This window comes from Mesorhizobium sp. M1348, from assembly GCF_040317925.1.
GTDB lineage: Bacteria > Pseudomonadota > Alphaproteobacteria > Rhizobiales > Rhizobiaceae > Mesorhizobium.
In genome coordinates this window covers 1-55,999 of record NZ_JAMYLH010000032.1, presented here as the reverse complement: position 1 = coordinate 55,999, position 55,999 = coordinate 1, and the positions used below count along the sequence as shown (strand labels likewise).

The 55,999-nt window shown below is 59.5% G+C and carries 55 protein-coding genes and 4 pseudogenes (1 of these 59 cut by a window edge); 29 read left to right on the top strand and 30 right to left on the bottom strand.

The window, feature by feature from the left end; translation table 11 throughout:
- The 8 genes from NKH13_RS30690 to NKH13_RS30655 form a co-directional block, all read right to left on the bottom strand.
- Positions 1–269 carry the beginning of a CpaE/TadZ family protein gene (locus NKH13_RS30690; RefSeq protein WP_352719144.1) on the bottom strand. The gene continues 895 nt to the left of window position 1, outside the view, so only the first 269 of its 1,164 coding nucleotides appear in the window; it begins with the start codon at positions 267–269; its stop codon lies beyond the left edge, outside the window.
- Positions 266–901 (bottom strand): TadE/TadG family type IV pilus assembly protein, encoded by a 636-nt coding sequence (locus tag NKH13_RS30685; RefSeq protein WP_352719143.1) that lies wholly within the window; start codon positions 899–901, stop codon positions 266–268. Before NKH13_RS30685 ends, NKH13_RS30690 begins: the two co-directional genes overlap by 4 nt.
- Before the next feature lie 2 nt (positions 902–903).
- A complete protein-coding gene (locus tag NKH13_RS30680) occupies positions 904–1,437 on the bottom strand; it encodes a TadE/TadG family type IV pilus assembly protein (protein ID WP_352916567.1) in 534 nt (177 codons plus the stop codon).
- A complete protein-coding gene (locus tag NKH13_RS30675) occupies positions 1,437–2,921 on the bottom strand; it encodes a TadE/TadG family type IV pilus assembly protein (protein WP_352719141.1) in 1,485 nt (494 codons plus the stop codon). The genes NKH13_RS30680 and NKH13_RS30675 overlap by 1 nt, the downstream gene beginning before the upstream one ends.
- Before the next feature lie 73 nt (positions 2,922–2,994).
- Positions 2,995–3,252, bottom strand: a complete 258-nt coding sequence (locus tag NKH13_RS30670; RefSeq protein ID WP_352719156.1) for a hypothetical protein — start codon at positions 3,250–3,252, stop codon at positions 2,995–2,997.
- A 10-nt stretch (positions 3,253–3,262) separates the two neighbouring features.
- Positions 3,263–4,708 (bottom strand): type II and III secretion system protein family protein, encoded by a 1,446-nt coding sequence (locus NKH13_RS30665; RefSeq protein ID WP_502909220.1) that lies wholly within the window; start codon positions 4,706–4,708, stop codon positions 3,263–3,265.
- 54 nt (positions 4,709–4,762) lie between these two features.
- The gene (gene cpaB / locus NKH13_RS30660; RefSeq protein ID WP_352719139.1) at positions 4,763–5,800 is read right to left on the bottom strand and encodes a Flp pilus assembly protein CpaB; all 1,038 of its coding nucleotides are present in this window, start codon (positions 5,798–5,800) and stop codon (positions 4,763–4,765) included.
- Between the two features lie 83 nt (positions 5,801–5,883).
- Positions 5,884–6,057: a Flp family type IVb pilin gene (locus NKH13_RS30655; protein WP_352719138.1), complete on the bottom strand. Its 174-nt coding sequence runs from the start codon at positions 6,055–6,057 to the stop codon at positions 5,884–5,886.
- Positions 6,058–6,596: 539 nt separating this feature from the next.
- Here NKH13_RS30655 and NKH13_RS30650 point away from each other — a divergent pair.
- The 7 genes from NKH13_RS30650 (at position 6,597) to NKH13_RS30620 (ending at position 12,602) form a co-directional block, all read left to right on the top strand.
- Entirely contained in the window at positions 6,597–7,979 is a 1,383-nt protein-coding gene (locus NKH13_RS30650; protein WP_352719137.1) for a TadA family conjugal transfer-associated ATPase, read from the top strand.
- Entirely contained in the window at positions 7,979–8,950 is a 972-nt protein-coding gene (locus tag NKH13_RS30645; protein WP_352719136.1) for a type II secretion system F family protein, read from the top strand. Before NKH13_RS30650 ends, NKH13_RS30645 begins: the two co-directional genes overlap by 1 nt.
- Before the next feature lie 20 nt (positions 8,951–8,970).
- Entirely contained in the window at positions 8,971–9,912 is a 942-nt protein-coding gene (locus NKH13_RS30640) for a type II secretion system F family protein (protein ID WP_352719135.1), read from the top strand.
- Between the two features lie 54 nt (positions 9,913–9,966).
- Positions 9,967–10,518 carry a tetratricopeptide repeat protein gene (locus tag NKH13_RS30635; protein WP_502909219.1) on the top strand — a complete coding sequence of 184 codons (552 nt, stop codon included), beginning with the start codon at positions 9,967–9,969 and terminating at the stop codon, positions 10,516–10,518.
- Between the two features lie 9 nt (positions 10,519–10,527).
- On the top strand, positions 10,528–11,034 hold the full coding sequence (locus NKH13_RS30630; protein ID WP_352719133.1) for a prepilin peptidase: 507 nt from the start codon (positions 10,528–10,530) through the stop codon (positions 11,032–11,034).
- A 121-nt stretch (positions 11,035–11,155) separates the two neighbouring features.
- The gene (locus tag NKH13_RS30625; RefSeq protein ID WP_352916563.1) at positions 11,156–11,953 is read left to right on the top strand and encodes a sterol desaturase family protein; all 798 of its coding nucleotides are present in this window, start codon (positions 11,156–11,158) and stop codon (positions 11,951–11,953) included.
- A 19-nt stretch (positions 11,954–11,972) separates the two neighbouring features.
- A complete protein-coding gene (locus NKH13_RS30620) occupies positions 11,973–12,602 on the top strand; it encodes a methyltransferase family protein (protein WP_352719131.1) in 630 nt (209 codons plus the stop codon).
- Positions 12,603–12,711: 109 nt separating this feature from the next.
- Here NKH13_RS30620 and NKH13_RS30615 read toward each other — a convergent pair whose 3' ends face one another.
- Complete coding sequence (locus NKH13_RS30615; protein ID WP_352916561.1) at positions 12,712–12,996, bottom strand: hypothetical protein; 285 nt, start codon at positions 12,994–12,996, stop codon at positions 12,712–12,714.
- Between NKH13_RS30615 and NKH13_RS30610 the strand changes: the two genes are divergently transcribed.
- The gene (locus tag NKH13_RS30610) at positions 12,995–13,684 is read left to right on the top strand and encodes a phosphatase PAP2 family protein (protein ID WP_352719129.1); all 690 of its coding nucleotides are present in this window, start codon (positions 12,995–12,997) and stop codon (positions 13,682–13,684) included. The genes NKH13_RS30615 and NKH13_RS30610 overlap by 2 nt on opposite strands.
- A 537-nt stretch (positions 13,685–14,221) precedes the next feature.
- Here NKH13_RS30610 and NKH13_RS30605 read toward each other — a convergent pair.
- The 8 genes from NKH13_RS30605 to NKH13_RS30570 all read right to left on the bottom strand — a co-directional run bounded on the left by NKH13_RS30605 (position 14,222) and on the right by NKH13_RS30570 (position 20,396).
- A complete protein-coding gene (locus tag NKH13_RS30605; protein ID WP_352719128.1) occupies positions 14,222–15,133 on the bottom strand; it encodes a thermonuclease family protein in 912 nt (303 codons plus the stop codon).
- A gap of 340 nt (positions 15,134–15,473) precedes the next feature.
- A complete protein-coding gene (locus tag NKH13_RS30600; RefSeq protein ID WP_352719155.1) occupies positions 15,474–15,635 on the bottom strand; it encodes an IS66 family transposase zinc-finger binding domain-containing protein in 162 nt (53 codons plus the stop codon).
- A 231-nt stretch (positions 15,636–15,866) separates the two neighbouring features.
- On the bottom strand, positions 15,867–16,334 hold the full coding sequence (locus tag NKH13_RS30595; RefSeq protein WP_352719127.1) for a hypothetical protein: 468 nt from the start codon (positions 16,332–16,334) through the stop codon (positions 15,867–15,869).
- 5 nt (positions 16,335–16,339) lie between these two features.
- Positions 16,340–16,693, bottom strand: coding sequence for a LacI family DNA-binding transcriptional regulator (locus NKH13_RS30590; protein ID WP_352719126.1), 354 nt, complete (start codon positions 16,691–16,693; stop codon positions 16,340–16,342).
- A 339-nt stretch (positions 16,694–17,032) separates the two neighbouring features.
- Positions 17,033–17,488 carry a type II toxin-antitoxin system VapC family toxin gene (locus NKH13_RS30585; protein WP_352719124.1) on the bottom strand — a complete coding sequence of 152 codons (456 nt, stop codon included), beginning with the start codon at positions 17,486–17,488 and terminating at the stop codon, positions 17,033–17,035.
- Positions 17,469–17,711: a type II toxin-antitoxin system Phd/YefM family antitoxin gene (locus NKH13_RS30580; protein ID WP_352719123.1), complete on the bottom strand. Its 243-nt coding sequence runs from the start codon at positions 17,709–17,711 to the stop codon at positions 17,469–17,471. Before NKH13_RS30580 ends, NKH13_RS30585 begins: the two co-directional genes overlap by 20 nt.
- A 491-nt stretch (positions 17,712–18,202) precedes the next feature.
- Positions 18,203–19,330, bottom strand: coding sequence for an NAD(P)/FAD-dependent oxidoreductase (locus NKH13_RS30575; RefSeq protein WP_352719122.1), 1,128 nt, complete (start codon positions 19,328–19,330; stop codon positions 18,203–18,205).
- 64 nt (positions 19,331–19,394) lie between these two features.
- A complete protein-coding gene (locus tag NKH13_RS30570) occupies positions 19,395–20,396 on the bottom strand; it encodes an SIS domain-containing protein (RefSeq protein WP_352916558.1) in 1,002 nt (333 codons plus the stop codon).
- Positions 20,397–20,498: 102 nt separating this feature from the next.
- On the opposite strand from NKH13_RS30570, the gene NKH13_RS30565 reads away from it, so the two are divergent.
- The 4 genes from NKH13_RS30565 to NKH13_RS30550 all read left to right on the top strand — a co-directional run bounded on the left by NKH13_RS30565 (position 20,499) and on the right by NKH13_RS30550 (position 25,169).
- Complete coding sequence (locus tag NKH13_RS30565) at positions 20,499–21,374, top strand: PfkB family carbohydrate kinase (RefSeq protein ID WP_352916557.1); 876 nt, start codon at positions 20,499–20,501, stop codon at positions 21,372–21,374.
- Positions 21,375–21,510: 136 nt separating this feature from the next.
- The gene (locus tag NKH13_RS30560; RefSeq protein ID WP_352916555.1) at positions 21,511–22,347 is read left to right on the top strand and encodes an ABC transporter substrate-binding protein; all 837 of its coding nucleotides are present in this window, start codon (positions 21,511–21,513) and stop codon (positions 22,345–22,347) included.
- Positions 22,348–22,423: 76 nt separating this feature from the next.
- A complete protein-coding gene (locus NKH13_RS30555; RefSeq protein ID WP_352916553.1) occupies positions 22,424–23,953 on the top strand; it encodes an amino acid ABC transporter permease/ATP-binding protein in 1,530 nt (509 codons plus the stop codon).
- Positions 23,954–24,041: 88 nt separating this feature from the next.
- Positions 24,042–25,169 carry a LacI family DNA-binding transcriptional regulator gene (locus tag NKH13_RS30550; RefSeq protein ID WP_352916551.1) on the top strand — a complete coding sequence of 376 codons (1,128 nt, stop codon included), beginning with the start codon at positions 24,042–24,044 and terminating at the stop codon, positions 25,167–25,169.
- A 482-nt stretch (positions 25,170–25,651) separates the two neighbouring features.
- Here the strand turns inward: NKH13_RS30550 and NKH13_RS30545 are convergent.
- From NKH13_RS30545 to NKH13_RS30495, 11 genes and pseudogenes are all read right to left on the bottom strand, one after another.
- Positions 25,652–26,177 (bottom strand): annotated as a pseudogene (locus NKH13_RS30545) (NAD-dependent epimerase/dehydratase family protein); the annotation flags it as partial.
- A 71-nt stretch (positions 26,178–26,248) separates the two neighbouring features.
- Positions 26,249–27,319: a GDP-mannose 4,6-dehydratase gene (gmd, locus tag NKH13_RS30540; protein ID WP_352916550.1), complete on the bottom strand. Its 1,071-nt coding sequence runs from the start codon at positions 27,317–27,319 to the stop codon at positions 26,249–26,251.
- Between the two features lie 237 nt (positions 27,320–27,556).
- On the bottom strand, positions 27,557–27,694 hold the full coding sequence (locus tag NKH13_RS30535) for a hypothetical protein (RefSeq protein WP_352916548.1): 138 nt from the start codon (positions 27,692–27,694) through the stop codon (positions 27,557–27,559).
- A gap of 86 nt (positions 27,695–27,780) precedes the next feature.
- Complete coding sequence (locus NKH13_RS30530) at positions 27,781–28,008, bottom strand: FkbM family methyltransferase (RefSeq protein ID WP_352916572.1); 228 nt, start codon at positions 28,006–28,008, stop codon at positions 27,781–27,783.
- Positions 28,009–28,295: 287 nt separating this feature from the next.
- A complete protein-coding gene (locus NKH13_RS30525; protein ID WP_352916547.1) occupies positions 28,296–29,084 on the bottom strand; it encodes a phosphatase PAP2 family protein in 789 nt (262 codons plus the stop codon).
- 45 nt (positions 29,085–29,129) lie between these two features.
- Complete coding sequence (locus tag NKH13_RS30520) at positions 29,130–30,467, bottom strand: NAD(P)H-dependent oxidoreductase (protein ID WP_352916546.1); 1,338 nt, start codon at positions 30,465–30,467, stop codon at positions 29,130–29,132.
- 48 nt (positions 30,468–30,515) lie between these two features.
- Positions 30,516–31,049 (bottom strand): dTDP-4-dehydrorhamnose 3,5-epimerase, encoded by a 534-nt coding sequence (rfbC, locus tag NKH13_RS30515; RefSeq protein ID WP_352916544.1) that lies wholly within the window; start codon positions 31,047–31,049, stop codon positions 30,516–30,518.
- A 106-nt stretch (positions 31,050–31,155) separates the two neighbouring features.
- Complete coding sequence (locus NKH13_RS30510; RefSeq protein WP_352916542.1) at positions 31,156–32,313, bottom strand: GHMP family kinase ATP-binding protein; 1,158 nt, start codon at positions 32,311–32,313, stop codon at positions 31,156–31,158.
- Positions 32,270–33,325: an NAD-dependent epimerase/dehydratase family protein gene (locus NKH13_RS30505; protein WP_352916541.1), complete on the bottom strand. Its 1,056-nt coding sequence runs from the start codon at positions 33,323–33,325 to the stop codon at positions 32,270–32,272. The genes NKH13_RS30510 and NKH13_RS30505 overlap by 44 nt, the downstream gene beginning before the upstream one ends.
- Positions 33,318–34,586, bottom strand: coding sequence for an HAD-IIIA family hydrolase (locus NKH13_RS30500; protein ID WP_352916539.1), 1,269 nt, complete (start codon positions 34,584–34,586; stop codon positions 33,318–33,320). Before NKH13_RS30500 ends, NKH13_RS30505 begins: the two co-directional genes overlap by 8 nt.
- Positions 34,583–35,236, bottom strand: a complete 654-nt coding sequence (locus tag NKH13_RS30495; protein ID WP_352916538.1) for an SIS domain-containing protein — start codon at positions 35,234–35,236, stop codon at positions 34,583–34,585. Before NKH13_RS30495 ends, NKH13_RS30500 begins: the two co-directional genes overlap by 4 nt.
- 151 nt (positions 35,237–35,387) lie before the next feature.
- Between NKH13_RS30495 and NKH13_RS35800 the strand changes: the two are divergent.
- The 9 genes and pseudogenes from NKH13_RS35800 to NKH13_RS30450 form a co-directional block, all read left to right on the top strand.
- Positions 35,388–35,502, top strand: a pseudogene (locus NKH13_RS35800) (bifunctional Delta(1)-pyrroline-2-carboxylate/Delta(1)-piperideine-2-carboxylate reductase); the annotation flags it as partial.
- A 165-nt stretch (positions 35,503–35,667) separates the two neighbouring features.
- Positions 35,668–36,456, top strand: coding sequence for a WecB/TagA/CpsF family glycosyltransferase (locus NKH13_RS30485; RefSeq protein WP_352916536.1), 789 nt, complete (start codon positions 35,668–35,670; stop codon positions 36,454–36,456).
- Positions 36,457–36,619: 163 nt separating this feature from the next.
- Positions 36,620–37,936, top strand: coding sequence for an oligosaccharide flippase family protein (locus tag NKH13_RS30480; RefSeq protein WP_352916534.1), 1,317 nt, complete (start codon positions 36,620–36,622; stop codon positions 37,934–37,936).
- Between the two features lie 10 nt (positions 37,937–37,946).
- Positions 37,947–39,710: a GNVR domain-containing protein gene (locus NKH13_RS30475; protein ID WP_352916532.1), complete on the top strand. Its 1,764-nt coding sequence runs from the start codon at positions 37,947–37,949 to the stop codon at positions 39,708–39,710.
- A complete protein-coding gene (locus NKH13_RS30470; protein ID WP_352916530.1) occupies positions 39,707–41,068 on the top strand; it encodes an O-antigen ligase family protein in 1,362 nt (453 codons plus the stop codon). The genes NKH13_RS30475 and NKH13_RS30470 overlap by 4 nt, the downstream gene beginning before the upstream one ends.
- 251 nt (positions 41,069–41,319) lie before the next feature.
- Positions 41,320–42,129: a polysaccharide biosynthesis/export family protein gene (locus NKH13_RS30465; RefSeq protein ID WP_352916528.1), complete on the top strand. Its 810-nt coding sequence runs from the start codon at positions 41,320–41,322 to the stop codon at positions 42,127–42,129.
- Between the two features lie 215 nt (positions 42,130–42,344).
- Positions 42,345–43,529 (top strand): glycosyltransferase family 4 protein, encoded by a 1,185-nt coding sequence (locus NKH13_RS30460; protein WP_352916526.1) that lies wholly within the window; start codon positions 42,345–42,347, stop codon positions 43,527–43,529.
- Positions 43,530–43,778: 249 nt separating this feature from the next.
- Positions 43,779–44,984: a glycosyltransferase family 4 protein gene (locus NKH13_RS30455; RefSeq protein ID WP_352916524.1), complete on the top strand. Its 1,206-nt coding sequence runs from the start codon at positions 43,779–43,781 to the stop codon at positions 44,982–44,984.
- The gene (locus NKH13_RS30450) at positions 44,981–45,385 is read left to right on the top strand and encodes a recombinase family protein (protein ID WP_352916522.1); all 405 of its coding nucleotides are present in this window, start codon (positions 44,981–44,983) and stop codon (positions 45,383–45,385) included. The genes NKH13_RS30455 and NKH13_RS30450 overlap by 4 nt, the downstream gene beginning before the upstream one ends.
- 37 nt (positions 45,386–45,422) lie before the next feature.
- On the opposite strand, the gene NKH13_RS30445 is transcribed toward NKH13_RS30450, so the two are convergent.
- Positions 45,423–46,637, bottom strand: coding sequence for a right-handed parallel beta-helix repeat-containing protein (locus NKH13_RS30445; RefSeq protein ID WP_352916520.1), 1,215 nt, complete (start codon positions 46,635–46,637; stop codon positions 45,423–45,425).
- Between the two features lie 195 nt (positions 46,638–46,832).
- Between NKH13_RS30445 and NKH13_RS30440 the strand changes: the two genes are divergently transcribed.
- The 6 genes and pseudogenes from NKH13_RS30440 to NKH13_RS30415 all read left to right on the top strand — a co-directional run.
- Entirely contained in the window at positions 46,833–48,491 is a 1,659-nt protein-coding gene (locus tag NKH13_RS30440; RefSeq protein WP_352916518.1) for a GMC family oxidoreductase, read from the top strand.
- 33 nt (positions 48,492–48,524) lie between these two features.
- A complete protein-coding gene (locus tag NKH13_RS30435) occupies positions 48,525–49,685 on the top strand; it encodes a glycosyltransferase family protein (protein WP_352916517.1) in 1,161 nt (386 codons plus the stop codon).
- A gap of 438 nt (positions 49,686–50,123) precedes the next feature.
- Positions 50,124–51,569: an undecaprenyl-phosphate glucose phosphotransferase gene (locus NKH13_RS30430; protein ID WP_352916515.1), complete on the top strand. Its 1,446-nt coding sequence runs from the start codon at positions 50,124–50,126 to the stop codon at positions 51,567–51,569.
- Between the two features lie 288 nt (positions 51,570–51,857).
- On the top strand, positions 51,858–53,030 hold the full coding sequence (locus NKH13_RS30425) for a PqqD family peptide modification chaperone (protein WP_352916514.1): 1,173 nt from the start codon (positions 51,858–51,860) through the stop codon (positions 53,028–53,030).
- Entirely contained in the window at positions 53,027–54,028 is a 1,002-nt protein-coding gene (locus tag NKH13_RS30420; RefSeq protein ID WP_352916512.1) for a nucleotidyltransferase family protein, read from the top strand. The genes NKH13_RS30425 and NKH13_RS30420 overlap by 4 nt, the downstream gene beginning before the upstream one ends.
- Before the next feature lie 124 nt (positions 54,029–54,152).
- Positions 54,153–54,335: pseudogene (locus NKH13_RS30415) on the top strand (hypothetical protein); the annotation flags it as partial.
- 242 nt (positions 54,336–54,577) lie between these two features.
- Here the strand turns inward: NKH13_RS30415 and NKH13_RS35795 are convergent.
- Positions 54,578–55,164, bottom strand: a pseudogene (locus NKH13_RS35795) (ATP-binding cassette domain-containing protein); the annotation flags it as partial.
- A 174-nt stretch (positions 55,165–55,338) separates the two neighbouring features.
- On the opposite strand from NKH13_RS35795, the gene tnpA reads away from it, so the two are divergent.
- Both tnpA and NKH13_RS30400 read left to right on the top strand, forming a co-directional pair.
- Positions 55,339–55,686: an IS66-like element accessory protein TnpA gene (gene tnpA / locus NKH13_RS30405; RefSeq protein WP_352916508.1), complete on the top strand. Its 348-nt coding sequence runs from the start codon at positions 55,339–55,341 to the stop codon at positions 55,684–55,686.
- A 94-nt stretch (positions 55,687–55,780) separates the two neighbouring features.
- Entirely contained in the window at positions 55,781–55,936 is a 156-nt protein-coding gene (locus NKH13_RS30400) for a hypothetical protein (protein WP_352916506.1), read from the top strand.
- The last annotated feature ends 63 nt before the right edge of the window (positions 55,937–55,999 follow it).

The following is a 55,999-nucleotide window of genomic DNA, read 5'->3' as shown; positions in this document are numbered from 1 at the left end:
ATCAGCGGCACGGCCGCCCACAGGGCGCGCCCCTCGACAATGCCGGGCTTGCCAAGCAGATCGCCATTGGCAAGGTCGAGGATTACGATGCCCGGCCGCGTGTCGGGGGTCGGGCCTTTGAGAAAGTCATCCGTTTCGGAAATCCGGACGTCATAGATCGCCAGCGCATCGAGCCGCGTCGCCACGTCATGCTTGAACTGCGAATCCGACGAGAACAGGGCGACCTGCTTTCGTTTGGTTGGGAGAACCTTGGTGTTGATAGCGTTCATGGTGATGTGCTCTTCAGGTCTTCGCCCGTAACCGTGCTTAGCATGGACGGCATGGTGACGTTCGCAAAGCCCATCAGCCCTTGCAGAAAGAAGAACTGAAAGGTCACGTTTTGAAGACTTACGGTGATTGTCGGCACCGGTCCGCCCAGCCGGGTCTGATAGCTCAAGCCAGTCGCGCTGTAGGTGACCACCACGTTGTCGCGGCGCAAGCGCGGAAAGAAATGGCACATCCCGGGCCGCTGATTTGCTGCGAGTGGGGGACAGGCATCATCGTTGGTGTTTGCCGTGTCCCCGCGGAAGACACGGCTGAAGTTGGCGGCATTGAATGCGCCCCCGTTGGTGCAAGCCCCTGTGCCAGCAGTATATGTGCAGACGAAGGGGCCATATGCCGCGGCAACGACTGGCGCACCCGGTGTCGTCGTCGGCGCCGCAGTCGCAAGGGCCGTCGCAATGGGGTCTGAAATCGAGGCCATCCGGGCGCCGAGCTGGACCGCCTTGGTAGCAGCGTTCCATTGGTAGAAGGCGTGAGCGAAATCGACGAAACCGAGGACAAGGGCAAACAGCAGCGTCGAAACGATGGTCATTTCGACCATCGCCGCGCCGTCGTCCGATTCCGCAAAACACTTGATCATGATCAGAACCGGATCAGCCGCTCCTCGTGAGAGCCGTTCAGCGTGATCGGGCCGATGCCGATGATCGATAGCATGCCGACCCCGCTATAAGCCAAGGTACCCGCAGCCGTGACGATACAGACCTGCGCGGTGGTTGATCGATATTGGGCGACGCCGGCGACCACAGCGTCATGGCAGGAACCGGCGGCAGCGATTGTCACCGTCACATTCGATTTCTGCCAGCCGCTGACGCGTGCACTGCCTGTTCCCGCCGCATTGCCGAACACAGCGATATTTGCAGCAATGTCGGCGCAGTTGATCGCCGCAAGCCCCGCTTGTGTATACAATTGGCTGTTGCAGCGCGCGGCGAAGCGGCTTGCATCTGAAAGCCCGGCTTCCATCAGGAGTTTTTCGTGAATCAGATTGCCGAACTCGAACACGCCACCCGCCAAAATCAGCATCAGCGGCGTGATCAGCGTCATTTCGATGAGCACTGCACCGCGCTGGTCGCATCGAAATCTATCGAGATGACGCAATAGCGTTCCAATCATCGCCATCACCGGTAAAGCTGAGCTTCGTCGCGGAGGAAATTGTCTAGCGTGCCCTGGCCGCCACCCCCAGTAACGTCAACCAATTCAACCATCACGGATGCGTCTTCCGATGGCGACGCAACCGGTTCAGTGAGTAAAAAGCTTCCAAAAGCTTCCACCGGCAGATCCGTGCTGTGGCCGGACAGATCGCTACCGGCAGCTTGAAGTGCATTGCAGTTCAGGATCGCGCCGTAAATCAACCGACGGTCAACCGTCGTGACAGGGGGTTGGCAAACTGCCGACGGCGTTCCGATCTCTCCACCGGTCGACGCCGTGCCTACCAACCCGGCCGATATTTCGTAACGGTAGACCTGATAGCGCGTCGGCTTGGTCGTATTCCATGAAGATGGGTAGGCAGCGGAACCAAAGTTGGTGCTCCAGTAACCTGAGAAATTCCAATTTCCATCGCCCATCCGGCCGCCGAGGTATGGAGTGGTCGCGTCGCGTGGAAGGCCCATTGTTCCAGCTTCGGTGAATGAAAGTTGGTTCATGGAAGGACATTGGTTTGCGCTTCCTCGGGTCTTGATTGCCCCTTTGCGGACGTTCGCGGCTGGACCGTATTCAGGACTATCGAAATGGTTGCCGCTTGCCGCAATGCCGAAACGAACATTGAAGGCGTCTTGCACTGGGCCGGCGTTTTGGCCAGTCTTCGTGCTAACGCTGGCGGAACTGTAGCAACCAACCGGCCTTGATGTTGCAATCGTCTGAGCGAGAGCTTGAGCACCGTTCCCCACACCGGCCGGAGGTTCGAGGAAGCCGAAGTTACCAGGACCAGCGGCAGCCCCGTTTCCGACCTTCCTCAGTTCGATCAGTCGACGATGGACAGCCGGATTTGCGATGGCTTGCTCAAGTGTGTATCCGCCCGCTGCATTCGTCCCGTTCACCGTCTCGTAGGGGTTGCACATAAAGACCGGCGTGAAATCGCAGACGCCGGAGGTGAAGCCCGCCACAGCGACTGCGCCGACATTGAAACTGTTGCTGGCGCCGGATGACAAGAAGGAAGCCGGGAAGATTGCGGCAAACCCGACCGGGGTTACAGTGACTTCAACAAAACGGGCAAGTTTGGCGTCATTCAGCTCGTCGGTGATCACATTGGCGGGCACAATGGGGAGATTGTCGGTGGCCGGCAACGAGCGAAGATATCGGCGTGTTACTCCGGCGGAAGCGAGCGTTTGAGGAGGGCCGGCGGTCGAGAAGGTGTATCGATTGCTTACCAGCGTAGCGATCGCCCTGTCAGCACGGCTGATAGAGTTCGACGTCCCATCCAGCTCAGCCGCGCCTGCCAGCGCAAACGCATCAGCCCCCTTCTGCAGATCGTTATGCAGATTGTTGACCCGGCTCATGTCGATCACCAGCAGAGAAAATCCGATGATCGCCGGCAGCATGACGCTGACCAGTATCAGCGCTATTCCCCTCTGATCGTGCCAGAACGCGCGAATAATACGCAGCATGGCCTTGCTCTTTTGCTCCTTGACGCCAGGATCCCTCGTTTACCTGACGCGCCGATCCTTCCGTTCAATCCGCTCAGTCTTTCGGCGTCCCGACATTGACCGTGATCGCCGGCGGCGGCGGCGGTGGCGGTGGGAACCTGTAACTCTGGGCCAGAGCAGCAGCGCGCGCGCCATCGCCCTCAATAGCGGTTTTTTTCGATGCCGGATTGAGAGGGTCGACCGTTTGCAGAAGCGAATTGTATTTCTGGGTGTCGCCCGCGGCCAATGTCACCGTGTCGTAGCGGTTCAGATAGTCCGCGCAGCCCGTCAGCCCGCTGGCGCACAAAAGCATGATCAACACCCTATTTCTTGACATAGATCATCTTGTCCTTGGATTTCAGGTCGAGCATGTGGCCATAGGGGCCGACGACGCCTTCGCCCAGTTCATATTTGCGCACCATGTCCTTGGTTACTTCCAATTGGCCGAGCACGAAAAATTCGGGGTCGTTGGCCGGCCGTGTCTTGTCGAATGGGGTCGCCAGTTGCTCGCCGGGTTTCACCGGGCGAACGATGTGCGGGGTGACGATGACGACCAGTTCGGTCTCTTCCTTCTGATTGCTTGAATTGTGGAACAGCGCGCCGACAATCGGCACTTGGCCCAGCCATGGTACCTGCCTCTGGATTTTGGTATTCTTGCTGGACAAGAGCCCGCCGACGGCGAAACTCTGACCGTCGCGCAACTCGACGACGGTCGCCAGCTTGCGGGTGGTGAAGATCGGGTCGCCGGCCGGCGTGAAGCCGTTCAGGTCGCTTACCTCCGGCGCTAGCTCGATATGGATCTTGTCGTCGTCGAGTACGATTGGCGTGAACTGCAGATTCACGCCGAACTGCTTGTACACAATGTTGATCTGGCCATCGCTGTTGAGGCTGCGGATGGGTACTTCGCCGCCGGCGTTGAAGCTGGCCGACTCGCCGGAAAGTGTGGTGAGATTGGGCTCGGCCAACATGCGCACGACACCCTTTGCCTCAAGCGCCTCGATGATCAGATCGACCTTGATGTTGCTGTCGATGACGCGAGTGATCAGCGCGGCGAATGGATTGGTGTTCGACAGCAGGCCAGTGAGCAGACCGCCCGGTCCGAGCACCACGTTATCTTCATCGACGGCGGCAATGCCTGTTCCAGTTCGGGTCGTTCCGCTGTTGTTCGTGCTCCGGATCGACACACCAAGGTCGCGACCGGCATTGCGCTTGGCCTCAAGCACGCGCACTTCCAGATTAACTTGCTGGCTGTCATCAACGGTAACGGCATTGATAATCGCGTCGGGACCGTATTGCTGGGCCACTTCCAGGATCGACGCCAGCGTGGCGCCGTCCTTCACATGCCCGCCAAGCCGGACCTTGCCATTGACCGAACCGATATCGATCCGCGATCTGGGCGCTACCTGCCGAATTGCCTGCGCCATATCATTGACGTCGACGCCCACCTCGATCTGGATTACGCCAAGCGAGCGCTTGTCTTCGGAAAAGAGATTGACGGTGGTGGTACCGGCGCCCTTGGCAATGACGTAGAGCGTCTTGTCTGTCATCGGCTGGGCATCTGCGATCTTCTCGTCGGCGACGACGATATCGCCAAGAGTGGCGTTCACCTCGATCGTCACTGATTGCGACATGGGCAGGAAGATACGATGGACCTTTGGGTTCGACACGTCTATGCGGCGATCGGCTGCCGCAGCCTCAAGGCCGATCGGCAGTAATATCACCGAACAGGCCAGCGCGGCGGCTGCCAGTGTTTTCCGGACCGTTCGCATCTGCATTCCCCCTTTTGGCGACTCTTCGGACGCTCATTATCCCATATACCAGAACTATCTTTGTCGCGGTACGTCATATGTTTCGAGCTTCACGCCCCGAAAAACGCCGATAGTCGCACGGGCCGACGGCTCCGGCTGCACATATTTGATCACTTCCTTAACGACCTCTTGCGCTTCGGGTGCCGAGGTCACGGCCGGAGCAGGCTTTGCTTTGCTCAAGTCGTCGAGCCGGCTCCCGACCTGTTCGACGGCCCGCGTCAGGCCATTGATCTTGTCGTCCGCGCGCTTGCGCTCGGCTGCCGCAGCAGCATCGGCCGTCGCCTGCCTGGCGAGTTCGGCCTGCCTGGCTGCGACATCGGCCGGCGTTTCGCCGGTCAGGTCGGAAAGCGTGATGCGTTGGGTGATCTCGTCCTTGCCGGCTGCTGCCTGGCGAAGCGCCAGCGACAACTGGCCTGCGCCGGCGGCCAGCGTCAGCTTCTGGGCGTCCTTGGTGCTAGCCTCGACGGTCACCGATTTCACCACCGTCGGGCTGTCCGTGCTTTCATCGGCGACCTGGTCGACGGCGAGCACCTTCATGCTCTGCAACAGCACGTCGACGAAACTCTGGTCCGCACCTCCAGGATTGCGCACAGTGCGTGTCAGGAGCACATCGACCCGATCACCTGGGAAAACGAATCCTGCGACGCCGAGCACATCGTTGACTCTGATGGAAACAGCTTTCATGCCTTCGCCGAGCACCGCCGAAAGAGTGGCGCGCTGGCCGGGGCCGGTAATCTTGGTGGCGAGAACGGGTTCATTGGCGCCGATCGCCTGCAGCGCCTGCTTTGTGCCTTCGCCAGCGAGTAGATCTTTTGTCGTCTTGAAAGCACCGGCCGGAACCGCGCCGGCCGGCCATGTGATTTCACGCAGCTTGTCGGCCGACAGCGTGTCGCCGAATTTCAAAGACACGGCCGCCACCACAATGGTGTCGCGCGGCACGTCCGTCTTCGCCATAGCGCTGCGTTGACTGGTCAGCCAGATATTGGCGAGAACCACTGCGAGCACGCCGAATACGCCGGCGAGAACGATCATAATGACAGTGTTTGCACGCACTTTCTTTCCCCGCCAGACTCCTTCACCCACCGCCTGGATCGACGCCGGGAGACCTCCTGGCGTCGATGATGACAATCAAGATATCACGGCAGCGCCGCCTGGAGCGTTGTCCACTGGCCGGTAACCCAGCCACCGACAAGAATGATGGTGGCGATCACTGCGACAGTGATGATGCCGAGCAGGATGGTATATTCGACCATGGCAGCGCCGTGTTCGTCGTCGCGAAACTGCCGGGTCATCGTCATGAGCCTTTTCATGCCAATTTCTCCCTTTAGAGGTTCAAACCCTGACGAGACGAGCCAAGGATGAAATCGCATACCTGAGCATCCTCCGTCGACTTAATCCTAGGGGCCGATAAAAAGCAGAGTCAAATAAGTTAAGGTTCTTTAACTTCTTTACACCTGTGCCTTGCCTGATCTGGCAATAACGTTTCGAGGTTTTGTCTATAGGCAAGATGTTGATTCTGCCTGCTTTTCGCCTATCCATAACCACCCATTCACAATTTCGCTGCGCCTGTGGCAGAAGCGAGGCGATATTAGCGGATAGGCATATGCCATTATATCCAAGGGCTTGCCGGAGCCCGAAAGGGGCCATCGTGGCCAAAAAGACACAGGGGAATGTTTTGGCAGGCCCTTGTATACTTTCGGCAGGACGCCTCCTTCGAATAGATGAGACGTTTTTTTGACCTAAGTGTTAACTGTGCAAGAGCATTGAGTTCGTGGAAGTGCTTGGTGCTGCCGTCTTGCGGGGTTGACGTTTAGGTTCCCCCAACGCGTGTCCAAGGGGGTAGCGCAAAATGCTGGGCCGATTCACGAAAGGGCCAAGCGAGCCGCGGGTCGAGCCGAAGCTCGATCCGATCGTGCCGGCAGTCCCCGCACTCTCCCGTTCTGCGGACTTCGGATCGCCGGGGGATGATTTCCTCACGCTCAAGGTCGAACTCCACCGCCACTTGATTGACCGCTTCAACCTGACCGCCCTTGAAAGTGCGTCCAAGGAGGAAATTCTGAACGAGATCCGCCCGATCGTGCGGGAATTCGTTCGTGCTCGCAACGTGCCGCTTAACGCCCGCGAACTTGACCAATTGACCAGCGACACCGCTGACGAGATGCTCGGGCTGGGTCCAATCGAGCCGTTGCTCAAGGATGATTCGATTTCCGATATTCTGATCAACACCCACAAGCGAGTCTTCATAGAGCGGCGTGGCGTCATAGAGGAGACGGCGATCCGCTTTCGCGATGAAGCCCATCTGCTACGTGTCATCAACAAGATCGTTTCGGCTATCGGCCGGCGCGTCGATGAATCGGCGCCAATGGTCGATGCGCGGCTGGAAGATGGGTCGCGAGTCAACATAGCGGTGCGGCCGATCTCGGTGGATGGCCCGCTGGTCTCGATTCGCAAGTTCTCCAAGAACCCCTATTCGCTCGAACGCCTGATGGCGTTTAATTCGATCCGCCAGCCGATGGTCGACCTGTTGCGCATTGCCGTGCAGGCCCGCAAGTCGATCCTGGTTTCGGGCGGCACAGGCAGCGGCAAGACGACCCTGCTCAATGCCCTGTCGAGCTACATCCCAGCCAGGGAGCGCCTGATCACCATCGAGGACGCAGCGGAACTTCAACTGCAGCAGCCGCATGTGGGCCGTCTCGAGACGCGTCCGCCCAATGTTGAGGGAAAGGGCGAAGTTCGCCAGCGCGAATTGCTGAAAAACGCGCTTCGCATGCGGCCGGACCGCATCATCGTCGGCGAGGTGCGCGGCGAGGAAGCCTTCGACATGCTGCAGGCTATGAACACCGGCCATGAAGGTTCAATGACCACCATTCATGCCAACACGCCCCGGGATGCGATATCGCGATTGGAACAGATGGTCGGTATGGCTGGCATGCCGATGAGCCACGATTCAATACGGGCTCAGATTGCCTCGGCCATCGACGTCATTGTGCAGACGCAACGGCTTTCCGATGGTGGAAGGCGGGTTGTTTCCATATCAGAACTCACCGGTATGGAAGGCAATGTCGTACAGGTTCAGGAGCTTTACCATTTCGTCCGCCGCGATGTGACTGCCGAGGGCCAGATCGTTGGGGAATTTCGTGCGACCGGCATTCGTCCGCGCTTTGCCCAGGAAGCGGCGACCCTTGGCCATCAGTTCGCCAAGGACGCGTTCAACCCACAGGTTCCGCTCTAATGCCGACCGGCCAGACATTGCTCTACTTCATCTATGTACTGGCGGCTGCGTCGCTCATCCTCGCAGCCGAGGCTCTGTATGTGACTTACTCCAAGCGGCACTCAACGGTCAGCACGATCAACCGTCGGCTGAAGCGGCTCGCCGATGACGCTCCGGCCGAACAGACTTTGCAGCGATTGCTGCGAGAACGTGGGCTTACCAGCTCTGGCGATTTTCTTTTCAATGCTGTTGGCCTGAACAGGCTGTACACCCAATCTGGCGTTACCGGGAATCCGCTGTCGTTCGTCGCGACATTTACTCTCGGTGGACTGGCCCTGGCACTGGTATTTGCGTTCCTGCTGCACTTCTCCGCCGTGGTTTCGTTTATCGTCTTTCTGCTCATCGGATTCGTCCTGCCGTTTCTGGTTCTCCGTCGCGCGCGCGCCAGGCGAATCCAGAAATTCGCGAAGCAATTGCCGGATGCCCTTGAGATGATCGTGCGTTCGCTGCGTGCCGGTCATCCGACTTCCGTGGCTATAAGCCTTGTCGCACGAGAAATGCCTGATCCACTGGGCACCGAATTCGGCATTGTTTCCGACGAGATCACCTTTGGCCTCAGCCTTGAAAACGCGGTGCGAAAACTCTCGCAGCGCGTCGGTTTCGAAGGTCTGCATTTGCTGTCGGTGTCGCTGTCGATTCAGGCCAAGACCGGCGGCAACCTTACCGAAATTCTGTCGAATCTCTCAGTGGTGCTGCGTGAAAGGCACAAACTTAGGCTGAAGATTAGGGCGCTCTCTGCCGAGGGGCGAATGTCCGCGTGGATCATTTCCCTGTTTCCTCTTTTGATGCTCGCCATCCTCACGGGCCTGGCCCCCAGCTACTACGGTGATGTGTGGGGCAGCCCCTTGATCATGCCTGTATTCCTGGTTTTCGGGCTCTGGGCGCTGCTCGGCGACTTCATCATGTACCGTATGGTCAATTTCGATTTTTGAGGGAGCGGAGCTATAGAGTTGTGACCCAGGATCTGAGTCTGCTGGTGTCCATTGCCGTCTTCCTGGCGGCCGTAGCGCTTTTCCTGGTTGGCGCGCTCGTCTTCTTGCCGGCGCTGCAGACGAGGAAACTGGTTGCGCAAAGCCTGATGGCAGAGGGCATTCCCGACCGCCGCTCGCTTTTGGGCCAGGAAGAACTGGCCAAGATTTCAGCACAGCGGCCGGTCGACGCCTACTTCAGATCGATCGAAAAGGAACGCGACGAGCCCAGCGCGCTGGACGCAAAACTATTTCGCGCCGGCTTCTATCAGTCAAGCGCGCCATTGATCTATACTCTGTCGCGCCTTGGCGCGGTCTGTCTTGGCTTTTCCGCGACGTACGCGCTCCTGTCGCGGATATTGCCACCCGAACTTCCCGGTCTTGTCGCCTTTGCAGGCTCTGCCCTGCTTGGGCTGGGATGCATCGTCATTCCGAGCATCGCTCTCGATCGGTTCGAAAAGGGACAAAAGCAGATCTATCGTCGCGGCTTTCCGGATTTCATGGACATGATGATCACCTGCGCCGATGCCGGCATGAGCCTCGAAGCGGCTGTCGAGCGTGTCGGCAGCGAACTGGCTGGCACCCATAGATGGCTCGGCATCCAACTCGCGATCATGAATCTTCAGTTGCGCGCGGGCAAGCCGTTGCGCGAGGCCCTGCGCGAACTATCCGACCGCGTTGGACTGGAGGAGGCGCGCGCGCTGGCCGTGCTGTTCCGTCAATCCGAAGAGCTCGGTACCAGTTTGACGGATGCCTTGCGCGTCTACAGTGACGAAATGCGGGGACAAAGAATTCTCTTCGCCGAGGAGCGCGCCAATGCTTTGCCTGTCAAGATGATGATACCGCTGGGGCTATGCATCTTTCCTGTTGTGATGATGGTCGTGATGCTTCCGGTGATCATTCGAATGAAGGGCATTTTCTTCTAGACAGGGATGTGCTTTGGTCTGGGGGCGGGATCGGAAAGATCCCTGGGGGATAAAATGACAAGGCCAATGTGGCTCGTTGCCGCTGCCAGTTTGCTGGTTGTCGTGCTTTCCGGTTGTCAGTCGAATGCGACGGACCCAACGGGAGTTGTCCGCACTAATGAGCCGGCGAAAGTGGAGCTTACTGCCTTCGGCGATGCCTTCGACGGACTGAAGACGGTCAGCGACGTCGAATATTATGCCTCCGACCAGGCCGTTGCCGAAGCCAAGAACCAGTTCCGCTCGGAAAATTATGGCAATGCCGGCGCCCTGTTCTACAAGGCGACGCAACTTGCCCCCAACGATGGTGTCGCATGGCTGGGCCTGGCCGCCTGCAGCGACCGCATCCACCGCTTCGATCTCGCCGACAGGGCTTATGGCCAGGCCTTCCGACTGATTGGGCCTACGCCCGAATATTACAACAATGTCGGCTATTCCTATCTGCTGCGCGGCAAGCTGCAGGACGCGCGCAGCAATTTCCTTAAAGCATACGAACTGGCTCCCAACGATCCGACCGTCGCCAACAATTTGCGGCTCCTGTCGTCCAGCGTGAAGAATCTCGAACGGTAAGGCGCTAGCATGTTGCTTGCCGGAGCGCTGCTGATGAAGGGGCTAGCGGTTTCTTTGCTGGCAAGGATTGCATGGCTCGACTTCACGACCCAAAAAATATCTAACCGCGACGTGCTGCTGCTTTTGTGTCTTGGGCTGGGTTCGCTGCAGTTTATGTCGATCCTGACCGGGTCGTGGTGGGACATGGGCCTGAGCGCGCTTGCCGCACTTCTGCTGTTCGTTGCGCTTTTCCCATTCTGGGCCATGCGCAAGGTGGGCGCCGGCGATGTCAAGCTGATGGCGGTGGTTTCGTTTCTGATCGGCGGCAGCGGGCTCCTGGTGCTTTCCGTGCTGTTGCTGGTCTTCGCGCTTGCGACTGCGTTAGTCGTGAAGAACCCCTTCATGCTGCCCGAAGGCGCCTTCCGCCTCTACGTTCAGCATCTGGGTCGCAATGGCATCGTCCCCTTCGGCGTGCCGATCTCGATCGCTGCTATCTGCACGCTAGGGCTTCAGATTTATGGCAACGCACGGTTCTAGGCGGGCTCTCAGTCTGACATGTTTGGCGCGCAAACTAACTTTCAATCAAGCTGTGAAAAACCATTAGCTTGCGCTCAAATTGGCGAAGTGCTTGGATTACGTCTTGCCGGCGGGACGCCGTATGGACATTCTGAATATCAAAGCGCTCTTGATTGCGGTTCTGATCTTCGTTCCGATCGAATACCTGTTCGCTCTGCGCCCCCATCAAAAGATATTCAGGAAAGCCTTCTTCAACGATCTCATCTATGCGCTGTTTAATGGGATCCCGATAAGCCTTGGCCTGATCGCGGCTATCACGCTAGCAACGAGTACGGTGGGGCGGCTGGTGCCGGCCTACGTCGGCAGCGCAGTATCGTCGCAGCCTGTTTGGCTCCAGGTGTCGGAGATCATTGTCATTGCGGACATGGGCTTTTACCTGGCCCACCGCACCTTTCACGCCGTTCCCTTTTTGTGGCGCTTCCATTCGATTCATCACAGCATTGAAGAACTGGACTGGTTGGCAGCGCACAGGGTTCACCCTGTTGATCAGGCTCTGACAAAGAGCGCGTCACTCGTGCCTGTATATCTACTGGGTTTCAGCAACTCGGCGATCGCCCTGTTTGCAATAATTTTTCACGTCCACGGACTTTTGCTACACGCCAACGTCAGGCTGAACATCGGCCCGCTTCGGTGGTTGATCGCGTCACCCCAGTTCCATCATTGGCATCACGCTCACGAGCGCGCCGCATACGACAAGAACTTCGCGGGTCAACTTTCATTGATCGATGCGCTCCTCGGAACGATGTACCTGCCCGGTAACGCTGTCCCGGAGCGCTATGGCGTCGATGATCCGATTCCATCAACTTACGTCGAGCAACTCGTCTATCCAGTGATCCCGAAGGCCAGAATCAATGAAGCTCCCTCCACCAGAGATACGTGATTTCATCGGGCGTGCAGCGATGACGCTTTACTTCACGGTCTGTGCGACTTTGAAAGCCGCAACATTTTTGGTAGCTCTTGCCCGCGCAGAATGGACAGTTGCGTGGATTATCGATCTCACCGCAGATGTCGCCGCTCTCGGCTTTCTCCTGCTCGTCATTGTGATGACAGTGGCGCGTCTTCCGCCCTTGGGAACAGCGCACGGAATTGAACCCCGCATCTCTGCGCTCATCGGATGCTTTGCCACTGCAACTTTGATCGCGGTCCCTCGCATCCAGGCAGCTCCGCAGATCGAGTTTGTTGCGGACCTGACCACCATAGTTGGTTTCGCTCTTTGCATCTTGTGCCTGTGGTGGCTCGGCAGATCCTTCAGCATCACTGCGCAGGCCAGACGGCTCGTCACGGCAGGCCCTTACCAGATCGTGCGCCACCCGCTCTACGTCTGCGAAGCGATCGTCCTGCTCGGCATTCTTCTCGGCAATGCGACATGGGCGACCGTCGCAATCTGCGCCATTGCTCTCGCTTTCCAATATCGGCGGCTAGTGAACGAGGAGAGGGTCTTGCGAGCAGCGTTCCCCGAATACAAAGCCTATGGGCAGACCACGCCAATGCTCATTCCATCTTTATCCTCATTGTGTTGGTGGCAGTGACTGTGCCCCATGCTCATCGGCAGTCTACGGATGTAAGGGCGTGCCTGGTGATCTTGCACGGCGCCCTTAGGAATGCTTCATTCGCTGACCTGGGTGTTGTAACTCGAACTCACTTAGTAATTATTACCTTGGTCACAGCTCTTTTCGGGCTGATTGACATTTTTTGGTTGCCATTTTCTACAGTCGATTTTTCACCGAGCAACTGGATTGACCTAAGCAAGGTGGCCCTTGTACTCAGCGCATCTTGGATGGCATCCGCAATTGCGCTCCATAGATTGAGATCTGACACAAGCCCAATCGCCAGCGTAATCAAATATCTTTGTGGCTGCTTGAGAATCGTAGTCGTTTCCGCAGCAGCATTCATTCCGCTCGCCATTTCAACCACCGTCTTCATGTATCTGGCGTCGGCCACCTCAAGGCCGCTGGCGGACCCGGTTCTAGCTTCTATCGATTCCGGCCTCGGTTTCGACTGGCAGTGGTTCCTTGCCACGACCAACCACCCGACTACAGCATCCGTCCTGGTTTTTGCTTATCACGCGCTGGCGTTTCAAATGCCGCTCGTTTTGTTAGTCCACGCGGTGAGAAACCAACGAGAACGAGCACTGGAGTTTGTCGCTCTTCTAGCAGTTGCCTCGGTCTTCACGGGCGCATTAATGGCTTTGGCGCCAGCAGAAGGCGCTTATGCCTATTTCAAGCCGGCGCCCGGGCTATTTTCGAACTTCACCACTGATGCCGGAATGTGGCACCATAATGTGCTTATGGCGCTGCGATCAGGCGAGCCGTTTGATCTAATTATGACTAAAGGCACAGGGCTCGTCACGTTCCCGTCGTTCCACACGGCACTTGGATTGGCAGTGGTCTATGCCGCGCGGACCATCCGGCCACTTTTTGTCGTGTTGGCCCTGGTGAATGCCGCCATGATTGTGGCCACGCTGCCGGAAGGCGGTCATCATTTGATAGATGTGATCGCCGGCACAATCATCGGCATTCTCTCCATCATTGTAGTCAAGATTCCTAGCTATGTGCCCGGAAAGGCCGACGGCGTTGCGAGATCAGCCGCGGGATCGGACGCGGGCCGCTGAGCGGGGCGTTGCCCTCCGGCTGCCTGGCAATGACGCCGCGGCGGCGAGGCACAAAGGGGGCCGCAGAGAGCTGGCGTTGGCCCGAAACGTTTGCTGCCGACGTGCTCCGGTATCCCCAGTCATCATCCGCCGCGGTTTCGACCATGCTTTATCGCCAAATCAACATGGAATGAGCGTGACGCGTCGAAATACCTGATGGCTGGCCGACGTCCTTCAGGCGGCGCCCAACCCCGCAGACCCCGTTTGGATAATTTTTGCTCCGGTGTCTTCTCTGGTTCTGCCTTCAACGCCTGAATCCGGTCGCAAGTGCTGGGAACGCGCTTGGCAGCGCCCAGCACAAAACAAGTCTGCGACGTAGACGTTTCCGCCATCCCGATGCTTTGCGCACAGAGTTTTATCCTTGACCTGTTCAAGGAGGCGTTTCTCGATAGTCATGGGTGCGAGCTGCGAGCAAGATGGCCAGTCATTGTTGGCGGTCGCGCCGAAATAGGATTGCGATCAACGAAACGGGGAGAAAACTCATCCGCCAAGCTTTCGTTATCGCTTTGATCTTCGCCATCCGGCCGCACGAGCTTCGGCTTCGGAGCAAAACCACTTCTCGCCCCTCGCTTTGGAAATCTTGGTTACGGTGTAAAACTTCTGCCCAGGCAGATGATAGATGCGCTCGCCGTCCGCTGAGATATTGCCTTTGATGTTGCAGCCGGAATTGCCAAGCGCGAAAACGGGCGCGCTGGTTTGCTGTTCTGTGGCTGTATGCTGTGCTCGCCAATCCCACGGCTTCTGAAATGTTCCGGCCCACAGGCCGAGCTTCGCCGCTTGGGCATTCGCCTGCAGTCCTGCATAGGCACCGTGGCTGTAGCGAGGCCAGTCAAGCGCCTGGCCGTTCTCGACCTGCCAACCGGCAACGTCAGAGCCGTCAGCACGCGCACAGCTGCCAACATAACGGCCAAAGCGATCCCAACTCACAAACGTGCATTGGACCGGCTTTGACGACGAGAGGAAGCCGTCCAGCGCTTCAGCGGAGCGACGGCCGCATGCATATTCGAAGCCTTTGGCGTCATGGCAATATTGCTGGCTCTCGGGCGCGTCTATGCCATTAAATCGGATAAGGTGGCCATGGATCTCGATCGTGTCGCCGTCGATGACCGAAGCTACCCCGGCGATCGGGGCCGTCGTAGGTCCGATCGAGTTGGAGAGGTTGGTCTCGGGGAGGCGATCGCTGTGCTGGAGGACGAACTGCGTGATCAAGGCGGCCAGGGCGGCTACCGTCACTAAGACGAGCCGCTTCGGAACGCCCGCCAGTTGGCGGGCACGCCGGAGCTTTGCTCCAGTGCGCCGGCGCCATTGATCGGAGCGATTGTCGTACCGAGACCTGTCCAAGACCGTTTCACTCGCACCCAACGCCATCGTGATCGCGGTCGGGCCTGTTGGAATCACTGCCAGTGACATTTACCAGACCGGCCACGACCGGATTGTTTCCCTTGCCGCCTCCGAGTCCAAATCACCGCCGCCGCGCCGCGATGGCTGCGTCGGGGCGACCGAAAACGCCTACAAAATTGATTGACGATCGCAGCGGCGCGCGCCGCCGCCTTCGATATATTGTTGCTGTTCGGATTGAACGGGTCAACGGTCTGTAAAAGCATATTGGGGTGGTACGCATCGCCGCCGCGAGCGTCACCGTATCGTAGTGATTCAAGTAGTCGGGCGTGCAGCCCGAGAAAAGCACTGCGGACAACTCGCACGAAAATTCACCCACACGCATGAATGAATTCCTCAACTCTAGGCGAAATTATGCGCTATTTGACTTTTGTTGTCGAATCCAGAATAGGTTCGACCGTGAGCGGATACGGCACGCGCATTTGGGTCGCGTGATGCGGACCACGCAAAGCTGCGCCGGAACCCAGTCGAGCGTGTTGCTGACGCTCTCACCCCTGGTGCGCCGCCCCAGCATGTGCAGACCGTGCGCCGATGTCGAGCAAAACATTCTCGCGCGGAAGATGATCGGGCAGCGTCTTACGATCGGACGGTCGCTCGGACGGCGACCTCTCGACGCTGGCTCGCCTCTCCCGCCGCGGGCAATATCGCCGTCGAGGCCTTCCAGGGCGAGAGCCAGTTGATCGGGTTCGGGGCCCACTCTCGCTTTCACCCTGCAGATGCCATATTTCTACAGCGTGATCTGGCTTTAGCAGCCTTCCGCCCTTAGGGATCGCACCATTCGCAGCACGACGGGATCGTACGGGATTTTTTCGGATCTGCTGTAGTTCATTGTAAAGAGCGCCGCACGGTCATTGCAGATCGCAATGATGCGTACATAGCGGATTTGCCCGTCCCTGAGGCCGGAATAACTGGCCCAAGTCGGCTTAACGCGCCGATAGGTCACTTTCCAGCCCGCCTTTTCGTCCTCGACGATTCGATGCTCTATCTCGGCGCGGAAACTGGCCTTTCCGAGCCTTGCGCCCCAAACAGCAAGAAAGGCCCCGTTTTTGCCCTGAAAAGCTGCCCCCTGATCGGAACGCTGAGTCAGAACAAAGCCAGGGGGCACATCGAATACAAAGCCAAACTGCTTGACGCCGAAGGGCTGCCACTCTTGCGCATAAAGAAGCGTGGTGGAAAACAACAACGAGACGAAGCTAAGCAGCAAACGGCTCATAGTGTTTAATTAGGGTCGCGTAATATATCGTCCATACCTTGCCGGATCCTGGTCGCAAATTTTTTGCCAACGCGACCTAGCATCGGCAAGCTGTCGCAGTCGTAGACACCGGCGGCGTTCACTCTTCCCAAAGTCTTTCGCCGATATGGGGCAGTTAAGCCGACGAGAGGCAATTGCCCGCTGCGCAGCGCCTGCGCGACGCGTTTGGCCCGATAGCCCAACCTGTCGGCTGCCTCGACCGCGCGAAGCGCGGTCTCGTCGCCGACGTAACCATAACTGTTGAGCGCCCGCGCAGCCGTCGCCCGCGATACGTTTGCCGCGGCGGCCACCTCTTTCAGAGTGATCCCCTTCTGCGTCAATGCTATCGGTCCTCCGGCGACCTGGGCGGCATGCCAGGAGCATTTTGGGCCCCAGCATTGCAGCCACCCTTGTCCCGCATATCGGCGGGTTGTCGAACTGCCAAGGCCGCTTGTGCCCGTTTCTTTCCGCAAATAGGATCCTAACCGTGTTTCGGGCCGACCGGCGGTCAAGCGCCCTCTGGGCACAAAATGCCTTCCTGGCCAGATGGCGCAGGTTGCCAGGTCGTTGTCGGTCAAAGTTCGGCCAGAAAATCGCGGCGGTCCAAGGGCAGCACGGAATCGAGAGCCGCGAAGGCTTCGGCACGTCGAACAACATAGGCAGGTGGTCGAGCGAAGAGGTCAGTTTCCATTCGCGAGCGGCCCGAGAATTCGGACTCCCTGGCGGCGCGCGGCAAGTGCGAGCTTGCGATCGAGGGTGGCCAGCGGCAACTCGGTTTCGATTGCCAGCGCAAGATAGGCGGCGTCATAGGCGCTGAGCCCGTGCGAAGCCGCTAGCGTCAGCACCGCGCCGTCCGACCCGCCGCCCGCGTCCTCCAGCGGCAATCGGCGCAGCCGTGCCATGGTGGTGGCAGCTTCGCCCGCCGCGATGCGGCCACGCCGCTCGGCAATCAGTACGACGTTCCGCGCCTCGTGCCAGAACAGGGAAGGGACAGGCGCCGTTGTTCCCGGCAATCGTCGCATCAGGGCGGCCGCCGCCTCGCTGTCTTCATCAGGAAGAATCCAGGCAGCCGCCATGGAAAGGTCGACAACGAAAGGCATCAGACGATGATCGCCATCAAGCGCGGCGCCCTTCATCGCGCCAGGCCCGAATTTCGTCCTGCGTCACGGGCCTGGCGCGGGCGCGGGCAGCGCTGATCTCTTCGATCACGGCTTCGACATCGTTGCGCCGTTGTATCCGCGACAGTTTAGCGATGGGATCGTTGCCGCGCGAAATAATCACCTCCTCGCCGGCTTCGACCCTTGAAAGCAGTTCCGAGAGATGCGTCTTGGCCTCGCCAACTTTCACCGTGATGGGCATTTCCTGTCCTTGTACGCGTCGGGGCCCTCGCGGCGAGCCGTGTTCATTGCCGTTGAGCTGAGTGTGGATTGCCCGACAATCGCTGTACGCGACAATAGGCGCAATGCTGACGCTTGGTCAAGGCTTGGTCAAGTCACTAGGCCTGGACACTGCCGACCCCTCGCACGCCGCAAGGCGGGCCGTCTCTCAACAAGGTGAAATTGTTCGTTCTGGTGGAACGGGGCTTCTGATCGTGCGCGGTTATCTGGTTTTCGCAGATGCGGAGGCTTGCAACTTGTCGCGGTCAGCGCACTCCAGTGGATCGCGAGTGGCTATCTGACCATAGTTTGCGGGGCATTCATCGTTGGGCGTGTCGCGCTTGGACGCGCAGCGCCGACACTCGTCGCCGTGTCTGTTGCCGTAAGACGACAACCTAATCACGCGATCCTGTCACCCATCTCTTCCAGGCCCGCGGCCCATCTGGACGGTTCGGCCTTGCCCCAATTGCCCTTTCAGCTGAAACGACTAGGGCGGAACGTTGCGAGCATGGGATGCGGATTGCCTGAGGCGATTTCTTTGGCAAGCAATTCGCCGACGATCAATCCAAGCGTGGCGCCGCTGTGGCTAAAGGCGACGTGAAGCCCGGCGACGGTCTCGACGGAGCCGAGCACTGGCTCGCCGTCGCCAGGGATAGGCTTCGGGCCAACTGCATAGGTAGCGAGTTCGAGCCGCGGATTGCCCTCGAGCACGGCGCTGGCCTCGTCGAGCAGTCCTTTTTTGGTCTTGTCGTGCACGGTGTAGGTGCCGTCCGAGTTGACCACGACTTCATCCTCCGACCATGCCGAATCCAAAACAAGTGCGCCATCCGGCGTCGGACGCACCGCCACGCGCGGCGTATTCAGCACGGCACGGAGCTCGGTCTTGATCGGCTTGGTTTTCAAGAGGAGTGAAATCGGCGTAGCGTCGGGGATATGGACTCCGAGCTCCGCAAGCATGACAGGCGTCGCTGGCCCAACGCAAAGGATCACTGCATCCGCCTTTACCGGCACACCATCGACAGCGACGACGCCACGCGCGCGACCACCTGTGGCATTTATCCTCACGCGCCCAGCGTCCCGAACAAGCTTGCCGCCGCGGGAGCGGAACTCATTGAGCAGCAGATCGATCAAAGAGGGCAGGTCAACCCATCCTTCGCCAGGATTGAAGATGGCACCCTGCGGGGTGATTGCGCTGGCGTTGACGCCGGGCGTCACTGCACCGACTTCGGCAGGGCCGAGCAGAAGCGCGTCATAACCAATATCCTGCTCCAACTGGCAGACGGACGCGATCTGGTTCGATTCATCATCCGCATCCCAGGTGAGGCCGCCGTCAAAGCGAAGCCACGACGCCGTTTCCGGCCTTGTGGCGGCCAGGGTCCGATAACGGTCGATGCCTGCAAGCCTCAATCGGTGGTAGGCAGTGTCGGCACGTCGCGCTGAGTTCAGCCAGGAAAGTGAACGGCCGGATGCACCGTTGGCCGGCGCGCCGTCGTTGACAATGGTTACATCAACGCCAAGACGAGCAAGGTGCAACGCAGAAGAGATGCCGAAGATGCCCGCGCCGATAACAACGACATGGCGCGGCTTTGGGGATGCAGTCATAGAGAAATCCTTCTTCGCAGAAGACGGGCTGGGGGTTGTTGGATCGCTGCAGAGTGCGGCGGAACTAATAGTCGGTGAGCTTGTTCATGTAGCGCCGGCCCTCAAGCATTGGCCGGCCGCGCAGACTGGCCAGCTCGTAGGCAAAACGCCATAGACTGTCGAAGAAGACCAAGGGCACGAGATAGGGTTTGATGTGTTCGGACATACCGCTGAGGTCGAGTTCCGCTCCATCGAGCACCAGGATGTTTTCCCGGCTGCCGTACTTGAAAAGGAAATCGCGGGCGCGTTCGGAAAGGCTCCGCGTTTCGTCCAAACCCAGCAAGACCACGAAGCAAGCGTCCCGGTCCACCACCTCAAATGGGCCGTGAAAGAATTCGTTGGCGTGTATGGCTTGCGAGTCGAACCACTGCATCTCCATCAACACGCAGATGGCGTACGAATAGGCCGCACCATAGCTGGCACCGCCGGCCAGTGTGTAGATCGCTTTGCGCGGCGCGAAACGGGGTGCGAAGGCGTGAAACTGGTCGGCATAGGTCCGGTGCGCACGTTCGATCGCTGGCTGAAGATGGTTCAGGCTCATCAGCAGATCGGTGGTCAGCCCAGCATTCTCCCGAGCATCGATTAGGCCGGCCAGCAACGTGTAGAGCACGCCGTAATTGCTGCGGGCTGCATCGATCGGTTTGCCCGTCGTGTAGGAGGCCTGGTACGCCACAGGGTGGTCGACGGCGCGCGCGAGGGGCGATACCTGGTCTAGGGTCATGCCGATTGTCGTTGCGCCTCGATTTCTTGCGTGATTGGCCGCTCGGACGGTCTCCTTGGTGGTTCCGGTCTGCGAGCAAAGGACAACGAGCGTGCCAGGTCCCAACCGTCGCGGGTCTCGGCAGACGAACTCATCCGCGTTGTAGATGTCGCAGGCGAATGTGCCGCTGTGACGGTCGACGAAGTATTTGCCTGCCATCATGATCGAGAGCGAGCCGCCGCACGCCACGAGAAACAGGTGCGAAAACTGCCTGCCCGCCGTAGCGGTCAGGGTGCGTTCTACGTCGGCGGGAAGGGCGGAAATCATGAGGTTCCTCTTCTCGATGATAGAGCTTGGGCCGGCGCACAATTGACAAATGGCAGGCCATTGTGCGAACGTTCTCATGTCCTTTAAACTGAAAGTCCTGCGATGGTCAAGATTGCCGCGATGGGCGACAACGTGGTCGATTGTTATCTCGCTCGCGGCGAGATGTATCCTGGCGGAAATTGCCTCAATGTCTCGGTCTATGTCAGCCGCTTCGGCGGGCAGTCGGCGTATGTTGGAGCGATCGGCAAAGACCGGGCAGGGGACTTGATCCACGCCGCACTCAAGTCCGAGCGCGTGGACGTCACCCGATTGCGGCGCCTTGAAGGGCCGACCGCCTATTGCCTCATAGGTCACCGAAACGCCGATCGGATCTTCCTGGACTTCGACCTCGGCGTCTCGATGTTCACGCCGACGCAAGAAGATCTGCATTTTCTCTCGGGCTTTGAGGCCGTTCACATTGGCCAATCCAGCGGGTTAGACCCATGGGTTGCTGCGGTATCGAGTAAATCACTGTTATCTTACGATTTTTCAACGCGGCGGGACCCGGGACATCGACTCGAGATTGGGCCTCATTGCTATCTGGCCTCCGTCTCGGGTGACGGTCTCGACGACAATGAATTGGCTGCAATCGCATCCGAACTTCTTGCATGTGGTTCAAGGTGGGTTTTGGTGACTCGTGGTCGAGCCGGCGCCGTGCTTCACAGCGACACCGTCTCCTACCGCACCCCGGCGCAGCTGGTCGAACCCGTCGATACCCTGGGCGCGGGCGACACCTTCATCGCCAGAACGCTATTCGGCCTGCTTAAGGAAGAGGCGCCTCAGAATATTCTCCGCGATGCCGCAGAGGCGGCGGCTGCTACCTGTCAGTACCACGGCGCGATCGGCCATGCGGCAGCAATCGATATTGGAAAGATTACGGCGGAGATCCTCCGCGGAACAGGAAACCAGTCTAGCTGCGAAATTCTCCCGACCAATTGACGCGAGAAACGGACAATGCTAGACGAAGTGATAACGTTCTCATTCATCTAACTGAACGCCGCCCAAGAGCGTTTTGATGGATTAGACGTCGAGTGGGATCGCAGGCCGAGTTCGGCCAATCTTAAGAGGAGAAGACATGCAAACGAATTCAAGCAGGCGCCAACTGGTGAAATGCGGTCTGGCGCTGACGATCGCCCTGGTGACAGGACTTGGCACGTTGGCCGCATCAACGCAGGCAAAAGCGGCCGACAACCCTTACAACCTCATCGACCCGACGGTGATCAGCGTCGGAACCATGGGCGATGCGAAACCCTATGTCTTCACCGACGCCAACGGCAACTTCACCGGCTTCGACGCTGAACTCTTCCGGGACGTGGCGCGCCGGCTCGGGTTCAAGGAGGAGCAGGTCGTTTTCACCGGCCAGGAATTCTCGGCGCTCCTGCCGTCTGTCGCCAACGGTCGCTTCGACGTCGCTGTCGCCGCCATTGGCACGACAGCGGAGCGCAAGAAGACCGTGGATTTTGGCGACGGCTATCTCGCCGGCTATCTGTCTATCATTGCGGCTGATCCGGCTCTGACGAGCAATGAGAGCACCGCGGGAAAGCGCATCGGCGTGATCCAGGGGACGCTGCAGGAGATCTATGCAGAGAAGAATCTGAAGGGCGACATCGTCAAATTCCCCGACAACAACACTGCGGTGGCGGCGCTGAACAACGGAACGATCGATGGCCATTTCACTGACTATGAGTCGGCCAAGCAGTATGTGGAGCGCTATAAGAACCTGAAGATAACCATGAATGTGCCGTCCTTCGATGCGCCGGCCGGGTTCGTGGTCAAGAAAGGCAACGATGCCTTCCGCGAGGCGCTCAACAAGGCCCTGCGCGAGGCCATGGACGATGGCACCTGGAAACGGCTGCACGAGAAGTGGTTCCCGGGCACTCCGATGCCGGATCAATATCTGCCCAAGAAGTAAATTCGCGCGTATTTGTTATCGTTTCCGGCCGGACCCGTGAGCAACGGTGCCCGGCCGAGTTGTAGATGGACTTGATATGAGCTGGTTCGACACCTTCGCCCGCAGCTTCCTGGATTTCCAGGCGATGGCAGAAGTTCTGCCGAACATGGTGATGGTCGGCCTCAAGAACACCCTGATCCTGGCCCTTGCCTCGACGTTTTTCGGGACGCTGATCGGTATCGTACTCGCCGTGATGGGGATTTCCGAGAACCAGCCGCTGAAACTCCTTGCCCGAGTCTACACCGATATCTTCCGCGGGCTTCCTGCCATTGTCACAATCCTGATCATTGGCCAAGGCTTCGCGCGGTTGGGCCGAGATCTGTTCGGTCCATCGCCTTATCCGCTGGGCATTCTGGCGCTCAGCCTGATCGCCGGTGCCTACATCGGGGAGATTTTCCGCGCCGGCATTCAGAGCATCGAGCGTGGTCAGATCGACGCCACGCGCACTCTCGGCATGACATATGGCCAAGGCATGCGCCTTGTGGTGATCCCGCAAGGCATCCGTCGCGTCCTGCCTGCACTGGTCAACCAGTTCATCGGCAATGTCAAAGACTCCAGCCTGGTCTATTTCCTTGGTCTGCTCGCCTCCGAACGCGAACTGTTCCGCGTCGGCCAAGACCAGGCTGTGCTGACCGGCAACTTGTCGCCGCTCTTGCTGGCTGGCGTGTTCTATCTCGTGATCACGGTGCCGCTGACCCATCTCGTCAACTACATCGATGCGCGCATGCGTGTCGGCAAACGAATCACCGCCGTGCAGAGTGGCCTCAAGGAAGTCGCCGAGCTTGCCGAAGCCGTCGTGCCGGGCGCAGCGACGTCGCCCGCAGCACAGCCCATTCGCTTCAAGGGTGGGGGCATCGAGGTGAAGAATATCGACATGGCCTACGGCGCCGTCCAGGTGCTCCATGACGTCAGTCTGAAAGTGCAACCCGGGACCGTCACCTGCCTCATCGGTCCGTCCGGCTCGGGCAAGTCCACCTTGCTGCGTTGCCTCAACCGCCTAGTAGAGTGTCGAGCCGGTGACATTCTGCTCGATGGCGAAAGCATCTACAAACAGACCCCTGACCAGCTCCGGCGGCGCGTCGGCATGGTTTTCCAGCAGTTCAATCTGTTTCCCGACCGCAGCGCGCTCGCCAACATCACTCTGGCGCTGCGCAAAGTTAAACGCATGTCGCGCGAGGAGGCTGAGGGCGCGGCCTTTGCCAGGCTGCATGAAGTCGGACTGCTGGAGCGCAAAGACCATCGGCCGGCCAATCTCTCGGGCGGGCAACAGCAGCGGGTGGCCATCGCGCGTGCGCTCGCCCTCGAACCCGAAATTATGCTGTTCGACGAAGTCACCAGCGCGCTCGATCCGGAATTGGTCAAAGGCGTCCTGAACTTGATGGCCGATCTCGGTCGGGGCGGTATGACGATGGTGGTCGTAACACACGAGATGAATTTCGCCCGCAAGGTCGCGAACCAGGTCGTATTCATGGACGAGGGGCGGATCGTCGAGGCAGGGCGACCGGACGACCTTTTCGACAATCCGCGGAGCCCGCGTCTTCGGCGCTTTCTGTCGGAGGTGCTGTGATTCAAATGGTGTGCGCAACGGCGGGTGCTGCGGTGTTCGGCCTTGCGGGGCGTGCCTAACTGCCGCTAGTTCGTCGCCACGACGTTGCATGGTCGGCGGGACTTGCTGGGTGACTCAAAGATCCAAAAACGCAACTATCATCGAAGTCGCTCGCCGGGCTGGAGTGAGCTCTGCCACGGCTGGGCGCGTTCTTGGTGACTACGGCTACAGCAGCCCTGAGGTCCAGGAGAAGGTGCGCGCCGCAGCAGCTGCGCTGGGTTATCGCCCCAATCGCCTGGCCAAAGGTCTGATCACCGGTAAGACGCAGACTATCGGAGTTGTCGTGGGCGACATCGAAAGCCCATTCTATGCAAGCGTGCTGCGTGGAATAGGGGACGTCGCGCGCCGTGGCGGCTTTGGGGTTATCGTTACGAATAGTGACGAAAATTCCGAACTCGAGCGAGAGGCGGTGCAGTTGCTGTTGGAAAAGCAGGTCGATGGTTTAGTCGTCTCATCGACCTTCTTGGACGAGCCGGATCATCTTCGTGAAGCAGTCGCGGCCCGCTGTCCCGTCGTGCAGTTCGACCGCATCGTGGCGGGCATGCAAACCGATTCGGTCGTGGTCGACAACGTTTCTGTAACGCGTAACAGCATCGCGGCGATCATCGCCGCCGGACACAGCCGCATCGGAATATTGGCGGAACTCGGGCCGGACCAACGCGATGATGTTGGCTCCTTTGTGGCAAACGCTGATCTCTCCAGCTCCGACGTTCGCTACCATCATCCAAGCTGGCAACGGTTGTTGGGTTATCTCGAAGCCCATCGCGCCGCGGGCATTTCGCCGGATCCGCAGTTGATCCGCCGCGTGGCGGTCTATTCCAGCGAGGCAGCCCGCAAGGAGGCGCTCGATCTGCTGACAATGCGCAATGCACCGTCCGCTCTGTTTACCGCCGATGGTGTGATGTCGACAGGAGTTCTGGAGGCGATTTCCGCATTGAAGCTTGCGATTCCAGGAGACGTTTCGCTGCTTTGCTTCGACGATCTCGACTGGATGCAATTCGTGGCCCAAGGTATCACAGCCATCGCGCAGCCGGCGCATCTGATCGGAGCGACGGCAGCAGAGCTTCTCTTGAAGAGGCTGGCTGGGGACGCCGCACCTTTCGAACACCGTGTTCTCGCGGCCCGCTTGGTGGAGCGTAATTCAATTGCGGTTCATCTCAATCGCGAGGCCGTCTGACCTGGCCGCAACGGTCTATAGCTGGGGCTGAATTGCAGCGCCTCTCTATATCGAGGTCGATGCCATGCAGGGATATTGACCTGCCGTATGTTTCTTCGCTTGCCTACACGCCATCGGCCATTTGCGGCTCGGCTCGGCTGAATGACAGCCCACGCGGACTGCTGGGTAGGACCATTATTGCCTGCGATGCCCCCGGCGTGAGCTGCGCAGAGAACGGGTGAGCGCATCCGGGTTCCGATTGCGAATCTCGAAGTCGTTCTTGCGCCGGATTGCGCTGCGCACAAGCCTGACCCCGAAATAGCGGAACGGCTCTGGAGCTAATGCCAGCCGCCGGTCGATGCCGACAAAGCTACAGGCGCAATGCCGGTTCCTTTGAAGCCCATGCCACAGAAAATGTTGCGATGACCGCGCAGGTGATCGAAGATGGGGACATGCTCGGGCACGCAGTGGATCGGGCCGGCCTAGTCATAGTTGATCGGGACCGCGTCGTGGGTCGTGCGCATAAGTGCGGGGACAACGTGGCTATTCTCCGGGTCGAAGTTGTCGCCTGGACCGTATAGGTTACAGGGCATTGCCGAACATAATCAGCACCGTACTGGCGGCGGTAGGCCTGACACAGCTTGAGACCGGCGATCTTGGCGATAGCGTACCACTCGTTGGTGGGTTCCAAGGGGCCCGTGAGAAGCGCGTCTTCCGGAATCGGCTGTGGCGCCAGCTTCGGGTAGATGCAGGATGAGCCCAAGAACCCAGTCTGTCGACATCACACCGGAACGTGGCGTGGATGACATTCGTTTCGATCAGCAAGTTGTTGGGCAGGAAATCGGCCGGATAGCGATCGTTGGCGAGAATCCCGCCGACCTTTGCGGCTGCTCCGACCACGGCGTCGGGCCTGGTTCTGTCATCCAGCGATGCACGGCGTCCAGACTTCGAAGGTCGAGAGCGTCGCGCGGAGCCATTAGGACCTCGCAGGTTTCCTCCTCCAGTCGCGCGCCACACCCGGGCTGACATGCCGCGTTGGCCAGCCACAAATATCCGTTTTGCGTCGAGCCGATAAGGTAGTCCATGACCGGTGGCCCTTTCTAGACGCTACTGTCCCTGTGCCAGCTCTCTCGCTCCAGACGTTTCAGATCGGCGGCCACCATTTCCGCCACGAGGTCGCTGAACGTCGTCTTTGGCGACCAGCCGAGCTTTGAGCGGGCTTTCGCCGGATTCCCCATCAGGAGATCGACCTCCGTCGGACGGAAATGGCGTGGGTCGACTCGGACGAGGATCTCTCCTGTCTTGCCATCCCGGCCGATCTCGTTCACCCCCTTACCTTCCCAGACGATGACGCGGCCGACTGCCCGAAAGGCACGTTCCACGAACTCGCGCACCGAATGGGTTTCGCCCGTGGCGAGGACGAAGTCGTCAGGCTCGGCGTGCCGAAGAATCCGCCACATGCCCTCCACATAGTCGCGAGCATGCCCCCAGTCGCGTTTCGCGTCCAGATTTCCAAGATAGAGGGTGGACTGAAAGCCTCGCTCGATACCTGCAACCGCACGTGTGATCTTGCGGGTCACAAACGTCTCGCCGCGCGTGGGGCCTTCATGATTAAACAGTATGCCATTGGAAGCGAACATTCCGTACGCTTCACGGTAATTGATCGTGATCCAATAGGCATAGAGTTTGGCCGCCGCATAGGGAGAGCGCGGGTAGAACGGCGTCTTCTCCGTCTGCGGCACCTCCTGGACTTTGCCGAACAGCTCGGAGGTTGATGCTTGATAAAAGCGCACCCGCTCTTCCATCTTCAGGATGCGGATGGCTTCAAGCAGCCTGAGTGTACCAAGGGCATCGGCGTTGCCGGTATATTCCGGCGTCTCGAAGCTTACCTGGACATGGCTTTGGGCCGCAAGATTGTAGATTTCTGTAGGACGCGTCTCCTGAATGATGCGAATGAGATTGGTCGCATCGGTCAGGTCGGCGTAGTGGAGCAAGAAGCGTGCGTTCGGTTCGTGCGGATCGACGTAGATGTCGTCGATGCGTTCGGTATTGAAGGAGGAGGATCTGCGTTTCAGTCCGTGGACAGTATAATCGTTCTCCAGCAGCAGTCTGGCAAGGTAGGCACCGTCCTGACCGGTCACACCAGTTATGAGCGCAATGCGATCTGTCATCGGGTCCCATCCAATCGTTGAGGGCTGTGGTGGCGCCGTCGACCGACGGTCCGCCTCCGCACTCCTCTAATGAAAGGCGAAAGCGCTTTGTTCGACCAGAGTGTCATTGTGGCAGGCACGCCAGCAAAGGAGGTAATCCCACCGCTCAATGCCCATCACAGCTACTTCCCATGCGTCCCCTTTCTGCTTCTTCGGCCTATGCTCCTATGGCATGGGGCCCTGCCGCGAGCCGTCAGTTCACAAGCGCTTGCGCCACCGCTTCTCCGCGAGCTGCTTGCCGGCCATGCTGCCGTCGGCAATGCCGAACATGTGGGTCGGCTGACCGGTGCGGCGCGGGCCATGCCGGCTGAGAAACGGTTCGCGTCCGGCCTGCATCTCGGGTCACCTGGCAAGCGTGGCGTCGGGTTGTTGCCGACGATCCGCCACCGACGGCGGCTTGTCGAAAGTTCTCGTAAGGTTTGTTATCGCGTCAGCAAAAATGACAATTCGTGGCCCGCAGGAGAAACATGCAACAGGGTGTAACCCTGGCCCTTTATCGCTTCCACTGTTCGGTAGGTTTGTTCCACCGGAGTGCGGTGCCACCAGTGGTGAAACTCGACGAGAATCTGTCTCGGTAAAACATCAGATCCAAGCACCCCTGGAAGAACGTCGTGCTCTGCCCCCTCAGCATCGAGTTTCAGCACATCTATAGTGCCAATCCGAGCATATCCAGGATAGTAGAGTAATGCCTCACGTTGCAGACAATGCTCTTGCCTGTAACCATCTTCGTGGAAAAATTGCTGCGTGTATCATCTCGGGGGCCTTATACAGCTTGCCGGATGCTTGTTTTGATGCCTTGCATTGAAGTAATTCGCCGCTGTTGCGAACACCCTTCAGCATGATTGTTGTTGTTTGGCCAAGATGACGCTTCCAGCCCGGAGATGCACGCACGATAAATTCGAGGTCGTCGTGTCGCTGGCCGGCTTCACACCAGTTCCTAATGGAGAAGCCCTTTGGCAAGTTCGCGCAAGTCCTGGAACGCAACAACAACGTATGAGGCCAGAAAGCTGCATAGATAGAAGCTTGGTGGGGCGCCGCGCTCCCACCGGAGAACCAGGGCGCCGAGTTCAAGGCTCGGTCGCGTTTGTGCTAGCCATGCCAAGGTCGCGGCCAAGGCGAGGCTACCCAGAGCATTGGTCGGGTAATGCAGCCCCAAGTAGACTCGCGCAAGCTCTACCACCAAGGTGCAGGCCAGGGCGAGGAGTCCGAGTTCGAAGTGAACGAGAAGAATGGCGATCGCTAGACCCGCGAAAAGAACCGCTCGCTCGCTGGGGAACCCGGGGGTGCCGGCGAACGGCGCTGAGCGCAGAACGGCAGCGTCGCCCAGAACATCCGGGATATGAAGCCCAAGTGCGGAGTCAAAAATCGGCTTTGGCGTCGGCGGCAGAGTGCCCTGCAGGAAATGCGCCACGAGCGCCGCGAGGACAGCTGCGCAGACGCCACTCACTAGCCTTGCCCTCGATTCCGGCCCGTCATGGGCAAACCAGCAATACCAAAGCAAGGACACAGCTATAGCGCCCTCGGTTGTTGGGTAGACGGCACCGAGAGCGAGCCGGCTGGCGAAGGGCTGATTGCTCGCTACGGTGTTGACGGCCTTTGCGAGGGGCCTGTCGATCCAATCCGGGTTAAGGGCCAGGAAAGTCGTACCCACAAAGAGGAGGCAAAGCGCGGCAGCATGCGTCAGGCAATGTAAATCGGATAAAGTTCGCGCCATCGGTTCGGCCATCTCAACTCTCGGGTTCGGTCGGCGGAACAGCTGGAGTTCCGCTAACTAAGCGGTCGCAGAAACCTCGCGGCGCAGGGAGGCTGCAGAGCGGCCGAAGAAGGCAAGATCCTGCTCTCGGCGCAGCGCGTCGCAAAACCGCCCGACCGGAAGCTCGATGTCGTCATAGCCGAGCACCTCGTCCCGCTTCACGTCGCGCAGCAGCCGGCAGCCCTCGGCGAGCCCGATCGGCACAAGCCGCTCGGCGTGCACCGTCCGCGCATTCTCGCAGAGCCCGTAGGTCATGTAATGTCCAAGGCCATCGAGGATCTCTCCGGCACTAAGATCCCGCTTGGCGGCGGCCACCACATCAACGGTCGGCGCGCCCAGGGGCGCAATCGCAGCATCGCGGAATATTGCGGCTCTCGCGACCGTGGAGGGCACCTCGAAATGACACAAATGATAAGGCCAATAGAAACAGTAGAGCGGTCCGGGCCCCATCTTGTAGAGTGAGAGATAGTGCTTCTCTACGGCATCCTCTGTGGTGCCAAGAACGAAGATACCGGGGTTGGGCATGGCGCCGACACAATAATCAACTATCCCCGGCCCCTCGAGGAGCTGATTGAGCGGATACCAGCCGACCGCCCCCTGGATCGGGCTACCAGGCTCGACCACAGGCCCGTACATGCCGCGCTTCGCCACCCGCATGCCTGTGGCGTTGGCTACGATGGCGTTCTCGAACGAGATCTTCGTGCCGTCCGCGAAGGAGGTGACCATCGGGGCCTTCATCCCCCACTTCTTGGCAAAACCCTCCTGGGTCGTCGGATTTCGGTAGGGATCGTGCAGGCCCTTGATGTTCCCGCAAAGCACCGGACGTATGCCCAGGCCCCTGACCCAACGGTAGAGGTTCATGATTACACCTGGCTGATCCCCCTCCACATTGGTGAGGACCACTCCTGCCCGGTCGGCATACACTTTCAGGATCGGTCCGATCGTGCCGTCGAGCTCGGCATTCATCAGGGCGACATGCTTGCCGTGCCGGATCGCGCGCATTGTGACGTGGGCAGCGAACTCGATCGCGCCTGTCGCCTCGACGATGACGTCGATGCCGTCGGCCTCGCAAATCTGCATCGGGTCCGCCGTGATCGCGCGGCGACCGCGCGCCACGAGATCCTCAAGCGCTTTGGTGCTGGTCGCCTCCGTCACATCGTCTTCGCCTGCAGCGGCATAGGCATCTCGCGCCTTTTCCACGTGCCTGTTGGAAATCGCCACGAGCTCCATGCCGGGGACATATCGCAGCATCTGCAGCGCAATGCCTTGGGCCATGAAGCCGGCGCCCACCATACCCACGCGAATTGGCCGCCTCTGAGCCTGGAGCCTCTCCAACTCCCTGTCGACAATGAACATTTGCGTTTCCCCTGTGCTGCTCCCCCAAAAGGTCGGGGCGGCGAAAGGTTAGCGGTCATAATCCGGCCAGCTTCGGTCCTTGTCAGAAATCTGTGCCGGCGCATCCACCGGCCACTTCACGGCGAAGGCAGGATCGTTCCAGCGAACACCGCGCTCGGCTGCCGGTGTGTAGAATTCGGAGACGAGATATGTCGCCTCGGAGTGGTCCTCCATGGTGAGAAAGGCGTTCGCGCAGCCCTTCGGTATCACCAGCATTCGTTGGTTCGCCGCTGAAAGTTCCACCGTGAGGTGCTCCTTATAGGTGGGCGATTGGGGCCGCAGGTCGATCAGCACGTCGTACAGGCTGCCCCGGATGCAGCGAAGCATCTTGTCCTCGCCATGGGGAGCCAGCTGGTAGTGGAAGCCGCGCAGTGTGTGCTTGTGCCTGTTGTATGAAATATTCATCTGTACGACACGATCCGGAAGCCCCTGCTCGGCAAACTCCCGCGAACACCAGCCGCGTGCGAAAGAGCCCCGCTCGTCTTCGAATTTCTGCAGTTCCACCAGGGTGGCGCCGGGAATATCGGTCTTTATGAAAAGCATCGTAGATCCATTAGGCAAATGAGTGTCACGTCGGGGTCGCATCTCCGACGATCTCTCCTGAAGGTTGCTCGCGCCGGCGGTCCGCTTGTGCGATCGCGGTACGGCATCAGGCTTGCGCCGGATGCAAGAGGCGCGAGCCGTGGACTTCATAGCCGATAGGCACATAGGCTAGGTGTGAGAGTGCGCGTCTTACGCTTTCCCGGCGTTCCGGCTTGACCGCGAACATAAGGAATCCGCCGCCGCCGGCGCCACACAGTTTGCCGCCTTCCGCACCTGCGTCCCTGGCGAGGTCGTAGTGGCCATTGATCTCCGCGTTGCTCACGCGGGACGCCAAACTCCGCTTCATCTCCCACCCTGCGTGAAGGACGGCACCGAAGCGTTCTATGTCGATGACGGGCTCCGAAAAGATCTCCTGAAGCATGAAGGCATCGTCCCGCATCCGCCTGAGCGTATCGAGATTGCTTGACGTTTTCGCCTTCTGCTCTGTCAGCACGGAACTGGCCGGTCGCTGATGCGATGTCCAGAACATCATCAGGTTGCTGAAGAGATGTTCGACGGCGCCATTGCGCACCCGCTGTGGCTCGACCGTTACCGCGCCGCCCGGCTGGAAGCGGAACAGGTTCATGCCCCCGAACGCGGCGGCATACTGGTCCTGCTTGCCAATCGGTTCCTTGAGGATGTCCATCTCGATGTGACATGCCTCTTCGGCCAGTTGGCCCGGGGTGACACGTTCTCCCCGGAATGCATGCAGGGCGTTGAGCAGTCCCACCGTGAACGAGCTCGACCCCCCCATGCCCGTCGAGGCCGGCATGTCTCCGACCGTCGAGATGTAAATTGGCGGTTCGATCTCCAGGAAACGCAGGCATTCGCGAGCGATGTTGTTCTTGATCTCCCCTATGGTGTTTACCTGCTCCGTCTGTGAATAGTTCAAGCGGATGGGTTCATTAAAGATCACGCTGTGACGCTTGACGGTGACATAGATGTACTTGTCCACTGCTGCGCTGAAGACCGCGCCGCAATCGAGATTGTAGAAATCGGGCAGATCGGTACCGCCGCCAGCAAAACTGACGCGCAAAGGAGTGCGCGTCAGGACGAGAGACGGTAAACGCTGTGCAGCGCGATCGATGATGGTCGGAAGGTCCGGTCCTGAGCGGCGCTCCACGACTTTGGTCCCGTCTAGCTGTTCCATATTTTGCCCTCGAAAATCGACGGAATGAAAATTAGGCAACACGCGGCTGTGCCGTTCGCCAGCGCAGCTGATCATCGAGCATCCCCGCCTTGAGCAAGTGATCGAGCCAGCGCAGCCGCGTGAAGCGCTTGTCGGTAAAGTCTTCAAATGTAAGTGCGATCGAGCGGAACGCCTCGTAAAGCTCCTGCGCTCGCATGCGCGCCGTCCACTGAAACTCGAAATCCGGGAAAGTCCGTGAGAACTTGCTGAAGTCCGCCTTGTAGGTCCTTTGATCCGCGCCCGGCTTCGGTGTCATTGTGAGCTGCGCGCCGGGGACGGCCTCAACGGCGATCTCCGCTATCTCGCGCACCTGAAGATTGAGGCTTTCAACACCCATGTTGAACGCCTCATTGTGGATGTCCTGTAGCGGCGCCTCCAGCATCAATTTGAAATAGCGCGCGACATCCTGGACATGAACCACGGGCCGCCATGGCGTGCCATCGCTATGGACTTCGACACGTCCAGTGGTGAAGGCGCTGCCCATGAAATTGTTCAGCACGGTGTCGAAGCGCATTCGTGGCGAGAGACCATAGACGGTGCCGTTGCGGCAATAGACGGGCGAGAACCGGTCGTCCGCCAGCGCGCGCAGCGCTTCTTCGGCAACAGCCTTCGATTTTGCGTATTCTGTTTGCGGCGCCAGCGGGGCGGTTTCGTCGACGACGGCGGCTTCCGACATGCCATACATGATGCAAGAGGAGGAAAATAGGAACCGCCGGACGCCCGCCGCCTTGGCCATCGTGGCAAGACGAACGGTCCCTTCCGCATTGATCTGCCTCGTCCAATCCGCGTTGAGATTTCCGATCGGGTCGTTCGAGAGTGCCGCCAGATGGATCACCGCGTCAAAGCCCTGCAGATCCGGGGATTCGATGGCGCGCAGATCCTTTGTGATCTCGGGCACACTGGTATTGTCCGTTCCCAGGGTGCACGCACGAAAATATCCCATGTCCAGCCCGACCACCTCATAGCCCGCCGCCTGCAACACGGGCACCATGACAGAACCGAGATATCCATTGTGTCCGGTGACGAGAACGCGTGTTGGTTCATTCATGTCTGCCCTGCTCCGCTTTCGAAAGGAGTTGACGGGTGAGATCCAGAAGCGAGCATTGCTCGCTTACTTGCGCATATAGGCAGTCCGCGGCTTCGGCCGCTTGACGGTCACGATCGTCATCGCCGACAAAGAGTGTGCGTGTGAGGTCGAGATCAAAGTCGCGCTGTGCCTGATACAGCATGCCGGGTTTGGGCTTGCGGCAGTCGCAGCCGTCGTCCCAGCCGTGTGGGCAGTGGTAGATCTCCGCGATTTTGCCGCCGACGGCGTCGCACTCGGCGCACATGCGCTGGTGAAGCGCCTCGAGGTCAGCGGCTGTCATCGCTCCGCGCGCTATCCCTGCCTGGTTGGAGATGATGACTACGCGGTAGCCGGCCTCGTTCAGAAGGGCCAACGCCTGCTTTGCACCCGGAACCCACTCCCACTGGTCCCATGAACACACATATTGAGCCGGTGGCGGTCTGCAGTTGAGTACGCCGTCCCTATCTATGAGCATGGTTTTTTCGCGCCTCATAAAGCGCTCCGTCGCGGGTAGACGCTCGATCGAGCCCACGCTGTAATAGCGGTGCGCGCTCACGAAGCCGGCAAGGCGATGCTGCGTCGCGAGTGGCGTGTAGACGGCCTCCTCGAAGAGGGTGTCCTCGTCGGGCAGGAGTTCGAGTGCGAGATCGGTCAGTATGGCATAGCTGATCTCGACTCCCTGCAGCCCGGGCGTGGTGCGGAGCCGGTCGAAGACAGTCACATTGTCGTTCGCATCAAGGATCACGCTGCCGCGCGAATAGCCGTCCTTGTTGCTGTAGACCGTGATCATTCCAGGCTTGCCGGCCGCACAGAAGCGTTGCCACAGCCGCTCCATGCGCATCGGCCAGTAATTGTCGCAATACAGCAGCAGGAAGCACGGATCTATGAGGTGACGGGCATTGGATACCCGGCTGCTGGTGAGGTCGTCGGGACGGGTGAGGGCATATTCGATACTGAGCCCGAACCTGCTGCCGTCGCCAAAATGGTCCATCACCATATGGGGCAAATACCCGAGTAGAAGAAGAACCCTTTCGAACCCCTCCTGCCGCAGCTGTTCGATCTGGTATTCCAAAAAAGGGCGGCCGAGCACCGGCACCATTGGTTTCGGGCGATCGAGCGTGATCGGCCGCATGCGCGTGCCACGCCCGCCGGCCAGGATGACCGCCTGCCGCGGCCGGCTATAGGCGCGGCCTTCGACATCTGCCTTTTGCAGGCGGGGAGAGCTCGGCAGGGCAATATTCATTGACCGCGCTCCGGTCGGTCGGCGATGAGGTATCGCGTGATGGCATGACAGATCGCGGCGTGGACGTCCTCGACGAGTTCGTAGGTGCCTTTTTCAGACCGCACCCATACTGGCTGATCGACGAGCTCTTTAAGCGTGCCGCCGTCAAAACCGACAATGCCGATAGTGGCTACCTTCCTTTCGCGAGCGAGTTCGACTGCCCGCACGAGATTGAGCGAGTTCCCGCTGGCTGAAATCACTATGAGCACGTCACCTGGCTTGGCGAAGTTCTCCATCTGGCCGGCAAAGATACGCTCGTAGCCTTCGTCATTGCCGAGCGCCGTCATCCAGGAGACGTTGTCTGTCAGGCCCATGACCCGGATAGGCTGCCTTCCCGAGCGTTTCGTGGCCTTACCGAGGTCATTGACCCAGTGGGAGGCGGTCGCTGCGCTGCCGCCGTTGCCGGCGACGAAGACTGTGCCGCCCGCATCGCGTACGGCGCGCAGCATCTGAATCGCCTCCTGCACGGCATCCGTATCGATCTGCGCCAATGCGATGCACAGCGATGCCAGATAATTCTGCGTGTATTCTTTAGGCTGCAACCAGGGGGCATCATCCGCGAACATTTGCGACACCCCGTTACTCCCTAGATCGATCGCGAGCTCAGTCATGCCACCCTCGATTGCTTGCAATGGTGAGCCATCATCACAGCGTGCGAGCACTTCGAGTTCAATTGCTATTCCGAACGGGAAGCTGGCGGGCGGCGCTCTCATCGGAAGTACTTAAAAGGGGTATCCCTTGTTCTCTCCGTTGCGGCCCTGGACGTCGGCAGATGGCCATATCGGGCGTCAAGATCGTCATGGTGTCGCCCGACAACAATGCCGTAGGCAAACGCGCGGTGATGGGGCTTTACCTCCTGCTCGACGGCGCGAGGGGCCGCGCATTCCATGCGCTCTTTCGGCACCACAGAGAGAACAAGGGATATTCTTTTTAAGTACCTCCGATGAGCGCCGCCCGCCAGCTTCCCGTTCGGAATAGCAATTGAACTCGAAGTGCTCGCACGCTGTGATGATGGCTCACCATTGCAGCAATCGAGGGTGGCATGACAGAGCTCGCGATCGATCAGAGAGTGGTGCGCGAGCAAGTGCTTGGCGTACCCGTGCACGCTCTGGGCTTGGCGCAGGCAGTCAACTGCGTCTTCGACTGGGCCCTGCGGCGGGAGAGCCGAACGGTTTTTCTGTGTAATGTCCACAGTGTCGTCACCGCCCGCCGCAATCGCGCCCATGCCGAAGCGATGGATAGCGCCGACCTTGTCGCGCCGGATGGAGCGCCGGTGGCCTGGATGCTGAGGCGGCAGGGACACGCGGATCAGCCGCGCATCGCCGGACCGGACCTGATGTGGATTTGTTGCGGGAGGGCATCGGAACTCGGCTCGGCAATGTTCCTGTACGGCGGCAGCCCGGGCACCCTCCAGCGTCTCGAACAGTGCATTCGAACCGAGTTTGCCGGCATAAACATCGTGGGCTCTTACTCACCTCCGCTCCGCCCTCTGTCGGCCGAGGAGGATGAGGCAGTGGTCAGAATGATCAATCAGTCCGGTGCGAGGATCATGTGGGTGGGGCTCGGATGTCCCAAGCAGGAAAGCTGGATGCAGGCGCATCGCGGCCGGATCAATGCGGTCATGTTGGGGGTAGGAGCAGCTTTCGATTTCCACGCCGGAGATGTCAAGCGGGCGCCGCAATGGATGCAGAAGAGCGGGCTGGAATGGCTGCACCGGCTCTTCCAGGATCCCCGCCGACTGGCGAGCAGGTATCTCGTGACGAACAGCCTGTTCATCCTGGCTTTGCTGCAGGCATCGCTGCTTCCCAGGCGCAGACTTCGTAACGGTTAGAGGGAGGCGGAACCAGTGAACACACTCGGACCGCCGTATTGCCGATCTTCGCCAACTCCTTCACGGCCGGCTGTTCTTTGGCGCTGATGCTGGGAGGGGGCGCTGCCCATATCTGAACGGTGTGGCTTGCATCGCCTCGACAGGCACCTGACTGGAGGCTACCATGACTTTGAGCAAACAGGCCGCCAGTCTGGCTGTCCTGCATGTCGCCGACGTCCTGCAGCCGCTAATCATATTGCCCTATGCCGGGCGTGTCCTCGGACCCTTGAGTTTCGGGCGGTATGCCTATGCGCTCGCCATCGGACAACTCGCTACCGTCGTCGTGGCCTATGGATTTCATTGGACCGCGCAGCGCAGGGTTGCTTCCCTTCGATACGAGCCGGCGGCGATCGCGTCCCTGGTTGCTCAGGTCATGGCAACCAAGTCAGTGCTATTCGTTGCCGTATGCCTGGTCGGCCTTGTGCTGGCCGGCGACGTCCTGGCGCTTAGTAGGCCAACATTCCTGTGCGCGATGCTCTCGGCCGTCGGCAACATTATTTTTCCGGCCTGGCTCTTCGTCGGCCTGGAACGCGCCTGGCAGGCGGCTGTCGCGGTGGTTGTTGCTCGCGTTCTGGCGCTCGTCTGTTTCGTCGCCATGGTCGCATCACCTGACCAGGTCGCGCTCGCCGTTGCCATCCAGAGCGCAGTTCCCATCGTCAGTGGCGTCATCTGCTTACCTTTCATCCTTCCGATTGGGTTCGGCGGCTTCAGGTCCGTGACGCTTTCGACGATTGGAATGCAACTGCGCAATGGCTGGAGGGGATGCCTCTTCATAGCCGTGGAGACTGCCCTAGTCACCCTGCCTGTCGCCCTTGTCCAACATTTCGAAGGTTATATCGCAGCCGGACAATATTCTGTCGCCGAAAAATTCCTAGTAGCCGCGCGGGTATATTTTAAGTTGCTTATGGATACATTCATACCGAGGGTTTCATACTACGCTCATGTCGACCCTGCTGCAGGGGTACGACTTATAAGGAGATCACTATTCACCGTAGCAGCCGGAACGGCGATGAGTATTGGAATGTACTTTGTTGCTCCATATATAATATTTATCCTCTTTGGAGATGAATTTTCAGGAGCGACACCTTTCGTGCGAGCAATGGCAATTATACCATTGCTGATGAACATAAATACATTCACATCAAATATATTCATGTTTAGCTACGGATATGAAAATGAATGGTCCGCCCTTAATGCATCCGGTCTGCTAGTATTCCTGGTGGCCGCATATTTTTTGTCTTTCGTCATGGCTGAGCAAGCCGTTGTTTATGCGATGGTGGCGAAGGAAGTCATCGTGCTGGTGGTTTCAGCCGGCTTCTTCCTCATTGGCGGAGCGGCCGTCCTTCGCACCGCGGCTTGCGACGCAGGCCGGGTGCGAGGATATCCGCCGCTGTCCCAATCCGCACCGTTGGAGCACGAGGCCGATCGTTTCCGGTCGTAGGAGAGTCTGTATGTTCGCGCCTGATCACTTTGTCGTTCAGCCGTCCGGGTCGCCTCACCAGCCGATCCCCCCCAAGGATCGCGACGAACTGACCGTGAAAGACGCCTTAAGATTTGTTCGAAGCTGTTGGCGCCTTTGCCTCCTCTGGATGGTTGTGAGCCTTGGTGTCGGCGGCGCATATGTGGTCCTTTCGCCTGGATATTACACCGCCTATGCGACGATGCTCCTTTCATCTCCGCCCGCTTCGCAACCGGGCGAAGCTGAGGCAGATGAGCGGGTCTATGTAGAGAGCCAGATACAGGTCATTCAGTCGGACGAGGTCGTCGGACGCGTTGTTGACCACACTGGCTTAGCGGAAGACGAAGAGTTTGTGATGGACAGCTTGCGCACCCGGATCTCCAGCTATGTGCGGGGCCAATTGGCGTCTCTCTTCGGCACCGAACTGACGAGGGCGGAGCCAAATATTCGGCATGAGTCGATGGTCCTTGTGAGGCGCGCGTTTTCCGTTCGTCAGATGGGTTCCTCCAGCGCCGTCGAGATCGGGGTGACGTCTTCCGATCCTCAGTTCTCGGCCATGCTCGCGAATGCGATCGCCGACGGTTACATCGGAAATCAGCGCGAACGCCGGCAGGCGGCTCGCACGGAAGAAACATCTGATCTGCACAAGCGGCTGGCGGAACTTCGGGAAAAGGCTTTTGTGACCGAATCACTGACGGAACTGCCATCGGACCCTGAATCTGCGGAGAGGGCGAGAGTCCTTATCCGCGAGCAGCAGAGCGCGGCCGAGGTTTATCGCTCGCTTTACAATGCCCTTCTGCAGCGGACGCACTCCGATTTTAGCGCCTCGCTGATCCCGGGCGCAAGGGTGATCACGGCGGCCGAACCGCCTCGTCAACGCAGTTGGCCACCAACGGTCCTAATGGCAGCGCTCTCCGTTATGGCAGGTGGGATTGCCGGCGTTGGTCATGCATTGATCAAGCAAGCAATGAACCACCGCCTGATAACGGTCGAAGATGTGCACAGGTCGACCGGCCTTGATCGGATTGTAGGGATCCCCAGAATTCCCCGCCGCAGGTGGAATGTTGTGGGGCCATGCGAGCAGTTTTTGCAGCCCGTCTACTCAAAGGACGCTCCCGAGCTTCACAGCTCGCTGAGCAAGATTGCCACCCGGATGCGCGGAGTTCAGGGCCGCCAAGTGAGCAAGATTGCCACCCGGATGCGCGGAGTTCAGGGCCGCCAAAGCGGATTTGTAGTCGGCGTTGCTTCACCCCTCGGCAAGTCCGGAAGCTCCACGGTGGCGGTTCATCTCGCAAGGATCATTGCGGCGACCGGGCAAAAGACACTGCTCGTTGATGCCAATTGGCAAAAGCCATCAATGGACCAGCCAATGCTGAACGCGGAGCCAGGTCGCAAGCTCGCCAGGGCGTTTGCCACCATTCCCGCGGATCAGGAAGAGCTGGAAGTTCTGGTTCTCAGGCCCACGGGGTCAATCTCCGAGTTGAATGCCTCGCTCTCCATCTCCGCTGCACTCCAGCATCTGCAGCAAGAATACAGTTGTATAGTGGTTGATTTTCACAGCACCGACCGCACCGCTGATCTGGAAGCGGCCATGGGCGTCATCAACGAGGTCCTTTTGGTGCTGCAGGCACGCCGCACTTTCGCGGACCACCTCGAGAGAATCCTGCGCATCATCCCTGCAGAGAAACTCTCGGCACTAATTTTGACCAGGATCAACCGTGCGGCTTTCAGTCCTAACCGGGAATACAGGCCATGACCTCGCCAGCGACATTGTCATGCAGGAAGGGTTCAAAGCCGGTCGACCTCGTTTGCAGCCATTCCCCTGACGTGCTCGACTACACCCTCTTTCTCTCCGGCATTTGGCTGGCCTGCGCCCTCGCAATATCCCTGCGCCTGCTTGGCCTTTTCTTCATAGTGATGCCGGTCGGTGTCTGTCTGGCCTATGCCTTGCTGCGGCAGACGGTGCCGCCTCGTCTGCTGGCGGTCTACACCGCCTTCTGCCTCTTCATTGCCCTGCTGTCCAGATACAGGCTGATGCCGGATTCCTGGCAGGTTCACTTTCTTCAAGAAGCAGTCATAAGGCAAATCGTCCCGATTGTAGGATTCTTCGCCGTCGCATGGGCATCCAAGGCTTATTTCCGCCGCAGGCTGATGAGCGGCAATGCCTTTTTTGGTGCACCCGTTTTCCTGTTCCTGTCTCTCGTTGTCGCGCCGGCGGTGATGTTTCAGCAGGACGTGCAGTATCAGGGCGCATCTCCGCAAGCCACGATACCGATTCTTTACGGTTCGCTGATCAACAACATGGCCATTGCCGTGTTTTTCGTTGCAGGCGGTATTTTTCTGACGAACGACTGGCGCCGATACGGCGGCATTTTACTCTTATTGGGAATAGCCCTCGCCAGCCCCTTGGCTCAGTTCAAGGTGCTCGCGGTCACGATGATCGTCATTCTAATTGGCGTGCCCGGCCGGTTGATGGCCGCAGCTCTGGCGACCGCACTGACTTTTGCCTATGCAGTCGGGTTGAACTTCATACCTCAAACCTTTGCTCTGGACCCGAACTCCGGGATCAGACTCGCGTTCATTTCGGACGCACTCACATCCCTTGCGGATACATACGGATTTGGCATCGGATTTGGGAAGGAATCGGTCCGATGGCGATACGAGTTTCCCGGATTCGAGGATATTACTTTTCTTCCCGACACCAGGAGTACTACGCATGCCAAAATGCTTGAGATACTCTCGACAGGAATTCACAATTCGTTCTTTCAAGCCATATTGCGGACGGGGGTCATTGGTTTCATTTTGATCGTGTCTGCCATTTTGGTGGCCTTCCCGCCAAATCGACTGCCACGCGGTGTTAGCAATCATGCGTCCACAGTCTTCATCACGATTTTCCTCGCCATGTTCGTCAATCCAGTCCTGGAGAGCCCTCTACAGATTGTGGGAATTGCTTTCTTATACGGCTATTTGATTGCGCTTCGCGCCAGCGTTCCGGCCGTGGCTGTGGAACTTCCTCCAGTTGAACCGGGTCGAACGCAGCATTGCGCTTGTTCATACATCTGGCCGAACATGGATGGGGCCCACCCGACATCGGCGGGCTATCGGTCTCAGTAAAAGGGTGGCGTTGTACCGATTTTGGCGCGGCAGGAGCAGGAGAGCCTCCGCTAATGTGCCCGCTCATGCGGCAGCGCCGTGCCGGTTCCATCAGGAGTGCCTCGAAAGAGCCAGCGAGCCAGCCATTTTGCCTCGGCCTCGGCTATGCCTCCTCTGGTAGCATAGGTCATCCACTGCGCAGGTTCGCCTGCGCCGGAGAAACCCGTTCTAAGTCGCCCGTAGAGATACGGGGGCAACCCGTTGGGTGACCCATGAAGCTGTTGAGATCCTTGTTATCGGCGCTGTCGATGACCATGGCTTCGACCCGTCTCGCTTCGTTCGCTGGCGCCATCGCTCTGATTCCGACAGCGGCACTTGCCGACTACACGCTACAGCTCGGAGATACGCTGGAGGTATCGGTCCCCGGTATTCCGGATTTCAGGCAGCGATTGCTGATCGGAGTGGACGGCGAGGTGAACTTGGCGCTGGTTGGAGCGATTCAAGCCAGCGGCCTTTCCATTCAACAAGCGCAGGAAGTAATCGCTGGCAGTCTCGCCAGCAAGCAGTATCGGCGGGGGACCGCGGACGGCCCTGAAATCACGCACCTGATCCAGACCGACCAGGTCTTTGTTTCGCTTGCCGAATACCGGCCCATCTCTGTTTATGGTGATGTGGCCAGGCCGGGAGAGTACATCTTCCGGCCGGGTGTGACCGTCCGACAGGCTGTGGCGGTTGCGAGTGGCTACAGCGCTGCCCAGGTTCGCATCGCCAATCCGCTCATGGAAGCGGCCGATTTCGGTTCCGAGTACAAAGCCCTATGGGCGCAATTCGCAACGGAACAGGCTCGCATTTGGCGCCTTCGCACCGAACTCGGCGAAGAAGTCGAACATGTCGAGAACGTGCCGGTGCCTGAGGCGCTCGCCGAACGATTGAAGCAAACGGCAACAGCGCATATCGAAGCTCGTCTGTCAGACAGTGAAAAGGACATCTCGGCGCGTCTTGCGGGTACGGCGCAGAAGCTGGCGACAAGCGCAATCCACCTTGCTGGTAGCCGCGGACCGGCCCGACATAACAGTCCATAGCTAAGCGAGAGGAGGGGGCCGAGACGCTCCCCGGCAGCGAAGGCTCGATACCGGCAATGTGGTTTCCTATCCCAACGGCTCGCCGGTGGGATCTCGGGCTTGCGCCCGGCGACGTTGTGGAGATCGTTTTGCCAAAGGCCGACTTTGCCGGAGCCGTTGCGTCGTCGCCACGGGCGTCAACGGTGCCGAACTGACATTCAACGGAGCGATCCCCGATGCGCGTTTTGCTAGTTCACAATTTCTACAGGATAAGGGCTGGAGAGGAGAGCGTTGTTGGGGAGGAACTCGCGTGCCTCAAGCAGAATGGGGTCGAGGTCGAGTTGTTCTCCGCCACCAATGACGATGTCGTGGGGGTCTCTCGAAAGATTTCGACCGCCCTAGGGGTTGTCTACAACCCCCACTCACGGCGGGCCCTGTCACGTAAGTTGAGGGAATTTTCACCGGACGTCGTCCACGTTCACAATTTCTTTCCCCTCCTGAGCCCCTCCATCCTGGATGCGTGCCGGGATGCCGGCGTGCCATCGGTAATGACCTTGCACAATTTCAGGATCATCTGTCCCAGCGCCCTGCTTTATCCTGATGAGAGGCTTCGGGAGCGAAGTCTCCACCACGCCTGCTGGTGGACCATTCCGAAGAAGGTCTACAGGAATTCCCTGCTGGGCACGCTCGCCCTTGCCGCAATGGTAGAGTTTCACAAGAAAACCGGCACCTGGTCTCGCAAGGTCGACCGCTTCATTGCCCTTAACGATTGGGTCAGGGGCAAGCTTGTGGAAGGAGGCCTGCCTGCCGAGCGTATCGTCGTCAAGCCGAACACGGTTGCCAGGCCGCCGATCTTCGGTGACCTTCGTCGCAATGGAGGGCTGTTCGTCGGACGACTGGATGAGCATCACAAGGGGGTGGCCACACTGCTCGAGGCGTGGAAGCAGATCGATTACCCGCTGCGGGTCATCGGCGAAGGGCCTCTGGCTCCGCTCGTCGAGCAGTCCGCGGGCGGGCGCGTGGAATATCTAGGGCCTCAGCCGCGCGAGACGGTGTTGAAGGAGATGCAGGCAGCAGAATTCCTGCTCTTTCCGTCGAAAGGGGCTGAGATGTTTCCTACTATGACCGTCCTCGAAGCCTTCGCGAGCCGGCTGCCGGTCATCTGTTCGGATATGCCGTGGATCAAGGGGGTCGTGGAGCCAGGCGTCACCGCCCTTGTCGTTCCTGCCGGCAATGCCGGCGCGTTAGCCGACCAAGTGCGTTGGGCGCTTTCAAACCGATCCGCCCTTGAGGAAATGGCAGACAGGGCCTATGCCGCCTATGAGGAGCGGTACACACCCGAGGCAAACCTCCGTCGGCTGATGGCGATCTACGAATCGGTGATCAGGCGTCCAGTCCGGGCCTTTGCGGCGGTGTCGTGAGGTGACGTCGGCGCCGGCAGGAGCCTACCAGGACCGGCCGAAGTTTCACGCGTTGTTGAGCGCGGCGCCGCCACGTCGGATGGCGGGGGTACTCCCTGTTCGTTGTTGATCAATTCGATCTTAGCGTGCCATGTGCTTCGCAGAGGTTCAAAGGCCTGCCCCGATCATGACCACGTCTCTAGCTTTCGTTGCTGCAACAGCTACGGGTGCATCGGGAGTTGTGGGCAGCCAATTAAACGGCTTGGGAAAATGCGTATTGTACTGACCCGGCGCGAACCTTTGGATTCGCCTGACGGAGTGAGCATCTTCATTGTGGCACTTGCCCAGGCGCTGATAGAGCTCGGGCACCAGGTCCAGATCGTAGTAGGCGCCTTCGAAAGCCACGCAAAATTTGAGCGGCTTCTTTCTCCTCGTCTCGTCTTGCCAATAATCGGATTGAGCCGGACACCTTTGACCGGGCCGGCCTCGGTCGCGGCGTGGCTGCGAGCGATCGGCATCATCAATCGCTTCCGGCCGGACCTTGTCATTCACAGCGAGGCGGTGCCGCTTCCGCTGCATGGCACGATCGTCCAGATCGTCCACGATCTTCAGAGGCGGAAAGGGGCGCTTGCGGCAGCCTGGCGAGCCATTCGACGGATAAGCACGCGGCGCTGCCACCACGTCGTCGCCACTACGACCGAGCTTCAGGAAGAACTCGGGCGAGATCTTGGGCTGCCAAGAGTCCGAATCCTGAAAATTCCCGAATGCATCGATCGCCAGTCATATGCGTCTCGTGGGCTGGCAGATCGCGAGCGGGCAATCCTCCATGCCGGCACTTCGCCCTACAAGGTGCCGGAGGCGACGATCCGGGCATTCGGCGCCCTCAACGACACTTCCGTACGGCTCTACGTGACGGGTGACATCACAAGACCGGTGCGGGAGGCGGTCGATGCTCTTCCTGAACCGATAAGGCGGCACGTAGTCCTTCTCGGCATGGCAGAGGGAGCACGCGTTCGCGAGTTACACAGCCGCGTTCGCGTCGCCGCTTTCCCCACGCGCTATACGGTTCCTGTCGCCTCAGCAACGGTGATGGAGGCGATCGCCACCGGCACACCCATCGTCGGGTCTTCAAGGCTCAGCCGGGATCTGCTCGCGGATGACGTGAATGGGGCAGTGGTCGAACCACAGGCCGACGCGATGGCCGCAGCGCTGAAGGCGGTGCTGGACGATGATGACCTTTGGTCGCGTTTGTCGTCGGGTGCCCGCGAGAGGGTTAGACAGTTCGATGCTCACAGTGTTGCAAAGCAATATCTGGAGCTCGCGAACCCCTCTGGATTGCGGTCCAACATCGGAATCTCCGTGAAGGGGGAGGAAGACAAAGGGATTGACGAACCGCGGCTTGCAGATCGTCAGCGGCTTGCCAGGCCCCTTGCATCCCATTCCCTGAACGCTTCTTACGGTTGGGCAGGGCGGTGATCATCGGCTACTGTCGCATCAACACCTTCGAACCCGCCGCAAGGCTGGAGGCGCAGAGGCTTTATCTTGCCCGGCTGGGGGCCGAGAACTTCTTCTGCGAGAAAACCAGCATATTCGGTTCGACGCCGGAGTTGGAGAGGGCGATCGCCTGTACCAGGAAAGGAGACGTGATCGCCGTCACGAGGCCCTACCGTATCGCGCGCACAACCCGGGAAGTGCTGGCGCTCATCGAAAGGCTTGGCACCAAGGATGTCGGCCTTCGCATCGTCGACACACCTGTTGATACCAGCACGACGACGGGACGCATGATCCTTGCATCCGCGCCTCTCTGGACGCTTGGGATGTCCCCGCCGCGGTCAATGTTAGCAGACCTGTTTCTCTTTTGGCGTCGTCGTCGGTAGGTCCTGGTCGGATTCGACGCACCAGCGCACCCTCCGCTCACCGCCAGTTGAAGGCAAGCCGCAATGGCGGCCTAGGATCAAATGTCTTGCGCTCGATGGACCACCCGGCATGCACGGCCGCCGTTTCCCAGATGATGTTGCCGGGATTGGCGAGCGCGTAGACGCAGCAGTCCCTAACGCTGTGCTTTTCAGCGCCTTCCGATATCCGGGTATGGAACGACAGGCCGTTGGATGTCGGGGCGTCCCTGTCGTCCCGCGGCTCATTGTAGGTGTCCCGGCTCCGGCAGCGGTTGAACGAGCATCCGCCACTGCCGACATCATCCTGCGGGACGGCCGAGAAGGCGCCGTTGCCCTGTTGAACGGCATCGACGTCTTCGACAAGGCAATTGAAGCTTCCCTCCAGCATGACGCCAGCCCCGGTCGGGCTGTTATTATAGAAGACGAGTCCACGCCGAACGGCACAGCGATCCGAGTGAAAGACAGAAATATTGTCCTCTGTCCAGGAGGTGGGACCGTTCTCGGCCGAGAATTCTTCCAGGCTCGTATCCGGAGAGCGGTTGAACTGCACATTCTGTCCACGCGGGAACGGCCCGCGCGCGTCGTGGAGTTCGAGGAAGCTCATCTGGGTGCCCGGACAGTCGACGACATAGATGTTGGAGGAGCCGCGGGACGCCCTGACACGGATGATGATTGCATCGGGGCAGCTTTCCAGCTCTATGTTGTTGCGGTTCTGGCTTGGTCCGGTCCCCGAGGGGGGAACGCCGACATGATCGATCTCGAGATCCTGCAAGCGTATTCCGGCGGCTTCGCGGACGTATATCCCGCTGCCCATGGCATGACGAATGCGGCAGCTGCGGACAATGACTCCCTGATGGAGTATCGTGATGCCGTGGCCTTGGGGGGCATAAATGTCAAGATTTTCAATGATCTGCCCATCTGCGCGCGAGAGCACCGGTCCGCTTGGACGCAGAAAGGTGGCCGCGCCCCCGAACCATTTACCCCCGCCCGATCGCCCCATGCCCAGATGCAGCGCTGCGCCGACGACGCCCGAGACGGACAGCGCCAGCCCGGCAAGGAGACTGCGCCGATTAAGCCGGGACTCTAAGAGATTGCCGGCCGCGCGACCCGTTCGGGTGTCAGACGTCGGCTCCGCTTGTGCGGAGACGTCGAGGTGGCCGACGAGATGCGGAAGGGCATGCCGCATCCGTCCTCTCGGAAAGGCGGCGTCCTCGGCGAGGTTGTCGTCAGGCATCCCCATCTCCCCCTGTGCGCCAGCCGGCGCAGGTTCCCCAAGAATGCAGATTGGCGGCAGGCTTATGCCCGCACAGCATCTCGCCATTCAGCCCGCCGCGAAAGACCTTCATAAGGCTTAATACCGATGGGCAAAGTGCCATCTGCCGGATTCCCTGCCATTCTTTGAAGCTGGCGATAAGCGGAGCGCGAACCGATGTCGGTCGAGGCGGATGTCTTTGACTATGTGATCGTCGGAGCAGGCGCGGCAGGCTGCGTCTTGGCCAATCGTCTGGCGGCTGACGGGACCAATACGGTCTGCTTGCTCGAGGCGGGGCCGTCCGACAGCAGCATCCTTCTGCACATTCCGGCGGGGCTCTACAAGACATGCTCGAATCCCAAATATGCCTGGCAGTTCGAAACGGAGCCGAGCCCGGGAACGGCCAATCGTGCCATTCCGATGGCGCAGGGCAAGACACTAGGCGGGTCGACCGCAATTAACGGGATGATCTACAACCGTGGCGCCGCCGCGGACTTCGACGAGTGGGCCCGCCAGGGCAATCGCGGCTGGGGCTACGCCGACCTGCTGCCCTATTTCAAGAGAACCGAGCGCAGGCTTGGGGCATGTGATCCCTTCTACCGCGGGACTGACGGGCTGCTTCCGGTTACAGACTGCGATTGGCGACATCCGCTTTGTGATGCATTCATCGAGGCCGCGCTAAATGCCGGTGTCCCGCGCAATCCCGACTACAATGCGGCAAACCAAGCCGGCGTGGGCTACTATCAGCGCTATATAGAAAAGGGATGGCGCGTGAGCGCAGGGCGGGCTTTCCTACGGCCGATCGCCAAAAAGAAGAACTTGGATGTCCGCACGAACGCGCAGGCCACTGCCGTCCTCTTCGAGGGAAAGCGTGCCATGGGCGTTCGATATGCACGAGGAGGGCCGGGTCATCCAACGAGCTGTGTGAAGGCCCGTAACGAGGTGATCCTCTCGGCTGGGGCCGCGAACTCACCAAAATTGCTGCAGCTGTCGGGCGTCGGTGCTGCGGGTATGCTCTCCGAGCTCGGCATTCCGCTCGTGCACGAATTGTCCGGTGTCGGCGCAAATGTCCAGGACCACTATGCGGTCCACCTGATCGCCCGGGTAGAGGGTATTGAAACGGTTAGCGGACACGGCGTCGCCCTCCTGCGCGAGGCGGCCAAATGGATGCTGGGCCGCCCGAACTTTCTCGCCGTCAGCCCGTCGCTCGTCTACGGGTACGTCAACTCGCGGGATCTTCACTCCACCCCTGACATCCAGCTTGAACTTGCCTTGGGCAATTATGCCGACCACAGCGCGCGGCGGTTTCCAGTCATCAAGCTTGGCTACTATCAGTTGCGGCCGAAGAGCATCGGACACGTGCGGGCCGTCTCGGCCGATCCGTTTCGAGCTCCGCTCATCCAGCCCAACTACCTCGCCGATGATCAGGACCGGCAGGTCGTTGTCGACGGCATGAAGACTGTGCAGCAGCTGTTTCGCGCCCCCGAGCTAAGGCGCTACAACTGCACGGAAGAGCTTCCCGGCCCGAAGATAACGGACGACGCCGACCGTCTTCAGTTCGCCCGCGAAATCGGGCTGACCACGTATCATTTGTGCGGATCGTGCCGCATGGGCCCACTTGTCAGTGCTGCATCTGTCGTGGACGACCAGTTGCGGGTCCACAACATGCAGGCCTTGCGGGTGGTCGACGCCTCCATCATGCCCGCCGTTCCCTCGGCCAACACGTCGGCCGCTGTGTTTATGATCGCAGAGAAGGCGGCAGACATGATTCTTGGCCGACAGCCTCTTGCGGCGCTGGAGCACGATGGGCCGGCCCAACCTGCAGCGGCCGAATAGTCGAAAGTGAACGACAATTGGCGGGAGAATTCCTTGAAGAGACGTACACTTGTTGCCTCTGAATTCAACGCGAAGGATCGGGCACACTTTGCATTGGCTTATGAGTTCTGCCGCATCGTTGCCGAATGCGAGGAAGGCGATTTGATCGCCCCCGGCATCGACAACTACCTCACGAGGCGCTTTCACGCCATCTTGCCAAAACACGACGCCCACGACGTCCAGCGTGACTTCAACAGACTGACGAACGGGATTCGCAAAGGTCTGGGGTTAATGAATGCGCCAAGCATTGAGCATGTTCGGCTCACGCAAGATTATGACCTTTTCTTCTTCGTGGCCTGGAGCCCGCAAAGCCTTGTAGAATTGTCTCGCATCCACGAATGGCGCGGCCGCTGCAAGGTCGCTGTCGCGTATCTGTTCGAACTCTGGTCGAGCACGCTCGAACAGGACCGCCAATATCTCAAGCTCCTGGACCAGTTCGACTACGTGTTCCTGTTGCACAGCGCCTGCATACCGCGCCTGCCTCAATACACCCGCACGCCCTGCTCCTTTCTCCCCACGGCTGTCGACGGCCTTATTTCAACGCCGTATCTGTTGCCGGTTAAGCGCGTGGTCGACGTATATTCGATCGGCAACCGAGCCGCGAAGATACACGGACAGCTTCTGAAGCTGGCCGAAGAACGGGACCTCTTCTATCTGTACGACACGCTCGCAAGCACGGGTTCCCGGGTCAAGGACTGGCGTGAGCATCGGTCGCTGCTCGCCAACATCATCAGGCGCACGCGTTATTTCATGGCTTTCAGTCCAGCGACGCTGGCAAACCACAGGTCTGGCACGGTTGTCGGCGAGCAGGTGCTGCCTGCCCGTTTCTTCGAAGGGGCCGCGGGCGGCGCCGTCATGCTTGGGACCGCGCCGCAATGCGCCGAATTCAGCGAGCACTTTGACTGGCCAGACGCGGTGATCGAGGTATCACCAGACTCGAGCAGTATCGCAGACGTAATTGGCGAACTCGACGCGAACCCCCGCCGCACAGAATTGTTGCGCCGGACAAGTGCGGTCCGTTGCCTAGAGATGCATGATTGGGTCTACCGTTGGGATCACATCCTTGCCACGATCGGCATGGAGCCGCCCCCACGCCTCCACGATCGCAAGCTCCAGCTGCGACGGATCGCCGCCGATGCAATGGCGCTCGCCTAGACGATCAGGCTCGAAAATAGACCCGGTTTCGGGTTTCGGTGCTCAAGCGGTGCCCAAATAAAGAGAAAGGGCGGCAGTTTCGACCCGGTCGCTTCCGTCGGAGCGTCCGCCGCTCCAGTTCTGCGCGCGAGAGCATATCATTTCGAGGTACTCGAAGGGCTAACAGGCGCCGGAAGCGGGCAAGGAAGCTCGGTATGTCCGCCGGCTCTACCCTTTGGGGTTAGAGCTTATGCCGAATTGGATTCGCACAGTGTCGCTGCCATTCTCTGGCCATTCTCTGTGCTACCCGCAGCCACCGCAATCGAACTTCGCGTGAAGGGGCAATGATCGCAGGGGACGGGTGCCAGGTCACGCTGGGCACTCCGGTGGTTTTCAGCAGAGGAGGGGGGTCGTTGCGACATTGGTGGATGGATGCGGCTTTGAACGCAGGTGAACGTCATGGCACTTCTTCATGAAGGCCCCCGTGCGGGCGCCACGTCAAACGCACCGCTGTCGAACGTGCCCCTCAAGGTCAATGTTCTTCTGCAGTCGTTTCCGCTTCTCGAGGCAATGTCCGTCGTGCTGCTCAGCATCGTCTCGGGAATGGTATATGATCTTGTGAGTTTCGGACATTTCGGCGAGTACGGCCGGAACTTCGGGCTCGGTGTTGCTGTAGCCGCCCTTTTTTCGACTTCCGCATATGCGCGCGGCCTGTATCTGAGTTCCGAGCTGCGGTCGCTGGCCTCTCAGATCAAGGAGGTCGCGCTGATCTGGACGGCGGTCTTTCTTTGCCTGTCGGTTGTGGCGCTTGCACTCAAAGTGGGAGACATGTTTTCGCGCCAAGCCGTCATGCTGTTCTTCGTGACGGGACTTAGCGGCATCATCTTCGTGCGCTTGGGCGCCGGACGACTGTTTGCCTCCTTGACCAGGTCGGACATGCTTGCCAAACCGCAAGTAGTGATCGTAACGCAATCGGACGTGCGCGTGCCAAGTGGCGTTGTCCAGGCAATCGAGGCTTCCGGATGCGAGGTCTGCCAAACGATTACGTTGCCGGCTGCATCCAGCGAGGGCTCGCTCCTTGAGTGTATGGATAAGCTCATTGAACATGTGCGTCGGCGTTCTGTCGACGAGATAGTCCTTGCTGTCAGTTGGGCTGACATATCCCTGATTGAGAAAATCACGGCCCACCTTTGCGTGGTTGCGGTACCCGTAAGGCTCCTTCCGGACCACGTCGTTAGCGCGCTCTTGCAGCGACCTGTCGTCAACCTGGGGGGGACGAGGGCGATAGAACTGCAAAGCGCGCCCCTGACGGCGCCTCAACTCCTTATGAAGCGGCTCTTCGATCTCGTGCTGACCATTGTCGCCCTTCCATTTCTTCTGCCCCCTTTGGCCGTTGTAGCGGCGCTGATTGCGATCGAATCCAGGGCGCCGGTGCTCTTCTGTCAGCGTCGGGCCGGGTTCAATGGCCGCACGTTCAAGATCTATAAGTTCCGAACGATGACGATCCTGGAGGACGGGCCCGTTGTCCCTCAAGCCTGTAGGGGCGATCCCCGCGTCACCCGCGTTGGGCGCATATTGAGAAGGTTCAGTATCGACGAGATTCCGCAGCTATGGAACGTGCTGAAGGGCGACATGTCGTTGGTAGGCCCACGGCCGCACGCGCTGGCGCACGACAGCGAATACAGCCAGATCATCTCTCTCTATCCGGCTCGGCACAAGGTGAAGCCGGGGATCACCGGCTGGGCACAAATAAATGGCTGGCGCGGCGCGACGCCTGATGTCTACATGATGATCAAGCGTGTCGAACACGATATGTGGTACGTGAACAACTGGTCGGTCTGGCTCGACGTAAAGATCCTGCTTCTGACCATCCCCCGCATCTGGACGGGGCGAAACGCCGTCTAGCCCAACTTTGCCGATTCGTGGCCGCTGGAGGCGATTTTGTGTGGCAAGTGATTGATTTGCAAGGAGTGGCGGCCGGCCGACGATCCTATAAATTAACTGCCGAGCACAGCGACCGCTCAATGCATAACCTGCGACTTCAAGCAAAACTGCCCACACGGCAACGGCGTTGGCAAGTTACCGCTTGGGAGCGGGGAGGAATGCTATGACTCGAGCGATTGACGAAGATCGTGTCTCTCTGGTCGTGAGTTCCCACTCGAATCGAACGATCTCGACGCCAGACAAACGAGGATGACGGCTTCTGTGAGTCCGCAACAAACCCGAACCACTGACCGAACTGCGGGGCCTCCCCCTGTCGAGAATGCTACGGCGAGGTTAGTTCCCCAAGGTCGGCTTGCATGCATCAAAGGGCGAAATATCCTGCTCAGTTCAACGCAGGGGCTAGTTTTTGCGCTCAATGACACTGCGGCGGATATCTGGCGGTCGCTTGAAGAAGGCGTGCCGGTCGAGGCTATCGTGGACGAGATGGCAGCCCGTGGCGTTGATAGGCAAGAGGCCGATGGCTATGTCGAGGCTGCCCTTCAAGACTGGGAACGGCTCGGCCTAATCCAGCCTGCTCCACCGCCGTGCCCAACCGCAACTCATCAATACATCTGCCAGGTCGTTGCTGTTCCAGGCGTGTGTGTGCGCATATTGTATCCGGCGGCCGTTGCCTGTCCGGCCGCGACCGTGTTTCAGCATCTCGAAGTTCGAAACAGGGTCGCCGACGTTCAATTCCATCTGGTTGAGCGCGGGCAGCGGATCCACCTGTTCCGGGATGGCCACTGGACTGATTCCTGTGGTCGAGACGAGATACCCATTATGGTCAAAGGGCAACTGCTGGCCGAAGTGCTTGGGCACAGTGAATATGAACTCGCCCTCCACGCGGCGGCGCTGTTCAAGAACGGCCGCACGCTCCTCCTTTGTGGTAACCCTGGCTCGGGCAAGACGACGCTGACCTTGGCGCTGGTCCACGCGGGGTTTGGCTTCGCGGCAGACGATGTGACACTTCTCAACTCGGCCGGACAGGGTATCGGCCTTGCTTTTGCGCCTGCAGTCAAATCGGGATCATGGTCCATTCTCGGACATTATTTCCCCGAACTCGGCAGGTCTCCGGTATACCGGCGCCCCGATCGCAGGCGCGTGCGTTTTCTTGTGCCTAAGGATCATGTCCCTCCCGTTCCCCGGCCAGTGGGCTGGGTGGTCTTGCTCTGTCGGACGCAGGATGCCAAGCCTTCCCTGCGGGTGATTGACCCGACCGACATCCTGGGTGGCTTGCTGAACGGCGCCTTTGCGCGGAATGAAGAGCTAAGCAGCACCGCATTCGACGTTCTTTGCCAAGTCATCCGATCGGCACAGGGCTTTTGCCTGACCTATGCCAAATTGGATGACGCGTTGGAACTGCTGAAGGCGGCGTGTCGATGAAGCCCACCGGGGATGCGCTCGAGGCCCTGATCGCGGGACTTAACGGCCGCCCGGTGGTAACGGCCGACTGGCTGTCGGTGATTGCACTCGCCAACCACACTCTGCTTACGCCTGTCTTGTTCGCCACTCTTGCGCACACGGGCCAGCTTGACCGCCTCCCCGAAGACGTAGGCCAGTATCTTCAGTTCATTTACCGCTGCAACCGGGACCGCAATTTGCGCTTGCGCAGGCAGCTGAATGAAGCCGTTGCTGCCTTCAATCAGGGGGGCGTCGTTCCGGTCCTGCTCAAAGGGGCCGTTCCCTTGTTCCTTTCGTCGAGCGGCAGGGTTCCCGACAGAATCATGAGCGATCTCGACTTGGCTGTGGAAACGGCCAAAGAAGGGGCTGCCCGGGCTTGCCTTGCCAAGCTTGGCTACGCCGAAGTGACGGTCCCTGGTGGCATGGCGCGCCCGCAAGACGTCGGTCTCCTGGAACTCCGGCCGTACCGGGAGATTGACCGCGAGCCCCCGAGGCTTACCCGCCGTCACGGCCTTAGGGCGAAAATCCCCGCCCCACAGTCGCGGGCACTCCACTGGATCATGCATGATCTCATCAAGGAGGCGGACTACTGGCGCGGAAGGACCGACTTTCGCCACCTTTATGATCTGGCACGGCTGGCGGAACAGCATAAGCTGGATTGGGCGGTGCTCCGAACATCCTTGCCCGACCAGAGCGCGCGGAACGCGTTCGATACTCAACTCTTGGCATTGAGTCACTTCTTTGGCGTTAGAGCACCGGCGCAATATGTGCGGCGCCCGTGGGTTCGCTTTCAACACTGGCGGCGTGTCTTCCCCTTGTACCATCCCGTCCTCGGCGTTTCATTGCGCCTGATCGGCAATTCGCTGTGGGGTATGTGGCGACTCCTACATGGCGATGGCTTGGGCCGACGAAGTCCCCTCGACTTTGGACGCCGCGCCACGAGCATCCTCCTTGACGGCGATCTCGGGTCAAAAGTGTAGTAATACTTAATTTCCTGAAGTGTATCTTGACGGCGACTTGTCTTCACGACACCCATATGTCACATTGGGGCGTTAGGTGTCACATTAGTTTAGAGTTGTTATTCACAAAATGGGAGTACATTCGATGAAGAGCAGGAAGTCTTCCAAAGTAAAGACAGATAAACGTATCCCAGAAGAACAGGCGCGTCGTGAATTTCTAAAGAATGCCGGGCGTTTTGCTATTGTAACACCTCCATCAATTGCTCTGTTGCTTGGGACGAGCTTAAACTCGCAAGCTATTGCCGCATCGCATGGCGGAGGTCACGGACATGGGGGTCCTCCTGGCCGACCATAGATGACGCGTAGTCCGAATAGACGCGGCGCGAAAATTTGCGGAAAGCTAGCTCGAGTCACCCGTCCTGCACGCAAGAGCGCGGAAGGTGTCGGCCCCACTGCGCTTATAGAGGCGGAGGCACGAGTCGAGCGGGCGTCCGCGCCGGAGCCCGCGAACGCGTCCTAGTGACTGCAGACCTTTTCGAGGTGTCAGGCATCATCATCATTGGTCACTGGTTACGCATCGACGCGTGTCCGGCGGAGGAGAGAGTGCGCTGGATGTGACGCCGGCGGTCCGGGGCGCCCTCCAACCCGGACGGGCCGCCGCAATGCCAGCGCTAGGTTTGGACCCACGAGTGACGGCAGCAACTGGAACGACTGCCCATCTGCGCTATTCGTCCTTCCTGCTGGATGATCATTCGATCTACCGCCGACAGGAGGTTCGGCCTGTGGGTCAGATCTGTGCTTGATTGCCACCGCTGTCGAAATTGCCATCAGGCTCATCGAGCACGACGAAGCTCGGCTTGCCAAACAGGGCGCACGCGAGACCGACCGCTGCCGCTGTCCACCCGACGGTCCGACTCCATCCTCCCGACGTTGGTCATATAACCGTTGGGAGGCGCTGGATCATTTCGGGCACAGAGGCGTGTGTTGCCGCCTCGGTCACCTGCGCATCGGCCGCGTCCGCTCGGAAGCGCGCAATGTTGTCGCGCACGCAACCGGAGAACAGCTCGATATCCTGGGGCAGGTGGGTGCCGAGTTGGTCCGAATAAAAAAAGGCGCAAATCGTCGCGATCGAGTCGCACGCACCCATAGCCCTCGGGCAGCTCCACGATGAAATCGTGAACGCCGGCGAGCGATGCCCGCTTCATGGCATAGCCGGATCGGCGAGCGCGATGTTCTCGCGAATGGACCGGTTGAAGGTAAGCGATGTTCTGACGGCACTTTCGGGGATCGGCGTGAAGGACGATGTTCGGAGCCTTTGAGGGCTTCGACATATGACGATTTCAGAGCTTACGCTTAAGTCGAACGATTTGGAGCCGGTGCGCCGGTTCGAGGTGTTCACGGGCTCCGGCCGACGACGCGAGTGGCCTCCAGAGGAGAAGGCGCGGATCGTTGCAGAGAGCTACGAGGCTGGCGAGACGGTTTGTGCCGTAGCTCGCCGATATGCGCTTTCCCCGCAGCAATTGTTTGCTTGGCGCCGGGCTGCGCGTCAGCCCGCGGCGGAGGCGCCGGCATCAGAATCCCTGTTCGTTCCTGCGGTGGTTGCGGCGCCCTTGCCGGAACCGGTGGCGCAGCGCCCAGGACGATCACGAAGCAGAAGGCGGTCCGCGACGCCGGCGTGATCGAGCTTGAGATCGACGGTGTCGCCATGCGCGTTGGTCGTGGCGCCGATACCAAGACGGTGGCTGCTGTAATCCGCGCGCTGAAGGCAACGACGTGATCGGGCCGACGGGTGCGGTCAAGGTCATGGTGGCGACAAAGCCAGTCGACTTCCGCAAGGGTGCGGAGGGGCTGGCGGTGCTGGAGCGAGAGACGATGGGCGCCGATCCGTTCTTATGCGTCGGGCGAGATTATGTGGCGGAGCCGCCCTGACCCCTTTCGGGTCGGCCAAACCCAGCTTGCCTCCGCCACATAATATTTCATGCCTCTCTCATG

Excerpts from the sequence above, each read along its gene's own strand:
- NKH13_RS30685 (WP_352719143.1), bottom strand. The coding sequence starts at position 901 with ATGATCAAGTGTTTTGCGGAATCGGACGACGGCGCGGCGATGGTCGAA.
- NKH13_RS30680 (WP_352916567.1), bottom strand. The coding sequence starts at position 1,437 with ATGGCGATGATTGGAACGCTATTGCGTCATCTCGATAGATTTCGATGC.
- NKH13_RS30675 (WP_352719141.1), bottom strand. The coding sequence starts at position 2,921 with ATGCTGCGTATTATTCGCGCGTTCTGGCACGATCAGAGGGGAATAGCG.
- NKH13_RS30670 (WP_352719156.1), bottom strand. The coding sequence starts at position 3,252 with ATGCTTTTGTGCGCCAGCGGGCTGACGGGCTGCGCGGACTATCTGAAC.
- NKH13_RS30665 (WP_502909220.1), bottom strand. The coding sequence starts at position 4,708 with ATGCGAACGGTCCGGAAAACACTGGCAGCCGCCGCGCTGGCCTGTTCG.
- NKH13_RS30655 (WP_352719138.1), bottom strand. The coding sequence starts at position 6,057 with ATGAAAAGGCTCATGACGATGACCCGGCAGTTTCGCGACGACGAACAC.
- NKH13_RS30650 (WP_352719137.1), top strand. The coding sequence starts at position 6,597 with ATGCTGGGCCGATTCACGAAAGGGCCAAGCGAGCCGCGGGTCGAGCCG.
- NKH13_RS30645 (WP_352719136.1), top strand. The coding sequence starts at position 7,979 with ATGCCGACCGGCCAGACATTGCTCTACTTCATCTATGTACTGGCGGCT.
- NKH13_RS30635 (WP_502909219.1), top strand. The coding sequence starts at position 9,967 with ATGACAAGGCCAATGTGGCTCGTTGCCGCTGCCAGTTTGCTGGTTGTC.
- NKH13_RS30630 (WP_352719133.1), top strand. The coding sequence starts at position 10,528 with ATGTTGCTTGCCGGAGCGCTGCTGATGAAGGGGCTAGCGGTTTCTTTG.
- NKH13_RS30625 (WP_352916563.1), top strand. The coding sequence starts at position 11,156 with ATGGACATTCTGAATATCAAAGCGCTCTTGATTGCGGTTCTGATCTTC.
- NKH13_RS30620 (WP_352719131.1), top strand. The coding sequence starts at position 11,973 with ATGACGCTTTACTTCACGGTCTGTGCGACTTTGAAAGCCGCAACATTT.
- NKH13_RS30610 (WP_352719129.1), top strand. The coding sequence starts at position 12,995 with ATGTATCTGGCGTCGGCCACCTCAAGGCCGCTGGCGGACCCGGTTCTA.
- NKH13_RS30615 (WP_352916561.1), bottom strand. The coding sequence starts at position 12,996 with ATGAAGACGGTGGTTGAAATGGCGAGCGGAATGAATGCTGCTGCGGAA.
- NKH13_RS30605 (WP_352719128.1), bottom strand. The coding sequence starts at position 15,133 with ATGTCACTGGCAGTGATTCCAACAGGCCCGACCGCGATCACGATGGCG.
- NKH13_RS30600 (WP_352719155.1), bottom strand. The coding sequence starts at position 15,635 with ATGCTGGGGCGGCGCACCAGGGGTGAGAGCGTCAGCAACACGCTCGAC.
- NKH13_RS30595 (WP_352719127.1), bottom strand. The coding sequence starts at position 16,334 with ATGAGCCGTTTGCTGCTTAGCTTCGTCTCGTTGTTGTTTTCCACCACG.
- NKH13_RS30585 (WP_352719124.1), bottom strand. The coding sequence starts at position 17,488 with ATGAAGGGCGCCGCGCTTGATGGCGATCATCGTCTGATGCCTTTCGTT.
- NKH13_RS30580 (WP_352719123.1), bottom strand. The coding sequence starts at position 17,711 with ATGCCCATCACGGTGAAAGTTGGCGAGGCCAAGACGCATCTCTCGGAA.
- NKH13_RS30575 (WP_352719122.1), bottom strand. The coding sequence starts at position 19,330 with ATGACTGCATCCCCAAAGCCGCGCCATGTCGTTGTTATCGGCGCGGGC.
- NKH13_RS30570 (WP_352916558.1), bottom strand. The coding sequence starts at position 20,396 with ATGATTTCCGCCCTTCCCGCCGACGTAGAACGCACCCTGACCGCTACG.
- NKH13_RS30565 (WP_352916557.1), top strand. The coding sequence starts at position 20,499 with ATGGTCAAGATTGCCGCGATGGGCGACAACGTGGTCGATTGTTATCTC.
- NKH13_RS30560 (WP_352916555.1), top strand. The coding sequence starts at position 21,511 with ATGCAAACGAATTCAAGCAGGCGCCAACTGGTGAAATGCGGTCTGGCG.
- NKH13_RS30555 (WP_352916553.1), top strand. The coding sequence starts at position 22,424 with ATGAGCTGGTTCGACACCTTCGCCCGCAGCTTCCTGGATTTCCAGGCG.
- NKH13_RS30550 (WP_352916551.1), top strand. The coding sequence starts at position 24,042 with ATGGTCGGCGGGACTTGCTGGGTGACTCAAAGATCCAAAAACGCAACT.
- gmd (WP_352916550.1), bottom strand. The coding sequence starts at position 27,319 with ATGACAGATCGCATTGCGCTCATAACTGGTGTGACCGGTCAGGACGGT.
- NKH13_RS30535 (WP_352916548.1), bottom strand. The coding sequence starts at position 27,694 with ATGCAGGCCGGACGCGAACCGTTTCTCAGCCGGCATGGCCCGCGCCGC.
- NKH13_RS30525 (WP_352916547.1), bottom strand. The coding sequence starts at position 29,084 with ATGGCCGAACCGATGGCGCGAACTTTATCCGATTTACATTGCCTGACG.
- NKH13_RS30520 (WP_352916546.1), bottom strand. The coding sequence starts at position 30,467 with ATGTTCATTGTCGACAGGGAGTTGGAGAGGCTCCAGGCTCAGAGGCGG.
- rfbC (WP_352916544.1), bottom strand. The coding sequence starts at position 31,049 with ATGCTTTTCATAAAGACCGATATTCCCGGCGCCACCCTGGTGGAACTG.
- NKH13_RS30510 (WP_352916542.1), bottom strand. The coding sequence starts at position 32,313 with ATGATCAGCTGCGCTGGCGAACGGCACAGCCGCGTGTTGCCTAATTTT.
- NKH13_RS30505 (WP_352916541.1), bottom strand. The coding sequence starts at position 33,325 with ATGAATGAACCAACACGCGTTCTCGTCACCGGACACAATGGATATCTC.
- NKH13_RS30500 (WP_352916539.1), bottom strand. The coding sequence starts at position 34,586 with ATGAATATTGCCCTGCCGAGCTCTCCCCGCCTGCAAAAGGCAGATGTC.
- NKH13_RS30495 (WP_352916538.1), bottom strand. The coding sequence starts at position 35,236 with ATGACTGAGCTCGCGATCGATCTAGGGAGTAACGGGGTGTCGCAAATG.
- NKH13_RS30485 (WP_352916536.1), top strand. The coding sequence starts at position 35,668 with ATGACAGAGCTCGCGATCGATCAGAGAGTGGTGCGCGAGCAAGTGCTT.
- NKH13_RS30480 (WP_352916534.1), top strand. The coding sequence starts at position 36,620 with ATGACTTTGAGCAAACAGGCCGCCAGTCTGGCTGTCCTGCATGTCGCC.
- NKH13_RS30475 (WP_352916532.1), top strand. The coding sequence starts at position 37,947 with ATGTTCGCGCCTGATCACTTTGTCGTTCAGCCGTCCGGGTCGCCTCAC.
- NKH13_RS30470 (WP_352916530.1), top strand. The coding sequence starts at position 39,707 with ATGACCTCGCCAGCGACATTGTCATGCAGGAAGGGTTCAAAGCCGGTC.
- NKH13_RS30465 (WP_352916528.1), top strand. The coding sequence starts at position 41,320 with ATGAAGCTGTTGAGATCCTTGTTATCGGCGCTGTCGATGACCATGGCT.
- NKH13_RS30460 (WP_352916526.1), top strand. The coding sequence starts at position 42,345 with ATGCGCGTTTTGCTAGTTCACAATTTCTACAGGATAAGGGCTGGAGAG.
- NKH13_RS30455 (WP_352916524.1), top strand. The coding sequence starts at position 43,779 with ATGCGTATTGTACTGACCCGGCGCGAACCTTTGGATTCGCCTGACGGA.
- NKH13_RS30445 (WP_352916520.1), bottom strand. The coding sequence starts at position 46,637 with ATGCCTGACGACAACCTCGCCGAGGACGCCGCCTTTCCGAGAGGACGG.
- NKH13_RS30440 (WP_352916518.1), top strand. The coding sequence starts at position 46,833 with ATGTCGGTCGAGGCGGATGTCTTTGACTATGTGATCGTCGGAGCAGGC.
- NKH13_RS30430 (WP_352916515.1), top strand. The coding sequence starts at position 50,124 with ATGGCACTTCTTCATGAAGGCCCCCGTGCGGGCGCCACGTCAAACGCA.
- NKH13_RS30425 (WP_352916514.1), top strand. The coding sequence starts at position 51,858 with ATGACGGCTTCTGTGAGTCCGCAACAAACCCGAACCACTGACCGAACT.
- NKH13_RS30420 (WP_352916512.1), top strand. The coding sequence starts at position 53,027 with ATGAAGCCCACCGGGGATGCGCTCGAGGCCCTGATCGCGGGACTTAAC.
- tnpA (WP_352916508.1), top strand. The coding sequence starts at position 55,339 with ATGACGATTTCAGAGCTTACGCTTAAGTCGAACGATTTGGAGCCGGTG.